The sequence below is a fragment of the Neolewinella maritima genome (assembly GCF_923081025.1).
Lineage (GTDB): Bacteria > Bacteroidota > Bacteroidia > Chitinophagales > Saprospiraceae > Neolewinella > Neolewinella maritima.
Genome location: NZ_CAKLPZ010000002.1, coordinates 576537 through 633038, shown reverse-complemented (window position 1 = coordinate 633038; position 56502 = coordinate 576537). Strand labels below are relative to the sequence as shown.

At 61.7% G+C, this 56502-nt stretch carries 51 protein-coding genes and 1 other RNA gene (2 of these 52 running past the window's edge); 24 read left to right on the top strand and 28 right to left on the bottom strand.

Annotation, left to right across the window (positions count from 1 at the left end; genetic code table 11):
* The 3 genes from MJQ68_RS11045 to MJQ68_RS11035 form a co-directional block, all read left to right on the top strand.
* Positions 1 to 6, top strand: the final stretch of a protein-coding gene (locus MJQ68_RS11045) for a GMC oxidoreductase (RefSeq protein ID WP_238751168.1). It extends 1716 nt beyond the left edge of the window; 6 of the gene's 1722 nt are visible here — the last part of the coding sequence; its start codon lies off the left edge, out of view; it ends in the stop codon at positions 4 to 6.
* Between the two features lie 217 nt (positions 7 to 223).
* Positions 224 to 1084: a hydroxypyruvate isomerase family protein gene (locus MJQ68_RS11040; RefSeq protein ID WP_238751167.1), complete on the top strand. Its 861-nt coding sequence runs from the start codon at positions 224 to 226 to the stop codon at positions 1082 to 1084.
* Positions 1081 to 1653, top strand: a complete 573-nt coding sequence (locus MJQ68_RS11035) for a hypothetical protein (RefSeq protein ID WP_238751166.1) — start codon at positions 1081 to 1083, stop codon at positions 1651 to 1653. Before MJQ68_RS11040 ends, MJQ68_RS11035 begins: the two co-directional genes overlap by 4 nt.
* On the opposite strand, the gene MJQ68_RS11030 is transcribed toward MJQ68_RS11035, so the two are convergent.
* From MJQ68_RS11030 to MJQ68_RS11020, 3 genes are all read right to left on the bottom strand, one after another.
* The gene (locus tag MJQ68_RS11030) at positions 1641 to 1817 is read right to left on the bottom strand and encodes a hypothetical protein (protein WP_238751165.1); all 177 of its coding nucleotides are present in this window, start codon (positions 1815 to 1817) and stop codon (positions 1641 to 1643) included. The genes MJQ68_RS11035 and MJQ68_RS11030 overlap by 13 nt on opposite strands.
* 19 nt (positions 1818 to 1836) lie before the next feature.
* Positions 1837 to 3600, bottom strand: coding sequence for a S8 family peptidase (locus MJQ68_RS11025; protein ID WP_238751164.1), 1764 nt, complete (start codon positions 3598 to 3600; stop codon positions 1837 to 1839).
* A 64-nt stretch (positions 3601 to 3664) separates the two neighbouring features.
* Positions 3665 to 6448, bottom strand: a complete 2784-nt coding sequence (locus MJQ68_RS11020) for a CHAT domain-containing protein (RefSeq protein WP_238751163.1) — start codon at positions 6446 to 6448, stop codon at positions 3665 to 3667.
* 111 nt (positions 6449 to 6559) lie between these two features.
* On the opposite strand from MJQ68_RS11020, the gene MJQ68_RS11015 reads away from it, so the two are divergent.
* From MJQ68_RS11015 to MJQ68_RS11005, 3 genes are all read left to right on the top strand, one after another.
* A complete protein-coding gene (locus MJQ68_RS11015) occupies positions 6560 to 7378 on the top strand; it encodes a 2,3,4,5-tetrahydropyridine-2,6-dicarboxylate N-succinyltransferase (RefSeq protein WP_238751162.1) in 819 nt (272 codons plus the stop codon).
* Between the two features lie 171 nt (positions 7379 to 7549).
* The gene (recF, locus tag MJQ68_RS11010) at positions 7550 to 8686 is read left to right on the top strand and encodes a DNA replication/repair protein RecF (RefSeq protein WP_238751161.1); all 1137 of its coding nucleotides are present in this window, start codon (positions 7550 to 7552) and stop codon (positions 8684 to 8686) included.
* A 14-nt stretch (positions 8687 to 8700) separates the two neighbouring features.
* On the top strand, positions 8701 to 9006 hold the full coding sequence (locus MJQ68_RS11005) for a DUF721 domain-containing protein (protein WP_238751160.1): 306 nt from the start codon (positions 8701 to 8703) through the stop codon (positions 9004 to 9006).
* A gap of 121 nt (positions 9007 to 9127) precedes the next feature.
* On the opposite strand, the gene MJQ68_RS11000 is transcribed toward MJQ68_RS11005, so the two are convergent.
* On the bottom strand, positions 9128 to 9781 hold the full coding sequence (locus MJQ68_RS11000) for an endonuclease III domain-containing protein (RefSeq protein WP_238751159.1): 654 nt from the start codon (positions 9779 to 9781) through the stop codon (positions 9128 to 9130).
* Between the two features lie 414 nt (positions 9782 to 10195).
* Between MJQ68_RS11000 and MJQ68_RS10995 the strand changes: the two genes are divergently transcribed.
* On the top strand, positions 10196 to 10705 hold the full coding sequence (locus MJQ68_RS10995; RefSeq protein WP_238751158.1) for a single-stranded DNA-binding protein: 510 nt from the start codon (positions 10196 to 10198) through the stop codon (positions 10703 to 10705).
* Between the two features lie 217 nt (positions 10706 to 10922).
* Here the strand turns inward: MJQ68_RS10995 and nadC are convergent, their stop codons facing one another.
* Positions 10923 to 11786 (bottom strand): carboxylating nicotinate-nucleotide diphosphorylase, encoded by an 864-nt coding sequence (gene nadC, locus MJQ68_RS10990; protein ID WP_238751157.1) that lies wholly within the window; start codon positions 11784 to 11786, stop codon positions 10923 to 10925.
* Positions 11787 to 11837: 51 nt separating this feature from the next.
* Between nadC and MJQ68_RS10985 the strand changes: the two genes are divergently transcribed.
* Positions 11838 to 12455, top strand: coding sequence for an HD domain-containing protein (locus MJQ68_RS10985; RefSeq protein ID WP_238751156.1), 618 nt, complete (start codon positions 11838 to 11840; stop codon positions 12453 to 12455).
* An 18-nt stretch (positions 12456 to 12473) separates the two neighbouring features.
* Here MJQ68_RS10985 and MJQ68_RS10980 read toward each other — a convergent pair whose 3' ends face one another.
* The 11 genes from MJQ68_RS10980 to MJQ68_RS10930 form a co-directional block, all read right to left on the bottom strand.
* Complete coding sequence (locus MJQ68_RS10980; protein WP_238751155.1) at positions 12474 to 13181, bottom strand: SCO family protein; 708 nt, start codon at positions 13179 to 13181, stop codon at positions 12474 to 12476.
* A 40-nt stretch (positions 13182 to 13221) separates the two neighbouring features.
* Positions 13222 to 15786 (bottom strand): protein-disulfide reductase DsbD family protein, encoded by a 2565-nt coding sequence (locus tag MJQ68_RS10975; protein WP_238751154.1) that lies wholly within the window; start codon positions 15784 to 15786, stop codon positions 13222 to 13224.
* A gap of 496 nt (positions 15787 to 16282) precedes the next feature.
* Positions 16283 to 16987, bottom strand: a complete 705-nt coding sequence (locus MJQ68_RS10970; protein ID WP_238751153.1) for an SAM-dependent methyltransferase — start codon at positions 16985 to 16987, stop codon at positions 16283 to 16285.
* Between the two features lie 4 nt (positions 16988 to 16991).
* Entirely contained in the window at positions 16992 to 18134 is a 1143-nt protein-coding gene (mqnC, locus tag MJQ68_RS10965) for a cyclic dehypoxanthinyl futalosine synthase (RefSeq protein WP_238751152.1), read from the bottom strand.
* Between the two features lie 185 nt (positions 18135 to 18319).
* Complete coding sequence (locus tag MJQ68_RS10960; RefSeq protein WP_238751151.1) at positions 18320 to 19045, bottom strand: rhomboid family intramembrane serine protease; 726 nt, start codon at positions 19043 to 19045, stop codon at positions 18320 to 18322.
* Between the two features lie 14 nt (positions 19046 to 19059).
* Entirely contained in the window at positions 19060 to 19452 is a 393-nt protein-coding gene (gene rbfA, locus MJQ68_RS10955; RefSeq protein WP_238751150.1) for a 30S ribosome-binding factor RbfA, read from the bottom strand.
* A gap of 78 nt (positions 19453 to 19530) precedes the next feature.
* Entirely contained in the window at positions 19531 to 20931 is a 1401-nt protein-coding gene (locus MJQ68_RS10950) for a c-type cytochrome (protein ID WP_238751149.1), read from the bottom strand.
* Positions 20932 to 21050: 119 nt separating this feature from the next.
* Positions 21051 to 21632: an energy transducer TonB gene (locus tag MJQ68_RS10945; RefSeq protein WP_238751148.1), complete on the bottom strand. Its 582-nt coding sequence runs from the start codon at positions 21630 to 21632 to the stop codon at positions 21051 to 21053.
* 37 nt (positions 21633 to 21669) lie between these two features.
* Positions 21670 to 22032, bottom strand: coding sequence for an energy transducer TonB (locus tag MJQ68_RS10940; RefSeq protein ID WP_238751147.1), 363 nt, complete (start codon positions 22030 to 22032; stop codon positions 21670 to 21672).
* A 118-nt stretch (positions 22033 to 22150) separates the two neighbouring features.
* On the bottom strand, positions 22151 to 23953 hold the full coding sequence (locus MJQ68_RS10935; RefSeq protein WP_238751146.1) for a tetratricopeptide repeat protein: 1803 nt from the start codon (positions 23951 to 23953) through the stop codon (positions 22151 to 22153).
* A gap of 20 nt (positions 23954 to 23973) precedes the next feature.
* Positions 23974 to 25293 (bottom strand): aminopeptidase P family protein, encoded by a 1320-nt coding sequence (locus MJQ68_RS10930; RefSeq protein ID WP_238751145.1) that lies wholly within the window; start codon positions 25291 to 25293, stop codon positions 23974 to 23976.
* A 316-nt stretch (positions 25294 to 25609) separates the two neighbouring features.
* Between MJQ68_RS10930 and MJQ68_RS10925 the strand changes: the two genes are divergently transcribed.
* Positions 25610 to 28078: a ligase-associated DNA damage response DEXH box helicase gene (locus tag MJQ68_RS10925; protein ID WP_238751144.1), complete on the top strand. Its 2469-nt coding sequence runs from the start codon at positions 25610 to 25612 to the stop codon at positions 28076 to 28078.
* Here MJQ68_RS10925 and MJQ68_RS10920 read toward each other — a convergent pair.
* Positions 28075 to 28608: a hypothetical protein gene (locus tag MJQ68_RS10920; RefSeq protein ID WP_238751143.1), complete on the bottom strand. Its 534-nt coding sequence runs from the start codon at positions 28606 to 28608 to the stop codon at positions 28075 to 28077. The genes MJQ68_RS10925 and MJQ68_RS10920 overlap by 4 nt on opposite strands.
* A 61-nt stretch (positions 28609 to 28669) precedes the next feature.
* Between MJQ68_RS10920 and MJQ68_RS10915 the strand changes: the two genes are divergently transcribed.
* From MJQ68_RS10915 to MJQ68_RS10885, 7 genes are all read left to right on the top strand, one after another.
* Positions 28670 to 29425 carry a CDP-alcohol phosphatidyltransferase family protein gene (locus tag MJQ68_RS10915; RefSeq protein WP_238751142.1) on the top strand — a complete coding sequence of 252 codons (756 nt, stop codon included), beginning with the start codon at positions 28670 to 28672 and terminating at the stop codon, positions 29423 to 29425.
* Positions 29422 to 29673, top strand: coding sequence for a phosphoribosylformylglycinamidine synthase subunit PurS (gene purS / locus MJQ68_RS10910; protein WP_238751141.1), 252 nt, complete (start codon positions 29422 to 29424; stop codon positions 29671 to 29673). The genes MJQ68_RS10915 and purS overlap by 4 nt, the downstream gene beginning before the upstream one ends.
* Before the next feature lie 39 nt (positions 29674 to 29712).
* Entirely contained in the window at positions 29713 to 30084 is a 372-nt protein-coding gene (locus MJQ68_RS10905; protein ID WP_238751140.1) for a methionine-R-sulfoxide reductase, read from the top strand.
* Between the two features lie 72 nt (positions 30085 to 30156).
* Positions 30157 to 30669: a peptide-methionine (S)-S-oxide reductase MsrA gene (gene msrA, locus MJQ68_RS10900; RefSeq protein WP_238751139.1), complete on the top strand. Its 513-nt coding sequence runs from the start codon at positions 30157 to 30159 to the stop codon at positions 30667 to 30669.
* A 49-nt stretch (positions 30670 to 30718) separates the two neighbouring features.
* Complete coding sequence (locus MJQ68_RS10895; RefSeq protein ID WP_238751138.1) at positions 30719 to 31939, top strand: IscS subfamily cysteine desulfurase; 1221 nt, start codon at positions 30719 to 30721, stop codon at positions 31937 to 31939.
* 140 nt (positions 31940 to 32079) lie between these two features.
* The gene (iscU, locus tag MJQ68_RS10890) at positions 32080 to 32493 is read left to right on the top strand and encodes a Fe-S cluster assembly scaffold IscU (protein ID WP_238751137.1); all 414 of its coding nucleotides are present in this window, start codon (positions 32080 to 32082) and stop codon (positions 32491 to 32493) included.
* An 11-nt stretch (positions 32494 to 32504) separates the two neighbouring features.
* Positions 32505 to 32831 (top strand): HesB/IscA family protein, encoded by a 327-nt coding sequence (locus tag MJQ68_RS10885; RefSeq protein WP_238751136.1) that lies wholly within the window; start codon positions 32505 to 32507, stop codon positions 32829 to 32831.
* 178 nt (positions 32832 to 33009) lie between these two features.
* Here the strand turns inward: MJQ68_RS10885 and speD are convergent, their stop codons facing one another.
* Positions 33010 to 33369, bottom strand: a complete 360-nt coding sequence (gene speD, locus MJQ68_RS10880; RefSeq protein WP_238751135.1) for an adenosylmethionine decarboxylase — start codon at positions 33367 to 33369, stop codon at positions 33010 to 33012.
* Positions 33369 to 34943: a polyamine aminopropyltransferase gene (locus MJQ68_RS10875; RefSeq protein ID WP_238751134.1), complete on the bottom strand. Its 1575-nt coding sequence runs from the start codon at positions 34941 to 34943 to the stop codon at positions 33369 to 33371. Before MJQ68_RS10875 ends, speD begins: the two co-directional genes overlap by 1 nt.
* Before the next feature lie 79 nt (positions 34944 to 35022).
* Between MJQ68_RS10875 and MJQ68_RS10870 the strand changes: the two genes are divergently transcribed.
* Together MJQ68_RS10870 and MJQ68_RS10865 are read left to right on the top strand one after the other, a co-directional pair.
* The gene (locus tag MJQ68_RS10870; RefSeq protein WP_238751133.1) at positions 35023 to 35502 is read left to right on the top strand and encodes a hypothetical protein; all 480 of its coding nucleotides are present in this window, start codon (positions 35023 to 35025) and stop codon (positions 35500 to 35502) included.
* Positions 35495 to 36688, top strand: a complete 1194-nt coding sequence (locus tag MJQ68_RS10865; protein WP_238751132.1) for a glutathionylspermidine synthase family protein — start codon at positions 35495 to 35497, stop codon at positions 36686 to 36688. The genes MJQ68_RS10870 and MJQ68_RS10865 overlap by 8 nt, the downstream gene beginning before the upstream one ends.
* On the opposite strand, the gene MJQ68_RS10860 is transcribed toward MJQ68_RS10865, so the two are convergent.
* Positions 36685 to 37248 carry a DUF7935 family protein gene (locus MJQ68_RS10860; protein WP_238751131.1) on the bottom strand — a complete coding sequence of 188 codons (564 nt, stop codon included), beginning with the start codon at positions 37246 to 37248 and terminating at the stop codon, positions 36685 to 36687. The two genes, MJQ68_RS10865 and MJQ68_RS10860, sit on opposite strands and share 4 nt — an antisense overlap.
* An 85-nt stretch (positions 37249 to 37333) precedes the next feature.
* Between MJQ68_RS10860 and MJQ68_RS10855 the strand changes: the two genes are divergently transcribed.
* The 3 genes from MJQ68_RS10855 to MJQ68_RS10845 are packed head-to-tail and all read left to right on the top strand — an operon-like array spanning position 37334 to position 39029.
* Positions 37334 to 37699 carry a HesB/IscA family protein gene (locus tag MJQ68_RS10855; protein ID WP_238751130.1) on the top strand — a complete coding sequence of 122 codons (366 nt, stop codon included), beginning with the start codon at positions 37334 to 37336 and terminating at the stop codon, positions 37697 to 37699.
* A complete protein-coding gene (locus MJQ68_RS10850; protein ID WP_238751129.1) occupies positions 37692 to 38477 on the top strand; it encodes a class I SAM-dependent methyltransferase in 786 nt (261 codons plus the stop codon). Before MJQ68_RS10855 ends, MJQ68_RS10850 begins: the two co-directional genes overlap by 8 nt.
* Before the next feature lie 48 nt (positions 38478 to 38525).
* A complete protein-coding gene (locus tag MJQ68_RS10845) occupies positions 38526 to 39029 on the top strand; it encodes a hypothetical protein (protein ID WP_238751128.1) in 504 nt (167 codons plus the stop codon).
* Here MJQ68_RS10845 and MJQ68_RS10840 read toward each other — a convergent pair.
* The 4 genes from MJQ68_RS10840 to ruvA form a co-directional block, all read right to left on the bottom strand.
* Complete coding sequence (locus MJQ68_RS10840) at positions 39016 to 39888, bottom strand: OmpA family protein (RefSeq protein ID WP_238751127.1); 873 nt, start codon at positions 39886 to 39888, stop codon at positions 39016 to 39018. The genes MJQ68_RS10845 and MJQ68_RS10840 overlap by 14 nt on opposite strands.
* Before the next feature lie 87 nt (positions 39889 to 39975).
* Complete coding sequence (locus MJQ68_RS10835) at positions 39976 to 41076, bottom strand: ferredoxin--NADP reductase (RefSeq protein WP_238751126.1); 1101 nt, start codon at positions 41074 to 41076, stop codon at positions 39976 to 39978.
* Positions 41077 to 41140: 64 nt separating this feature from the next.
* The gene (sov, locus tag MJQ68_RS10830; RefSeq protein ID WP_238751125.1) at positions 41141 to 48538 is read right to left on the bottom strand and encodes a T9SS outer membrane translocon Sov/SprA; all 7398 of its coding nucleotides are present in this window, start codon (positions 48536 to 48538) and stop codon (positions 41141 to 41143) included.
* Between the two features lie 77 nt (positions 48539 to 48615).
* Positions 48616 to 49209, bottom strand: a complete 594-nt coding sequence (gene ruvA, locus MJQ68_RS10825) for a Holliday junction branch migration protein RuvA (protein WP_238751124.1) — start codon at positions 49207 to 49209, stop codon at positions 48616 to 48618.
* A gap of 164 nt (positions 49210 to 49373) precedes the next feature.
* Between ruvA and MJQ68_RS10820 the strand changes: the two genes are divergently transcribed.
* Entirely contained in the window at positions 49374 to 49823 is a 450-nt protein-coding gene (locus MJQ68_RS10820; RefSeq protein ID WP_238751123.1) for a cupin domain-containing protein, read from the top strand.
* Between the two features lie 82 nt (positions 49824 to 49905).
* Here MJQ68_RS10820 and MJQ68_RS10815 read toward each other — a convergent pair whose 3' ends face one another.
* The 3 genes from MJQ68_RS10815 to rnpB all read right to left on the bottom strand — a co-directional run bounded on the left by MJQ68_RS10815 (position 49906) and on the right by rnpB (position 54005).
* On the bottom strand, positions 49906 to 51780 hold the full coding sequence (locus MJQ68_RS10815; protein WP_238751122.1) for a T9SS type A sorting domain-containing protein: 1875 nt from the start codon (positions 51778 to 51780) through the stop codon (positions 49906 to 49908).
* Positions 51781 to 51912: 132 nt separating this feature from the next.
* A complete protein-coding gene (locus tag MJQ68_RS10810) occupies positions 51913 to 53484 on the bottom strand; it encodes a sulfatase (protein WP_406612905.1) in 1572 nt (523 codons plus the stop codon).
* 104 nt (positions 53485 to 53588) lie between these two features.
* Positions 53589 to 54005: RNase P RNA component class A (gene rnpB, locus MJQ68_RS10805), an RNA gene on the bottom strand.
* A gap of 43 nt (positions 54006 to 54048) precedes the next feature.
* Here rnpB and crtD point away from each other — a divergent pair.
* Positions 54049 to 55614, top strand: coding sequence for a 1-hydroxycarotenoid 3,4-desaturase CrtD (crtD, locus tag MJQ68_RS10800; RefSeq protein WP_238751120.1), 1566 nt, complete (start codon positions 54049 to 54051; stop codon positions 55612 to 55614).
* 24 nt (positions 55615 to 55638) lie between these two features.
* Positions 55639 to 56352 (top strand): OmpA family protein, encoded by a 714-nt coding sequence (locus MJQ68_RS10795; RefSeq protein WP_238751119.1) that lies wholly within the window; start codon positions 55639 to 55641, stop codon positions 56350 to 56352.
* Between the two features lie 51 nt (positions 56353 to 56403).
* Here MJQ68_RS10795 and gatA read toward each other — a convergent pair whose 3' ends face one another.
* A protein-coding gene (gatA, locus tag MJQ68_RS10790; protein ID WP_238751118.1) for an Asp-tRNA(Asn)/Glu-tRNA(Gln) amidotransferase subunit GatA crosses the window boundary here: on the bottom strand, positions 56404 to 56502 show its 3' portion. Its footprint extends 1320 nt past the window's final position; only the last 99 of its 1419 coding nucleotides appear in the window; the start codon falls outside the window, past its right edge — the gene reads right to left on this strand; its stop codon occupies positions 56404 to 56406.

Genomic DNA, 56502 nt, shown 5'->3' with positions numbered 1-56502 from the left:
ATCTAGGACTACGATAGTGTCCGGTGACCGCGGCACAAAACCCGCCGGCGGTAAATCATACCCCTCCTGACGTCGAACTATGGGGATTTGTACGGCGGGATTCCGACCTCTTACAGGGTCAATTGCCGTTGTGGCTCACCCCGCACCTGCGATCGCGCCCTTAGTTGCCTGATTGCGGCGCTGGTAAAGGCGTATATTGACCTGCACTATAAGCTTACCGATCATGAACCGACGCACCGCACTCAAAACCACTGCTCTGGGACTGGGCTCCCTCTCCCTGGGCCGGGCCATTGCCGCTACCGACGATGCCACCGCCGGCCTGCTGGCAAAGACCAACCACAGCACCTGCAAGTGGTGCTACGACAGCATCCCCCTGGAAGAACTCTGCGAGCGCGGACAGGATATCGGCCTCCAGAGTATCGAGCTACTTACCGTCAAGGACTGGCCCACCCTGAAGAACTACGGGATGACCTGCGCCATGGGTACCCTGGACGAATTCAGCATCGAGAACGGCTGGAACGACCCGGCCAACCACGAGAAGCTCCAGGCCGCCTACACCATAGCGATCCGCGACGCCGCCGACCACGGCATCCCCAATATGATCGTGATGAGTGGCAACCGCCGCGGCATGAGCGACTACGACGGCATGGTGAACTGCGCCGTAGGCCTGCGCCCCATGGTCAAACTGGCCGAAGAAGCCGGCGTGACCCTGCAGATGGAGCTGCTGAACAGCAAGGTCAACCACCCCGACTACATGTGCGACCACACCAAGTGGGGCGTGGCGCTGGCTGAGATGATCAACTCCGAGCGTTTCCAGCTGCTCTACGATATCTACCATATGCAGATCATGGAGGGCGACGTGATCGCCACCATCCAGAAGTACCACGACTACATCGGTCACTACCACACCGGCGGCGTGCCCGGCCGGCACGAGATCAACGACAGTCAGGAGCTGAACTACCCCGCCATCATCCGGGCTATTCACGGCACGGGCTTCGCGGGCTACGTGGCCCAGGAATACATCCCTACCTACGACGACAAGATCAAGGCGCTGGCCGAGGGCCTACGCATCTGCGAAGTATGAACCGACAACCACCCTATAAGCTGATCCCCGACGTAGGCAGTATCGCCCTGGTGGTGTTCGTCCTGATCGCCTACTCCTTCCTGCCCGGGCAGGTCCCCGACTGGGCCTTCGGCCTCGCCTGGTTCGTAGCGGCCCTGATCATGGTGGGTACGGTGACGGAGCTCTTCCTGCTGTACCGCGACTATAAGGCAGGTATCCTGTTCCCGATGCGCAATGCCTCGCTGTTCGTCCTATTGGCTACCGTGGTAGGGATGCCGCTGTACCTGATCTATACATCGGTGCGGGGAGACTACCTAGGCCCGTCTACCCTACTCCTCATCCCCGTCTTTTTTACCCTGGTCCTGCGCAACCTGTTTCGCGTGCGCCTGGATATGGTCTCGCTACAGGCCAAGACGGGATTTCGGGGACCTACGGAAGTACCCCTGTTCAAGATCGAGGACGTGGCAGTCACCGACGACCGCATCACGATCAGCGCCACTGGTAAGCGGCCCATTCAGCTGCTGCGCGTGTTCTTTTTCTCCGAGCACTGGCAGGCCCTGGTCGCCAAGTTGAGTGCCTACCGCAATTGAATATCCGGCCGCTGCCGGTACAGAAACCGCAGGAACAGTCCACCCACACTGACGACCGCCAGTAGTACCACCCCCCATGCCCAGAGCGGCATATCCTCATCCCCCACCACGCTGAACAGCCAGGGTAAACGGTAGTGATACAGTTCGTGAATCAGTGTAAACACCCTTCTAATATAGGTATCCTCAGCTCACTAATACCGTGCTGTGGTCCAGTGGAAGGTAGCGCTCCCCGCTGGTCTGCCCACTCAGATTAGGACTAGTCTGGCAGAATGCGTCGCAGAACTCGGTCACCGTACCGCCGGGGTGATCGGCTAGCCAGTTGGCCAGCAGTCCGGTCACGATGGGGGCGGAAATGGAGGTACCCAGGGGGTAGATCGTCCGTCCCGTCCCGTGCTCGGGTACGCCCGCCGTCATGAAGGCGGCTAGCGTCACTGTCTTAGCCCCGTAGTTGGAGTAGCTGCTTAACTGGATGTCGTTCAGGTCGGCGTGGACGTCTTCCTTGTCGGGCCCGAAGGAGGCCACGGTGATCAGGTGCTTGCGGTACTCCGCATGCGCCGCGAAGGCAGCCGGCCACTGAGGATCGCTGCTGAGGTTTTTTCCATCGTTACCCGCCGAGGTGACTAATCGGGCACCGCTCTTAATGGCCGTTGTGATGGCACACTCCAGTCCTGCAGGCGGCCTTTCGCTGTACACCCCCCAGCTCATATTGATCACGTCCGCTCCCACGGTGGCTGCCTCGTAGAGGCTGACCAGGGCACCGAAGTAGGTAGAAATCCCCTCCGCCCCGAAGGTTTTGAGGTGCACCAGGTTCAGTGGATGCTCGGACCGGTACTGGTTTAATACGGTTGCGGCTACCGAGGTCCCGTGCCTGGCGGCATCCTCGGGTGCGCCGTCCTTGTCCAGGAAGTCGAAGCCCAGTTTCCAGGGTTTGATGAATTCCGTTTCGGTCCGCTGTCGGTAGCGGGTGGCTTCCCAACGGTCGCGATTCACCTGGGAGTCGTCCACGCCGCTGTCAATGATGGCCACGACCAGGGGGTCCAGGTTCTGATCGAAGGCGGGGGGCTTGCCGTCGTCCTTACATAGTGCATCGATGGGGGGTCGTTCGTCGCGGCGGGGCAACTGACCTCCGTTCTGCGCGGGTGCCTGGGGCTTGAACAGATTGATGAGGTAGTCAGGACTTACGGTGCCTTCCCCGCCGTTGATGTCCGACTCGGCGGGTTCGATGGCCCCCCCGGTGGTGTTCAGGTCCAGACCGGGTTCGACCCCCAGGGCGACGACGCTGCCGAGCGGACCGTAGTATTCCTCCACTACGGGCAGGCCAGTGGACTTCACCCATTCGCGCATCTCGTATTCCGTATCGCAACTGGACAGGATGAGCCGCTGGGTCGCTTTACCCCCGCAGTCGAAGGGCAGCTCGATCTTCTGCTGACGGTCCGGCTCCTCGCTGTAGCAGCGGTCGTATACCCGCTGGCGGAGGCTGCCGGCTGAGCCTGGCTCCGCATCGAGGTAGGCCGCTACGCGTATGAAGGGCTGGGGACCTTTGGTATCATCGTCGCGCTGTTGCACGTCCGGCCTGGAGCGGTAGGCGATCCGCAGGTATAGTCTGCCATCCGGTGACTCACCCGCCGGTACGATGAGTTTACCCGCAACGGCCGCAAGGCGTTTCGGCTTTCCGACGGTCTGCCCGGTCTGCGCGAAAAGCTGCGCCGTGATCTCCGTCAGACTACCGTTGTAGAGCTGGACAATGAGAGTTGACCGTCCCGGTGCCGGTAGCTCGAGCAGGCGGTAGGTCAGTCCGTCCGTCGCATCCAGCGGCCCCGCCATACCCCTGGGGAGGGTGTAGTGAGGCTGCCGGTCTAGCTCATTGAATGCGTACAGCCTGGGGGTGCAGTCGCGAGGATCGCTGTACGGAAGCGTGGGAATTTGGGTGAGTTGGTCGCTCGGCATGTGAAGTGGTTAAGCGGTAAGAAGGTGATTGGACTATGCTTCAATGCATCCATTGGGAAGGCCGTTACATCAGCCTCCCCAATCGCTGCGCTCTACGGTGATTCCAGATGGCGTAGCCGGCGATGCCCAGGGCTACCCCCAGCAGCCAGTAGCTCCAGGCGGGGAACGACGTGCCCCGTGTCGGCAACAGCATGAGGGGCCCGGCGGCCCCGTGCAGACTTAGGCCCGCCCAGTAGTAGGGGTGTGCGTAGTCGGAGTCGGCCAGTAGGGCCTGTGCTCCGCTGAGCGCCTGCACGCGGGATTCGCCGGCGATCAGGCGGCGGTAAAACTCCACGATCGCGTCCTTGGTAGCTGCGTCGTCGACCTCCCAGAGCGTCGTCAGGGTACTGCGCGCGCCAGCGGAGGCAAAGGCACTGGCCAGACTCATGGTCGTCTCCCCCGGCACCAGCTTACCCAGGGAGGTTTCGCAGGCGGAGAGTACCGTCAGCTGATTGTGTAGCGGTAGGTGGTATAGGTCATTGAAGTACAGCAGCTCGTCGTGCAGCAGGCTATCCGCCGGCTGGGTGAAGGCGATGAAGCTCAGGTTAGGGTCGGTGGGGTCTACCCGGCCGTGGCTCGACAAGTGCAGGATGCGGCTATCACCGGCCCGCTCGATGAACTGCTGGCGGCACGCATCGGCCGCGAAGTAGGTCTCCGCTCCTGGCACCAGGGTGGCTAGCGCCATGACTTCTTCCCGGTTGTGGGCCAGCTTACCCAGCTGATTGCCGCCGCGGGATGCGGCGGCCTGCCCACCAAAGGAAGGGGCGAAGGCCAGTAGGTTCGTCCGGTAGGTAGCGGTATCCTCGTGGCTTACCTCCGTCAGGTACACCGCACTGTAGGCGTACTGGATCGCAACCGCCTTCCGTAAATAGGGTACCGTACGGTAGTCCACCGGCCCTTCGGTCACGTCCAGGGGCAGGGCTGCAAAGGGCAAATAGTGCAGGGGGCCGTCGGGCACGATGATCAGGCGAGGCCGCAGGTGCAGGGTCTGGCGGACCTCCGGCGGCAGGAGTTGTCCGGCGAGCTGCTGACCGATTAGCGCGTACTGCTGATCCAGAGAATCCTGTAGCTGCTCCGGGCGCAGGCTCTTACGGCGGTAGCTCCCCCGGTCGATCGCATCCCGCCACTGGATGATCCGGGGAGAAAGCGCCTCTCCTTCGGGTATGGGGTACGCGCGCAGATCACCATCGGGGGTAAGTAGGAACAGCAGGCTAATCGTCTCCCCAAGGTGGTACTCGAGCAGGTTAGCATCGTAGCGTACCATACAGTCGAGCAGGTTCTGCCGGTCAGTACGTATGTGTGCCGTAGCTGCCTGGCGACCTGATTGGGAGCGGTCGAGTTGCAGACGTGCCTCCCGTAGGTCGGTCAGGTGACTGCTATCGCCCAGACTCACTGCGCGCTCCAGGCGGGCCACCCGGGCACGCAGTGCTTCTTCCCGTTCGGACGTGACGGTTCCGCTCGTCTGCAGGGCAGCCAGCAGGCTATACGCACGCGCCCGCTCGCTGATCTCGAAGGCCCGCCAGAGGCTTGCCGAAGCACCCCTGGCCAGGTAGTCGTCGTAGTAGAGCCTCAGTGCCCGGTCGAAAAACGGGTGCAGGTTACGGCTGAGGTAGCGCCGACTTTCCGGGCTCGCCACGCCGCTCCGCAGGCTATCCTGTAGGGCGAACAGAGCGTGGTAATCCCGTAACGCTTCACCCCGTCTTCCCAACTCAGTGTATACCCGTGCCCGCACGGACAACAGATCGATCAGTGGGATCACGGGTGGCGCGTCACCGGCACGTAGGGTATCGAGGCGCTCGTTGATCATCGCCAGGGCTTCGGCGTGCCGTCCCCAGCGCGCCAGGGCGGCCGGGGTACGATCGCTGGAGCAGTAGTCGACGGTGCGGCCCAGGAGGGCGTACTGTTGTCGGGCCAGGTCGTCGTACGCCAGGCACTTGGCCTGAGCTTCTTCGCCGCCGTAGTATTCGGCCAGGTTGAGGTAGAGGTCGGCCAGGGCGCTCACGGGCCGGCCGGCCGCCTCGGCGACCTGCACGCCCCGCAGCAGATTTTGGTAGCTAGCCTCGACCAGGCCCAGCTCGCGCTGTACGTTGGCCAGCAGGTTGTAGGCGCTGGCCTGCCGGTCTACACTGCTTATATCCAGCGCGATGCCCAGGGCGCGCCGGGCGTGGGGGAGGGCGGCGGCGGCACGCTGCATGCGCAGCAGCACGTGGCCGGCCCGGTGGCTGGTGACGAAGGCTTCCGAAGGCGTGACATTGGGGTAGGCATCGCATAGGGCCAGCGCGCGGTAGCAGGCGCTCACGGCCACCGTCATATCCTGTTGCTGCTCGGCCTGCTTCGATAGCTCATTGAGGCTGCGGAGCCAATTGAGGCTGTCGGCTTCGGCTACTCGCTCGTAGAGGTCGAGGGCTTCCCGGATGCTGATCTCCGCGGCGTCGAGGTCTCCCCGTTTACTGAGCCACATGGCGCGGTTGAGCCGCGAGTGGGCGCGGTCATTGTGCGGCTCCAGAAACACGGCATCGCGCACCCTGATCGCCCGGTGGTAGTAGGCGCCGGCCAGGGGGTCCGTCAGTTTGCGAAAGTTCTTGTTTCCCAGCTGATGCAGGGCCAGTCCGCTCAGACTGTCGATGATCGGTGTACCATCCGCAGCTTTCGTCACCCGCAGCAGCAGTTCGGTGTAGGTGGCGCTGTCCCTGGCGGCCTGGCCGGCTTGTAGTAGGCTGTCTCGTACCCCATACGGCTGTGCCACGAGGCCGGTACCCACCCCAAGTAGGAGCAGCCCTACCCATACTAGGTGGCGAGTGCATCTCATAGTAGTTAATAGATGGTCCGGCACCTAATATAACCCCTGTTTCACCACTTCATCGGGGCTATGGGGTCTTTTCGCATCTTTGCCCGCCGCAAACCCGCTACCCTATTCCCTATGCAAGACCTCCGCTCCCCCATCGAAGCCGCCTGGACTGACCGCGAGCTCCTCAAAGAATCCAGCACCCAGGACGCCATCAGCGCCGTGATCGAAGAGCTGGACAAAGGCCGCCTGCGCGTCGCCGAGCCCACTGCCGACGGCGAGTGGAAGGTCAACGACTGGGTCAAAAAGGCCGTCGTACTCTACTTCCCGATCCGCAAGATGGAAACCATCGAGCTCGGCCCCTTCGAGTTCCACGATAAGATGGCACTGAAGCGCGACTACGCCAGCCAGGGCGTGCGCGTAGTGCCGCACGCCGTGGCCCGCTACGGTGCCTACCTGGAAAGCGGTGTGATCATGATGCCCAGCTACGTCAACATCGGCGCCTGGGTCGGGACGGGCACCATGGTCGATACCTGGGCTACGGTGGGCAGCTGCGCGCAGGTCGGTCGCAACGTACACCTCTCCGGTGGCGTCGGACTCGGCGGCGTACTGGAGCCCCTACAGGCTACGCCCACCATCATCGAAGACGACTGCTTCATCGGCTCCCGCTCCATCGTCGTGGAGGGTGTGCGCGTACGCCGGGAAGCGGTGCTAGGCGCCAACGTAGTACTGACGCAGAGCACCCGCATCATCGACGTCACGGGCAACGAGCCGGTCACCTACCGCGGGGAGGTACCGGAGCGGTCGGTAGTGATCCCGGGCAGCTACACCAAATCCTTCCCGGCCGGCGACTACCAGGTATCGTGCGCGCTCATCATCGGGCAGCGCAAGGCGAGTACGGATAAGAAGACGAGCCTGAACGGGGCGCTGCGGGAGTATGATGTGGCTGTGTAGGCGGTTCAACACGGATTTGCACAGATTTAGACACGGATTACTTCACGGATTCTTTTCGTTGTGTGGTATAACCGGTCAATCTGTGTGTAATCCGTGAAAACAATCCGTGAAATCCGTGGTGAGCCTCCCCCGGTTTTACCTTGCACCAGCGCCCCCGCATAAAACCCTGACGTGTACCTCTCCCACCTGAAGCTGACCCAGTTCAAAAACTACGCGAGCCAGCAGCTGGAACTCTCGCCGCGACTGAACTGCTTCGTGGGTTTCAACGGGGCGGGAAAGACGAACCTACTGGAGGCCATCTACTACCTCTGCATGAGCAAGGGCTACGGGAGCATGGCCGACCAGTACAACATCCGGCACGGCGATCAGGTGGCGCGCATCGACGGCACCTTCGTGGTGGATGATGGACTGCAGGACCGCATCGTAGTCAAGCTGCGCAAGCGACAGCGCAAGGTGATCGAGCGCAACGGCACCGCCTACGACCGCATCAGCGCCCACATCGGCCGCTACCCCGTGGTGATCGTGACGCCGGACGACATCAGCCTGGTCCTGGAGGGCAGCGCCACCCGCCGCAAGCTACTCGACAACAGCCTCAGCCAGACCGACCCGGCCTACCTCAACCACCTTATCACCTACAACAAGCTGCTCGACAACCGCAACGCGCGGCTCAAGGAGCTCGAGGGCCACGGCGACCACACCGGACTCATCGACGTGTACAACCAGCAGATGGCCGAGCCGGCCGCCTACATCCATGCCCGCCGCCGAGACTTCGTAGGCCCCTTCACCGAACTACTGCTGGACGCCTACGCCAAGATCAGCGGCCGGCGGGAGGAGGTAGACCTGGAGTACCGCAGTCAGCTCAACACCCAGGACTGGGATACGCTGATCGAGGAGCGCACCGAAAAGGACCGCGTCCTGCAGCGCACTTCCGGCGGGGTGCACCGCGATGAGCTGCTGTTTACCCAGGGCGGACATCCGCTGCGGCGGGTGGCGAGCCAGGGGCAGCTGAAGTCCTTCGTACTCTCGCTCAAACTGGCGCAGTACCGACTCCTGGAGCAAAGCACCAACCGCACGCCCATCCTGCTGCTCGACGATATCTTCGACAAGTTGGACCACGAGCGGGTGCGGCAGCTACTGGAGCTGGTGATGAGCTCGGCCTTCGGGCAGCTATTCATTACTGATACGGATCCGGAGCGCGTCACGTCCCTGATCCGCCACCATCCGGAGATCGACCTGCAGCGCTTCCTGGTCACCGATGGGGTGGCCCGCAACGAAGCTGACTGGAAACGGTTTACCGAAGAGGAATAGCCGCCACCGCAGCCATGTACAAACCCGTCCCGAAAAAGCCCGAGCCCGTTGATCTGAAGATGGCCTTCCTGCGCCTGCTCCGCAACCAGCACAACGAGGCGGGCTACTTCAAGGTGCGGGTGAAGCTGGTCTGGGAACCCTTCTTCGGCAAGCACGTCGCTGACCACACCCGCGACTTCCTGGTCCGCAACAAGAAGCTCTACGTCTACGTGACCAACGCCCCCCTGCGCAATCAGCTCACCATGGTCCGCGAGGGCATCCGCACAAGGCTCAACGAGGAGTTCGGGGAGGCGTATTTTGAGGAGGTGGTGATTAAGTAGTTCTGTGGTTCTGTAGTTCTGTAGTACCGTTGGGGTAGGCGGGACCGGTGTTGTAGGCGTAATAGGGGGCGGGGCCGCAGGTGCGTTTCCCCTATCACACCTACCACACCAGCCTACAGAACTACCCCACTACCCCCACCTGCGCACAATCATCCACCACCGGACAGCTGTGGCACTTCGGATACTTGCCCGTGCAGACGTGCTTGCCGAAGGGTACCAGGACGCGGTTGATCTCTACCCACAGGTCCTGGGGCAGTTTTTCCGTGAGCGCGTCGCGCGTTTTGTTGGGGTTTGCGGTAGCTACGTAGCCCCAGCGGTTGGTGATGCGGTGTACGTGAATATCGACGGCGATGATGGGATAGCCTAGGGCTACGCCGAGGGCCAGGCTGGCTACTTTGGGGCCTACGCCCTTGAAGGCGACGAGCTGCTCGTAGTCTTCCGGGGTCTTGCCGCCGTGGTCGTCGATGATCTGCTGACTGATGGTGAGGATCTGATCGGCCTTGGCGGGGGCGAAGGTGGCTTCGGCGATGAGTTGGATGAGTTGCTCGCGGTCTAGGCGCACCATCTCCGCGGGCGTGCGGGCGGTGGCGAAGAGGCGGCGGCTGACGGTAGTGCTGGTCTCGTCATAGGTACGCACACTAATCAGGCTACTGATAAGTTGCTCGTAGAGACTGCCATAGCCCTCGTCGCGCAGGCCGAACATGGCGGCGGGTGCTTTGTCCTTGACGGCTTCGGCGCAGCGGGCCAGGACGGAGTGAATGGGGAAATCGCTCATGCCATGCAAAGCAGCGGGCAGGAGCAATTTGTTTGGGGGAATCACAATCCATCGGGCGGGGCCCTCCCGTCCGGTTACGGGGAACGCTCAGGTGCGTACGGTACACAAGGATGATCTACTGGATAGAAGGGAAAAAATCTTGAAAAAAGATCAATCCACCACATTTCAATAAACCACTGATATTCAGTTGTTTGCAAAATACCAATCCGTATTTATACGAATATATACGCATTTAAACGCAAGTAGACGCGTACTTGACGACTACCGCTTTGCCCTCCCCCCACTTTTGCATCGTCACCGATTGGAAGCACAGTTACTGCTTACCTGAGCGATCCACCGGCGGCACATCTTTTCACCAATGCGCCTCGCCACTTATTCATGCGACACGGCGGGGCGCCTTACCAATCCTTTAGTATGCAAATCCGCAACAGTGTAACCCTTATTGGCAACGTAGGCCAGCTTCCCATCACCAAGACGCTCTCCAACGGCAACCGCGTGATCGAGTTCAGCCTCGCCACCAACGACTCCTACCGCAACCGGGAGGGCCAGAAGATCACCCGCACCGAATGGCACCGCGTGAAGGCCTACGGCAAGGTGGTCGACGTACTCGAACGCTACCTCACCCGGGGCAGCCGCATCGCCCTGGTCGGCGCCATCCGCTACAGCAAGTGGACCGACAAGTACGAGCAGACCCGCACCGCCACCGACATCGTACTCAGCGAGTTCACCTTCCTGGACTCCAAAGAGCGCGACGATCACGATACCCCCTCCGAATCGGAGCTGGACGAGGCCATGCAAGTGTCCGAGCCCAGCCCGGCCGAGACTGCCGCCGCCGCTCCCGCCACCAAGACCCGCAAGCGGCGGGCAACCAAAAAATCGGCTAAGGCATCCACCGCCACCCCCGCCGAAGACCTGCCCTTCTGAACGCAGTAGGGCATCCTTCCCCCCCATCCATTAATTACTTTAACCCGGACCGTCGGGGAAGACATTTTTTGCACCCCATACCCGCCCAGGGGCTACCCTTCAGCTCTGCTGAAATCACTTAGAGAACACACCAGTGCACTATATCCAAACACGGTAGTCTACCGGGCGGCGACCGGCGTATTCCCTCCCGGGGGAATGCGCCGGTCCTTTTATGTTTTTACATGACCTTCAGACTCAGATCCAGGCTCACCGCTGAGTGGGTAAGTGCGCCGACCGAAATATAGTCTACCCCCGTCTCAGCTACCTCGCGGATACTATCCAGGGTGATGCCGCCGCTGGCCTCGGTCTCGAAGCGGCCGTCGATATGGGCTACGGCCTCGCGCAGTAGCGGTACCTCGAAGTTGTCCAGCATGATGCGGTTGACCTGACCGACGTCCAGTACCTCCATCAGCTCTACCAGATTACGCACTTCGACCGTGATGGGTAGCTTCATGGCATTTTCGCGGAAGAACACCTGTACGCCCTCAATGGCCTTGGTGATGGAGCCGGCGGCATCCACGTGGTTGTCCTTGATCATGATCCGGTCGTAGAGTCCGTCGCGGTAGTTCTCCGCTCCACCCAGGCGCACGGCCCACTTCTCGATAAAGCGCAGGTTGGGCGTGGTCTTGCGGGTATCGAGCACCTTGACGGGTAGGTCCGCTACCTCGAAGGCATAGCGGTTGGCCAGGGTGGCGATACCGCTCATGCGTTGCATGGTGTTGAGCACGAGCCGCTCGGCCTGGAGCAGGGCCCGGGAGTTGCAGGTCACGTAAAAGGCCTCGTCACCGATATGCATGGGGTCACCGTCCTGTAGCCGCTGATCAAACTCCATAGTAGGATCGACGCTCTCGAAGATCATGCGGGCGATCTCTACGCCGGCCAGGATGCCGACGTCCTTGACCAGCAGGCGCGCCGTGTCGCGCTTATCGGCCGGAATGGTAGCTTCGCTGGTGAAATCCCCCGCTCCGACGTCCTCCGCCAACGCCTCGGTGATGAATTGGAGGATGCGCTGCCGCAGGCTTTCGTCTATCTTAGCTACCATATCAGTACTTTCCGCAAAGGTACGTTTTCCCCTCCCGATCCGCTTCGCCCCATGTCGATCGACACCTACGTTCAGTCACTCCAACAGCTGCTCCCCAGCGTCCCCATCAGCTGGAAGAATATCCGCCGTGCGTACACCGGCCGCGCCTACCACAACCTCGATCACCTCGACGAAATGCTCCTACACCTCGCACGCCATCGCGCCGCGGTTGACGGACCACTCATCGAAGACGAAGCCATTTTCGCCATGGCCCTGGTGTACCACGATCTGGTGTATAAGCCCACCCGCTCGGATAACGAGGCCCGCAGTGCCCAGGCGGCCCAGACCTTGCTACAGGAGGGGCAGCTTGTCCCGGACCGGATCGCGCAGTGTACCGCGTTGATCATGGCCACCAAGGCCCACCTTCCACCCGCCGGCGATAAAGACGCCGCCCTGCTCATCGATCTCGACCTGGCCGTGCTAGCCCGCGATGCCGCCGGCTATACGGCTTACGTCGCCGCTATACGGGAAGAGTTCTGGATGGTTCCGGGCTTCGTCTTTCGCAAAGGCCGTAGCAAAGCGCTTACCGCTTTCCTGGACCGGGAGCATATCTACCACACCCCCTTCGGCCGGGAGACATACGAAGCGCGGGCACGAGAAAACCTGTGGCGTGAGCTACGTGACCTGTAGCCGAATATAGAAGGGAGCTTACTTCGCCGGGGCTCTATCGAGCAGGAGCTGGATATCGTCCATCAGGTGAGTCACTTCCTCCTCGACCAGTCCGCTGGCGTAGGAGCGTAAGAAACCATCGCGATCTACCAGTACGATATAGCCACTGTGGTCGAAGCCGCCCGGTGCGTCATTGCTTTCCAGTACCACGCTCATGTAGTCTTCGTCCAGGTCCTGTATCTCAAACTTATCGCCATGAATGTAGCGCCAGCGGTTGAGATCTTTGATACCCAGCTTACCGGCATACTCGGTCATCTTCTCGGGCGTATCGCGCTTAGGGTCTATGGTGAAGGAGACCAGCGCGAAGTCCGGATGGTCCGCGAAGCGCTCCTCCAACCGCAGCATCTGGCTTTTCACCTTCGGACAGATCGTCGGGCAGGACGTAAAGAAAAAGTCCGCCACGTACACCTTGCCCCGCAGGTCGGCCGAGCCGAAGGGGCGATTGGACTGATCCACGTACTGCCAGTCACGCACCGGCTCCGGACTGATCACCCCCGTCTCGGTATCGAAGGGCTGATTACCGGGATAGGTCAGGCTGTCGACAATGTACTTCGTGCCGTCCTCCGTCACGGGGTGGTGCTGGTAGTAGGCCGGTGCTTCATCGATCGGCACGCCGTCGGAGTGGTCGTGGCCACAGGCAGCAAGTAGCAGACAGAGAAGCGGAGCAGCGAAATGGACAGTTTTCATGCCTAGAAAACAGCCGGAGCAGAGTAGGGTTGTTGCGCGCTTACTTGCTTACCAGATTTTCGTAGGTCTGTAGGCCACAGCGTAAGAAATCAGCGTAGTCATCGGCATCCGGGGTATAGGCGACCGGGGGGTTGAGCAGGGTGCCGTCCGGCGATACCAGTGCATAGTACGGCTGGGTAGCGTGCTTGAAGGCCTGCTGCTGAAAGTAGTGCCACTTCTCCCCCACCTGATCGATGAGCTGCGTGCGTCCGGTACCGTCCAGGCGTTCGACTTCCCGCTGTTCTTCGCGGGGCAGCTCGGCCCGGTCGTCGACGTAGAGGCTGATCAGAATATAGTCCTCGGTTAGTAGGCTCCTGATCTGATCCTGACTCCATACGTTCTCCTCCATCTTGCGGCAGTTGACGCAGGTGTAGCCCGTGAAGTCGAGCATCACCGGCTTATCCACCTCGCGAGCGTAGGCCAGTCCGGCATCCAGGTCCTTGAAGCAGGTGGTGCCCTGCGGACAGTCACTGGGATTAAAGTAGCTATATCCCACCGACGGTGCGATCCCACTGAGCAGGCTCAGGGTCTGGTAATTTCCCGTGTCCTCGTCCTTCGTAAAGCCATAAGCCAGGTAGGCCGCAAAGCCGATACTAGCCACGGCCACCACCGCACCGACCACGCCGACCCGACGCTTGCGGCTGTCGTGCGGAAAGCTGATCCACCCGAACAGGTAAGCCGCCACACCCAGCGCACACAGCATCCAGATCAGCAGGAAGGGCTCGATCCGCAGCAAGTCCCAGTGACCCACCAGATCCGCGTTGCTCAGGAATTTAAAGGCCAGGGCTACTTCCACGAAGCCCAGTACCACCTTCACGCTATTGAGCCAACCGCCCGATTTAGGCATGCTATTGAGTACACCCGGAAAGGCTGCAAAGAGCGCAAACGGTAGTCCGATCGCCACGCCGAAGCCCGCCATGCCCGCCGTCAGCGGCCAGGCTCCACCGCTCACTGCCTCCACCAAGAGACTACCCAGGATCGGGCCGGTACAGCTGAAGCTCACCAGCGCCAGCGTCAGGGCCATAAAGAAGATGCCCGGTACACCGCCGGTCTGCTCGCCCTGGCTCGCCTTATTGCTCCAGCTCTGGGGCAGCACGATCTCGTAGAAGCCAAAAAAGCTACCCGCGAAGTACACGAAGACCGCGAAGAACACCAGGTTCAGCCACACATTACTGGCAATACTATTCAGGATACTGGCGTCGATCCCCGCTACCACGTGAAAGGGCACGCTCAACAGCACGTAGATCAGAAAGATGAAGAAGCCGTAGAGCCCCGCCTGCCGCACCCCCTGCGCCCGCGTCTGTCCGCTCTTCGTGAAGTAGCTCACCGTCAGCGGGATCATCGGGAAGATGCACGGCATAAGTAGCGCAAACAGACCGCCCGCCAGCCCGAGACCGAAGATCGCCCACAGGCTCTGTCCCTCCGTCACTGCTTCGCCCACACTGCAGCTTCCCACCGGGTCGTCACTGAACGTGATCCCATCGGTGGGGTCCGTACCAGCGACAAGGCTTTCCACGTCATCTTCTTTCTCCCTATCGTCTGCGCCGATCCCATCGATCACAAGTACCCCCGCCACCGGATCGACCGAAAAGGGCACATCCCGCGGCGGCAGACACATCTCGTCGTCACAGGTCTGGTAGGTCAGGTAGCCTTCGATCGGCCCTGCCCCCCGCAGTTGCACGACCTGGGCGTAGGTCACGCTACCCCCATCGATCTTACTCACTACGGCCTCCCAGGTGCTGTCGTACTTCCGCTTCAGGGTGGCGGAGGTTTCGGTCACTTCGCCAAGCGGCTCTACGCTGTCCGTCGCATCGATCACCAGCTCAGTCGGAATGGGACCGATCTCGGGATCTACCGACATACTGTACACCGTCCAGTCCTCCAGCATGCTGCCCATCAAGGAGATGCGGTAGCGGTTGCCATCCAGGGCCTCGGCCGTCAGTTGCCAGCTTACGGGCTGCCGCTCGCTTGGTGCGGGAGTACTTGCAGTGTAGGTGGCGAGTACTTCCTCCTGCGGCAGATCGACGATTTCTACGGGTGGTTCGGGGTCCTCTGGTTTGGGCGCGGTCGCGGGTGCGGAGTTGTTCGCGGAGCCAATAGCGGGGGCAGCCGGTGCTTCCACCCGGTACGCAAATTCCTCCGTGGTCGGCGGCAGACACTGCTCGTCATCGCAGCACATATACTCTACTTCGCCGGTGATCGGCTTGTCGTAGTCCAGCACCCGCACGATCTGGGTGAAGGTGACCGGCTCGTCACTCAGGTACTTGATGACATTCACGCCGAAAAGCTCGTCCAACCCCTCCTTTTTATGACCAGCTTCGGTGACCTCCCCGATGCGCTCGTAGTGGTCACCTTCGTTCCAGTAGAAGGTAGTCGGCACGGGACCACCCTCGTCGGTGTACTGGCTATAGATCGCCCAGTTCTCCTCCGCCGTTGCCGTAGCGATCAGCTCGACCCGGTCTTCCCCCATGGCCCGCTGCGTGAAGGTCCACTGGATCGGACTGGCAAACTGGGCGGACAGGCAAAGGGAACACAGCGTAAGGAAGAGGGTAAGCCGACCGGCCATAATCCTGGGTTTAAGTCATGTAACGTCGAGCGGCGGCACGCGGTTATTCGGGTGGGGGGATTTCTTGTGCCCTATCGGTTCGTGCTTTCTCGACGCGGGTCTTGGTTCGTGCCTTCCAGGCGCGGCTCTCGGTTCGTGCCTTCCAGGCGCGGCTCACAGTTGGTCTTGGTAAGCCTAATCATTTCCACACCATGCGCCGCGCCTACAAGGCACGAGCTGGAGTAACCCGCATACACCGCGCCTGCAAGGCATGAGCCGGAGTGATCCGCATACACCGCGCCTACAAGGCACGAGCTGGAGTAACCCGCATACACCGCGCCTGCAAGGCATGAGCCGGAGTGATCCGCATACACCGCGCCTGCAAGGCACGAGCCGGAGTGACCCGCATGCACCGCGCCTGAAAGGCACGAGCCGGAGTGACCCACATGCACCGCGCCTGAAAGGCACGAACTGGAGTGACCCGTATGCACCGCGCCTGGAGGGCAGGAGTCGGACCTTAGGCGAGTAGCAGGAACATCGCCGGCCGCTTCTGCAGCACTGCACCTGCGTCCGCGCCCCACTCGCTTGCGGGGGCTGTTTTGATCCATTCGGTGGGGGTGGTGAGGTCGGCGGCTACGGAGAACAGCGTAGTGGGGGCCAGGGTCGCTACGGCCACCTCTACCGTGGCCTGGTTGCGATAGGGGGCTTCGATCCAGAGCTGGGTTTGCTGCTGCTTTCGGCTGTCAGCCTCTAGGCGGCGGAGGTCCTTGGCGAGCTGCGGACGCTTGGGGCTCAGGTAGCCGTGGAAGGTGAACGATTGGCCCTGCAGGCCCGCAGCCATGATGCTGAGTAGGATAGCTGAGGGGCCCACGAGCGGCACGACCGGTACGCCGAGCTGGTGCGCCAGCCGCACGAGCTTGGCACCCGGATCCGCTACGCCGGGGGCACCTGCATCGGAGAGTACGCCTACATCTTCACCCGACAGGGCGGGGGCGAGGAAGGTGGGCAGCTCGTCCGGCCGCGTACGCTTGTTGAGCTCGTAGTAGGTGCACTCTTGGAGGCGGTGGTCCAGCTCGACCTCCTTGAGGAAGGCGCGGGCGACCTTGCCGGTCTCGACGACGAAGTGGCGCAGGCGGCGGGTAATCAGTAGCGTACGCTGCGGAATGGTATCGATGGCCCCCGGCCCGAGGGTCGAAGGAATAAGGTAAAGGGTGCCCGGCATGCCGCTAATCTACAATGAGCTCGGGCGCGTTGAGCTCCTGCTGCAGCATATTGGCGGGTAACTCCCGGTATTCGTACTGCTGGGTGCGCAGCTGGGGACGGAAGCCGGCCTCGCGGATCGCCTCCTGGATACCATCCGCCGTAAAGCGCCAGCGGGCACCGGCAGCGCTCACTACGTTCTCCTCGATCATGATGGAGCCGAAGTCATTGGCCCCGGCATGCAGACAGATCTGAGCCACCTGCTTCCCTACCGTGAGCCAGCTGGCCTGAATGTTGGTGACGTTGGGGAGCATGATGCGGCTCAGGGCGATCATGCGGATGTACTCGTCGCCGGTCACCGTATTGCGGGCGCGCTTAATCTTTTTGAGAATGGTGTCCTCATCCTGGAACGGCCAGGGGATGAACGCCAGGAAGCCCTTGGCGTGAGCCGGCTTTTCGCTTTGCACCTGGCGCATGCGCACGAGGTGGTCCATGCGCTCCCAGTTGGTCTCGATGTGACCGAACATCATGGTGGCCGAAGTGGTGATGTCTAGTTTGTGGGCCGCACGCATGACGTCGAGCCACTCCTCGCCCCCGCACTTCCCCTTGGAGATCAGTCGGCGCACGCGGTCGCTGAGGATTTCGGCACCGGCACCGGGCAGACTATCGAGCCCGGCCTCCTTAAGCGCCTTGAGCACATCGTAGTGACTCATCTTCTCCAGCTTAGCGACGTGGGCGATCTCGGGGGGACCGAGCGCATGCAGCTTCAGGCGGGGGTAGAGCGACTTGAGCTCGCTGAACAGCTTACAGTAATAATCGAGTCCCAGATCGGGGTGGTGACCGCCCTGCAGCAGCAGTTGCTCGCCGCCGAAGGCGAAGGTCTCTTCGATCTTTTGCTTGTACTCCTCGATGCTGGTGATGTAGGCCTCCTCGTGCCCCGGCCGCCGGTAGAAGTTGCAGAACTTGCAGTTGGCGATACAGACGTTGGTCGTATTGCTGTTGCGGTCGATGATCCAGGTCACCGTCTGCTCCGGCACCGACTCAAAACGCAGCTGATTGGCGACATAGATGAGCTCGGCGGTGGCAGCGTTTTCCAGTAGCCATACCCCTTCTTCGGCAGTGAGCCATTCGCGGTGCAGGCCTCGTTCTAGGAGTTCGGCGGTGTTCATGTCAGCTTAACAGCTCGGTCTGGGGGGTAGTTGTTGGTTACTTTCATTTTTTACTGAAAGTTGGAGTTTTAAACACGGAGAGCACGGAGGGGGTAGCACGGAGAGACACGGAGGTGGCATCAGGAGTTGTCACGCTCTGTGTCCCTCCGTGCATTAACCTCCGTGTCCCTCCGTGTTTAAAAAACCTACCGCTCCAACCGCTCCCGCTCACTAAGCTGCTTGAGCTTCTCCCAGAAAGCTTCATTTTCCCGCTCTCTCTTAGTCTTAGCGAAGGTATCCCGCTCCAAGAAGGGTTCCTTGATACGGCGCTGCTTAGCAGCTTTCTTCTTTTCGGCTGCTACCTCGTGCTCCTCCAGTTCGGAGCGATAGGTGTAGGCACCCAGGATACCCATGACCAGTCCTAGCAAATGACTCTCCCAGCTGATCCCCTCCTGACCGGGGAGGATGCCGACGATCATACCGCCGTAGTAGAATAGGACCAGCAGAGCTACGACCACAGCCCGGAAGTCGCGCCGGAAGATGCCGCTGAAGGCCAGGAACGCCGCCAGGGCGTAGACGACGCCGCTCGCGCCGATGTGCGTCACGTGCCGACCGAGCACGAATACCAGCACCCCCGTACCGACCCACAGCGAGGCCAGTACGCGGGGCCACAGGCGGGGGTAGAAGAAGACGAGCAGTCCGGCAAGGGACACGAAGGGCAGACTATTGCTCAGCAGGTGACCCCAACTCCCGTGGAAGAGGGGCGCGAGTACGATACCCGGTACGCCGGCCAGTTCCCGCGTATGCAGACCGTAGTAAGCGCTCAGCAGTCCCCCGAAGAGGTAGTAGTCCACGATGAACACCACCCACATGATCAGCAGCAGACCCAGGGGCCACTGAATGACATTCTTGAGGTTGCGTTTGCTCAGCATGGGGGGTGTGGTGCTTATTCGTCCTTGCTTACTTGCTGTCCTTCGGGCATCTGGTCTTCAGTATACAGCCGGTCGAAGATGCCGTCGACCTTGTTCATTTCGTCGAGTGTCTCGTCGATGAAGTAGCTCAGTTCGGGCAGGCGGCGCAGCTGTCGCTTGAGGCGGTGGGCCAGGGCGGACTTGAGCCGGGCGTGTTCCTCGTTCATCTGTAGGATGACGGCCTGCTTGTTGTCGGTGTTCCAGATGCTGAGGTAAGCCTTGCCTACGCTGAGGTCGGGGCTGACCTGCACGTCCATCACGGTCACCAGCGGCTGACTGCCGTAGATGTAGGTGCCTTCCTGCTGGAGTACGATACTAAAATTACGCTTGATCATCTCAGCGACCTGGCGTTGGCGTTTGGATTCCATGGGGAAGGTGGTTTAGTGGGTGAGAAAAGCAACGCCCCTGCCTAAAGATAGGTTGCAGGCCGGAGGTGGCCGCCGCGCTTATAGCGTCTTCAGATACTCCACCACCGCCCAGCGCTCCTCCTCCGCCAGCTTATCGCCGAAGGTGTGCCCCCCGTTGCCGTAGCCGGGCACGCTGGTATCGAAGGTCCACTTCTTGTTCTTCGGTTCCGGATCGTACTGCCAGCCCACGCGCTCATGGTCGTACGCTTTGGTGTCGCCGCTGCGGGTCCAGCGTGCGGGACGGGACCCACTATCCAGCAATTCGTACAGGTTGGGTACCGAGCCGTTGTGCAGGTAGGGGGCCGAGGCCCAGATGCCATCCAGCGGCGGGGCCACGTAGCCGTCCGTAGGCTGGAAGTAGCTCTTCGGCTCGCTCGTGGCGAACCAGCTCTCGTTGTACCAGTCTACGATGCCCGACTGGCGAATGTAATCGGCGTACAGTCGGTCGGTCTTCACCACATCGAGATGGATCACTTTGTTGGGATAGGTTTCTTCTTCGCCATAGGTACCGTGGCACCCGGCGCACTTGTCGGTAAATAGCGTCTCCCCCTCCCGGGCCAGCAGCTCGTCAATAGCGGCCGGATAGGCCGGGGGCTCCAGCGTCTGCAGCCAGGCGTACACGTCCTCGAAGGCTACTACCGATTTGCGGCTGTGGCTGCTGTCGGGCACCCCGAGCACACTGGCCTGCAGCAGGAGCTTCGGCATGCTGCCGCGGCCGATGCCATTGTAGTACAGCGAGTTTTTCTTCTTCACGTTCCACAGCGGCGGGGTGTCAGTGGCGATGTTGTAGTCCCACATGGCATACTGCGGCTCCTCGGTGTACGTCAGATCTTCCGGATCGCGGTGCATCATACAGGCCTCGGCCAGGCGGAAGGCGGGATTACTGCCCGGCTGGGTGGTCTTGATCTTCGGCGCCATGGCCTTGAAGTACAGTCCGAAGTCCTCGAAGGCGGCTACCTCGGGATCGTCCCGCTTGTACTTCACGCCCATACCGATGCGCATTCCCTGCCCCATGATGACCATGCTGCTCTGGTAGTCCGACCAGCTGTCTCCCAGCCCCAGTACCAGCTGTCCGTCAACTCGGCCGGCGTGACACGTAAAGCAATTGCCGTTCACCGTTTCGGCACCGTTCGGGGCCAGGAAGGCGGTCATGAAGTAGGGCATCCCTTCGTTGAGGGCATTGCGGGCGTAGAGACTATCCTGCGGCATCTTCGGCGCCTGCTTGCGCATGATCTCGATCGGTACGCCGCTACCGATGTAGTCGCCGTGGATCAGGTAGTCGAGTCCGGCCACGGGGTCACCACCCTGGGGTTGGGGGGAGGGGGGGATGACCTGCGACTTCCACGGCGCATCGCTGACCGAGACAATATCGGTGAGGGGACGGTAGGTGTTGCAGGCCAGCAGCAGGGCCAGTCCAAGAAAGACAAGTAGTTTACGCACACGGTCGGATTAGGGCTATCGTACCCTAAAAACACCAGGACGTCAGGAGGGTTGTGAAATCACTGCACCGACCCGATAGCTATCGGGCCACCCGCTGCCGTCCCGACTAAGTACGGGACTCACTCCCCGCAGCCCGCCCCGTGAAAGGAGATCGGGATAGCCAGGGGAAAGTTGACCGCCTCCCCCTCCACCGTGCCGGGGGTCCAGCGTACGCCGCGGTCGACCATGAGTTTGACGATGCGCAGAGCCTCGCGGATATTCCGCTGGTCTTCGCCGGCAATGACTTCGAAGTCCTGCATGAGGCCCGTCTGCCGCTGAATGACAAAACTGATCCCTACCCGCTCCCGCTTGGAGCCCTCGGGTTGCACCTGGTTCTTGTCGATGAAGTGCTTCAGGCGTCCAAAGCCACAAAAGACCCGCTCCTCGTAGTCGGCCTCCAGTTCACAGCCCGGGTAGATCGGCAGGGTCATCTCCTCCACCGGCGGCAGTTCGGGGCGCGGCCGCTGGATGCAGTGATCAATAAAAAAGGTCACCGGTTCCACCGCAACGGTAGGCTCTTCCATAGCATCCTCTACCTCGACCAGCAGTTGCTGCCGGGCTGCGTCGGGGGCCTGCCGGAAGCCCCAGTTCAGTACGGTAAGGAGTAGAGCCAGCAGCAGGCCGGTAGTAAAAAATCGGGAGGGCAGGTGTCGGGTGGTCATAGCTTAGGTGCAAATAGGCTAGCCCTAAAATAGGAAATTACTCCGTGGGCTCCAATTTAAAGCGGATGGGTAGTACATAGTTGTAGTCAATCGGGCTACCGTCCTCCCGGGCAGGGGTCCAGGATGGATGATCCCGTAGCATCGTCTGTACTACGCGTAAGGCTTCGGCATCGAGGGCGGGGTGGATACCGCGGGCTACGGCCGGCTCACCGGGCTTGCCGCTTGCGTCTACGGCAAACTTGATCGCTACTATGCCTTCCCGTTCAGCCTCCCGCGCTTCGGTGGGGTAGCTGATGTGCGCATAGATGTATTGGAGCATGGCTTTGTCAGCGGCTTCCTTTCGAGCCGTGTAGTCGGCGGAGGGGTCACCGGCGGGGAAGAGGGGGTAGTGGAGTGCCATGGGTGGAGAAGCGTTTACTAGCTACGATGCAGTGGCGGGTGATTTTGGTGGGTCAGCACCTTGCTAGCGCTGCCGGAGGCAGCGTTTTACTACCGCGGTTGGAAACCGCTGCGTACTGCTACTGCACCGCATCACCCCGCAGCGCCCGGTACTTCTTGCGCGCTTCTACCGCCAGGATACTGTTGCTGTAGTCGATGAAGAGGGTCTCGTAGAGTTCCTGGGCCTTGGCCTTATCGTCTAGCTGCTCTTCGTACAGACCGGCGAGGGCGTAGAGCGCATTGTCAAGACGGATGCTCTTGGGGTAGGTGTCGATGACCTGCGCGTACTGCTCGGCGGCGGCCTCATACTGCCGCAGCCGCTGGTAGATCTTGCCCCGTAGGTAGACTACGTCATCCTCCAGATCGTGACCGGGGAAGGCCTTGACGAGGGTATCCAGGGTGGCGAAGGCCTCGTCGTAGCGGTTCTGGAACATCAGCAGCTCGGCGTCAGCGTAGGTCTGCAGGGCGACGGCCGTGGTGTCCAGACCGAGGTTGTCGAGAATGAATACCGAGAGGTCCAGCGCATCGTTGGCGATGAGGCGGGAAGTAGAGGCCTTGAGCACGTCGAACTGCGACTGCGCCCACTCGAAGTCGCCCCGGAAGTAGCTTAGCCGCGCGTTGCGGAAGCGGGCCTCGTGACCCAGCAGATCCTCCTTGAATTGCTTGTCAACCTGGCTGTACAGTAGCGTAGACTCCCAGACCTCGCCCTGCATGAGGTAGTAGTCGGCCAGGGCCAGCTTGGCGCGGGCGCGGATGGTCTCGTTCACGCCATTGAGCCCGACGATCTCCTGGAGGATGCCGGTTGCTTTCTCCAGATCGTTCAGGTACAGGGCTTCGAGCTCGGCCAGCTGGATAGCGATGCGGGCCGAGGCCGGGTTGTTGCCGAACTGCCGCAGGAAGTCGAAGTATGCCGACTCCAGGATACGTAGGTCCTCTTCGGTGTACGCATAGCCATCGGTAATGGCGCGGCGGCGGGTCAGCAAGCCCTCCCGCTTAGCCTCCAGGTAATAAGGAGAGGCGGGGTCCTTATTCTCGACGATGTAGTCATAGGCAGCGATGGCGGCCTCGTAGTCGCGGGCATTACCGGCCAGGGTGCCGATATCGAAGACCCGCTCGCCGTTCTCATCCAGTCGCTTATCGAGCGCACGGGCCTGGCGCAGGGCCCCCTTATAGTCCTTGTTCTGGATCAGTACCCAGCCCAGCATTTCGGGGTAGAGGGGGTTATCCTTGCGATCCTCCTGGATGCGGGCGTAGAGTTGCTTCTGGGCTTCGAGCAGACCGTCGCGATCCAGAAAGCGCTGGAAGTAGGTCTGCACGTTGCGTATCCGCTCCGGCTCGTCGACCAGGGCGTCGAGGTAGCTGGTGATCATCGGGGCGGTGGCCCCCTTGCGGCGGTAGAGATCGCCCAGATTGAAGGCGAAGGAGGTATCGTCCTTGATCAGCTTCCCCCCGCGCTCGTATACCTCGATCGCCAGGTCGTACTTGGTGAGCTGTACGAAGGCATTGGCCAGTTGAGTGATCTGGAATTTATCGGCCCGCAGCTCCTTGATCGCCTGGCGGTACTGCTTCTGGGCGCCCTCTTCATCGCCGTTCTGCTCCAGTAGCTGGCCGTAGGTGACATAGAGGGTGAGCTCTTCCGGCGTGCGCTTCAGTTGTTTCTTTACCACCCGTTCGGCCTCGTCGTACTGCCGTAGGTTCATCAGGCTGCTGACGTAGCGGTCGAAGTAAAAGGTATTGTAGTTCTCCTCGGCCAGGGCGAGGTAAAGCTCGGCGGCCTTTTCGTACTCGCCGTCCATGTAGTACTGCTGCGCGAGCTGGTTGCTCTGGGCGCCTAGTCCCAGCGAAGTACCGAGTACGAGCAGGAGGAAAAACTGACGTAGCATAGCGCGGAGGTTGTGTAGCTCTAAACGGAGCCGAGCACCCGGCAGTTGTCCGCCGTCACTACTACATTGTCTTCCAGCCGGATACCACCGAAATCGCGGTAGGCCGCCAGGGCATCGTAGTTGATGTATTCCGTGTGCTTGCCCTCGGCCCGCCAGCGGTCCGTAAGAATGGGGATAAAGTAGATACCCGGCTCTACCGTGATCGTGAAGCCCTCCTCCAGCCGGCGGCCCAGCCGCAGGTTGCGCGTACCGAACTGCTCGCTGCGCTGAAACTCCTCGTCGTAGCCCACGAAGTCTTCCCCCAGGTCTTCCATATCGTGTACGTCCAGCCCGATCATGTGACCGAGGCCGTGGGGGTAGAACAGGGCGTGGGCACCCGCGGCAACCGCCTCCGCCGTATCCCCCTTCATCAGCCCCAGCTGCTTCAGTCCATTGGTGATGATACGGGCCGATAGGTCGTGCAGTTCCCGAAAGGGTACCCCGGGTCGGATGGCCTCGATCACCCGCCGTTTGGCGTCGTCCACGATATCGTAGACCGCCTGCTGTTTGGCCGTCATCTCCGCGCCCACCGCGAAGGTGCGGGTGATGTCGCCGGCGTAGCCCGAGGGGGTTTCGGCCCCGGCATCGATCAGCAGCAGGTCGCCCTCCCGCAGCACGTTGTGGTGGGCGTGGTTGTGCAGGATGTGGCCGTCCCGACTCACGATGGCTGCGTAGGCCAGCCGCCCGCCGGCACTGATGGCAAGTCCTTCTACCATGCCGGCTACCTCCGCCTCCCGCATCCCCGGCTTCGCACCTGCGGCCGCGGCCCGGTGCATGGCCATACTGGTGGTTACGGCGCGGTCCATTTCCGCTAGTTCCTCCGCGCTTTTGTACGATCGTTGTGCGATGACTGCCCGGATCAGTTTCTCACTCGGCCGGTCGTCTTCGTTCAGGCACTGGCACAGCAACATCTGCCGTGCGTCGCGGTAAGTCGGCAGGTAGTGGACCACTTCGGACAGGCACAGGGTATCTACGGCCTTCTGCAGGTTTCCGCCCACCTGCAGCCCGGCCCGTTGGGCTAGTTCGTCCAGTCCTGTTTGTTCGCCCATCCAGACCATATCGTCCAGCGTAGCTTCATCACCGTAGAGGAGACTCTCTCCCGTCTCGGCATTGATCGTGAGGATCAGGTCGGGCTGGTTGAGACCGGCGAAGTAGCGAAAGGTGGAATCTTGCCGAAAGGGGTAGGGATTGCCGGCGTAATTCATGGGAGCTTCACCGTTGCCGGGCAGAATGATCAGTCCGTGCCCGACCGCCTCCGCGAGCTGTTTTCGGCGGGCTACGTAAGTCTGGGTAGTAAACATTTATGGGGTGCTTGGGCGGGTGCGCGGGTGCCGGGTGAAGGTATGGCTAGCAATATGCCGACTGTGGTCGTCAGGGTAAAGTAAGCTATTTGGATTATATACCAGAAATTTTTCGGTTAGCTACAGCGCACTGCGTGTTCGGCGTCGGCGCTCCAGACTAGCACTAACTGATTCAACTCCTCAGCTGGAGCGACCACGAAGTTTTGTGCCTCCAGATCGAGGCAGCGCACGCAGGGCCAGCCTCGTCGAACCCAGCCTGCGCTCGGCGAGCAACGCCGCGACCTGAACCCGCGCCGCCCCCTGCTGTTTCACCCCCGTGTCACTACCCGCTTCCGCCCCCCTGCTCCAAACCGGCACCGACTGGTTCAAGACCCGGGGCTGGGCACCGTTTCCCTTCCAGCAGCAGGCCTGGCGCGCCTACCTAAGTGGTAAGAGCGGCCTGGTCAACGCCCCCACCGGCAGCGGCAAGACCTACTCGCTGATCCTGCCTATCCTGCTGGAGTTCCTGCGCGAACACCCCGACCAACCCACCAAGGCCAACAACGGACTGCGGGCCATCTGGATCACCCCCATCCGCGCCCTGACCCGCGAGATCCAGGGCGCCGCCGAGCGGGCCATCGAGGACCTGGGCATGAAGTGGCGCGTGGGCGTGCGCTCCGGCGATACCAAGACCGCCGAGCGGACCAAGCAGCGCAGCAAGCCGCCCGAGATCCTTATCACCACCCCCGAGAGTCTGCACCTGCTGCTGGCCAGTAAGGGCTACGAGCAGTTCTTCGGCGACCTACGGGTGCTGGTCTCCGACGAGTGGCACGAACTGCTGGGCACCAAGCGCGGCGTGCTGGTGGAGCTGGCCCTGAGTCGGCTGCGGGGACTGCGCGGCACGGCCTTCCGCACCTGGGGCATTTCGGCCACCATCGGCAATATGGAGGAAGCGCTGGACGTGCTGATCCCCCCCACCCTGCCCGGCAAGCGGGTGATCATCCGCGCCGGCACGGTCAAGGAGACGGAGATGGTTACCGTGCTGCCGGACGAGATCGAGACCTTCCCCTGGTCGGGCCACCTGGGCATCAAGCTGCTCGAAAAGGTGGTGCCCATCATCTACGCCTCGGGCTCGACGCTGGTGTTCACCAATACGCGCAGCCAGTGCGAGATCTGGTACCAGCGGCTGCTCGACTTCGACCCCGAGCTCTCCGGAGCCATCGCCATGCACCACGGCAGCATCAGCCGGGAGCTGCGCGACTGGGTGGAGGATGCGCTGCACGAGGGGACGCTCAAAGCGGTCATCTGCACGTCCAGCCTCGATCTGGGGGTAGACTTTCGCCCCGTAGAGACCATCGTACAGATCGGCAGTCCGAAGGGAGTGGCCCGCTTCCTGCAGCGCGCCGGACGCAGTGGGCACCGACCGGGCGCCAAGAGCACCATTCACTTCGTACCCACCAATAGCCTGGAACTGCTGGAAGCCTCGGCCCTGCGGCGCTGCATCGAGCGGCAGGTCATCGAGAGCCGTATCCCCTACCTGCGCAGCTTCGATGTACTGGTGCAGTACCTGGTGACCCTGGCAGTAAGCGGGGGCTTCCGGCGCGATGTAGTGCTGGCGGAGATCCGCAATACCTTCTGCTTCGCTTCGGTGACCGACGAGGAGTTTGCCTGGTGCCTGGACTTCATCACCACGGGGGGTAATAGCCTGGGGGCTTACGACGAGTACCACAAGGTGGCGCGCGACGAGGAGGGCATGTACCGCGTAGAGAGCAAGCGCGTAGCCATGATGCACCGCATGAGCATCGGCGCGATCGTGAGCGAGACTACCGTGATGATCAAGTACATGACGGGCGGCTACATCGGCTCCATCGAGGAGTACTTCATCTCCAGCCTCAAGCCGGGCGATACCTTCTGGTTTGCCGGCCGCAGCCTCAAGTTCATAAAGATCAAGGGCACTGAGGCGCTGGTCAAGCGCAGCACCTCGAAGAAAGGCAAGGTACCTAGCTGGCGCGGCGGACGGATGCAGCTGTCGAGTCAGCTCTCTGAGTTTCTACGTCAGGCGATGGAGGAGTTGAAGCATGAAGATTACCACGACGCCGAACTCGCTAAGCTGGCCCCCCTGCGCGACATCCAGGTGCGCCGCAGCGCCGTGCCCGCCAGCGACGAACTGCTCATCGAGTACTTCCAGGATCGTGAGGGCTTCCACCTGGTGGTGTACCCCTGCGAGGGCCGCGGGATCCACGAAGGATTGAGCTCCCTGGTCGCCTACCGGATCGGGCAGTTCGCGCCCCTCACCTTCACGATCGCCATGAACGACTACGGCTTCGAGCTGCTGTGCGACCAGCCCATTCCGATCGAGGAGGCGCTCGGCAGCGGTCTCTTCGATGCTACGGGGCTGACCCACGACCTCAACGCCGGCATCAACGCCACGGAGATGGCCAAGCGCCGCTTCCGCGATATCGCCGCCATCGCCGGACTGATCTTTAAGGGCTACCCCGGCAAGCAGAAAAAAGAAAAGCACCTGCAGAGCGGGTCGCAGTTGTTTTTCGATGTTTTCACGGACTACGAACCCAGCAACCTACTCCTGCAGCAAGCCTACGACGAGATCATGACCTTCCAACTTCAGGAGGCGCGGCTACGCGCCGCGCTGGAACGGATCAACGGACAGACCATCCTGTTCATGCAGCCCAGCAAGGCTACGCCCTTCAGCTTCTCGCTGATCGTGGACCGGCTGCGGGAGCGGATCAGCTCGGAATCACTGCAGGACCGCGTAAAGCGTATGCGGCTGGCGCTGGTGCGGGACTAGAGTCCCCCGATGGCACCGATCGTCCACTCCAGGCGGGTCTCGATATTCTGGGAGGTGACGCCCAGGGGGTAGAAGACCACTTCCATGCGGACCGTTTCGTCCTGCAGGTACAGGCTGCGGAAATTGCGCAGGCCCGGGTTGAGGTTGATGACCTGCTGCCGGCGGCCCTGGTGATCCACGCTGTACATGATGTCGGCGACGCTGCACTGCCGCTCGCTGGTGGGACAGACGCGCAGCTCTACCCGGTCGATCTCACGGAAGTCTTCGCCCGACAGGCTGACCACCCGCGCCCGGATGCCACCTACCTGGTCTACATCGTCGGCGGTAAAGGCGCTGGCGTCGAGGGTGGGGATAAAGCGGGTGATCATATTGGCCCGGGACACCACGAAGAGCTGGGGGGATACCTGTCCGGCCGGCACCACGAAGTCGATGGGCTCGTAGGTGATGTCGAACAGCCGGTCGCCGTTGCCGGTGCTGGGGCAGCCGGAGAACAGGCACAGCCCCAGCAGGGAGGCCAGTAGGTAGCGCATGGTGTAAGTAGTTAGGCTCTACCCTAACGCGCTCCCCCTGCGAAAACTTACCTTGGGCCGCGTGAAAGCCTGGATCCCGAACTTCGTCACCCTACTGAACCTCTTTTGCGGCTGCGCGGCCCTGATCTGTATTCTGGACCTGCGCTTCGTGCCCGCCTTCTGGTTCCTCTTCGCGGCCGGCTGGTTCGACTTTGCCGACGGACTCGTAGCCCGTGCCCTCGACGTGAGCAGCGAGCACGGCAAGGAGCTGGATAGTCTGGCCGACATGGTGAGTTTCGGGGTGGTGCCAGCGGTGATCTACTACGTGCTGCTGCTGATGGGGGATTTCCTGGCACCTGCGAGCCCGCCCGATCCGGATGCGTTCGCTCCCCTGGCACCGCTTACGATCGGCTGGTCGTGGTACGCTGCGCCCGCTCTGCTCGTGGCTATGTTCAGTGCCCTGCGGCTGGCTAAGTTCAACCTGGATACCCGGCAGACCGAGAACTTCATGGGCGTAGCTACGCCGACCAGTACGGTCTACGCGACGGGACTGATGCTCATCGTGGCGACTAACCCAGACTGGGCACCCTACGTCCTAAGTCCCTACGTCCTTTATCCCTCCATACTCGTGTTCTCTTATCTGCTGGTGAGCGAGCATCCCATGTTCAGCTTCAAGCTTAAGGGCTTCGGCTGGGTGGGGAATGAGACGCGGTATATCTTTGCCGCCGCAGCCATCGGGCTGTTTATGCTGCTATGGACTTCGGCCTTCCCCTTCATCGTCGCGGTCTACCTGCTGCTCAACTTAGTCTCCCCGCCCCGCGCTACTTCCCCGCTATGACCTACCTCGCCCACATCAACATCATGCCCAAGACCGAACTGCTCGACCCCCAGGGGAAAGTGGTCGTCAAGAACATGCCCAACCTCGGCATCCAGGGCGTCAGCGACGTACGGATCGGCAAGCACGTCAATATCACCCTGGAGGCGGACAGCGAGCAGGAGGCCCACGACAAGGTCGAGCTGGCCTGCTCCAAGCTACTGGCCAACGTGATCATGGAGACCTACGACTTCGTGGTGGAGAAGGCCTAGACCGGCCAACTAAAGCCTGTTTTTGTTTGTTTTCCGGGTATGAAGACGAAAGAGAACTGGAACACCCTCACGAAGGAAGAAGAGCGCATCATCGCCCGTAAGGGTACCGAAAGGCCCTTCTCCGGCGAGTACAATAATTTTAAGCAGGACGGGACATTCGTGTGCCGCCGCTGCGACGCCCCCCTGTACGATACTACCAGCAAGTTCAGCAGCGGCTGTGGCTGGCCCAGCTTCGACGACGAGATCGAGGGAGCCGTAAAGCACGAGGCCGATGCCGATGGTCGCCGTGTAGAGATCCTGTGCAACAACTGTGGCGGTCACCTGGGCCACGTCTTCAAGGGCGAGCGCTTCACGCCCAAGAATACGCGCCACTGTGTGAATAGCCTGAGCATCAAGTTCGTCCCCCAGTAGCGACCCGGTCCTCTTCACCGCACCCGCGACCCCGCCCTATCCACTTGGCGTACAACGCCCCGACCTACCCCCATGCCAACTACCAACGTTATCCTACTAGGCGCCGGCTGCTTCTGGAGTAAGGAGTACCACCTCGGCCGCCTGCCCGGTGTGACCCGCACCCGCGTAGGATTCGCCGGTGGTACTGCGGTAGACCCTAGCTACGTGCAGGTCTGCCACAAGGATACCGGGCACGCTGAGGTGGTCGAGGTGACTTACGACGCAGAGGTGCTCTCTACCGAGGCCCTGCTGACCGAGTTCTTCACCCTCCACAACTTCAAGATCAACCGCGGACGGGGCGTGGGGCAATACCGTTCGGCGGTATTCTCCCTGGAGGAGGACGACCAACTTGCTACCGCCCGCCGTATGCTGGAGGTACTGGCCGCGGCGCGCTTTCAACCCGAGACCGACGTGGAAGCGGTGGCTGCCTTTTACCCCGCCGAGGCCCGTCACCAGGGCTACTGCGACGCCCACGGCATGGCACCCGACCGGAAGCAGAACGACCGCGTGCGGGAACTGCTGCAACCGGCAACCAAAGTGGGGTGAAGGTGTTAGCTTGAAGCATTTGTATTTACAGTTCGAAATTTAATCTACTATGGGCCAGCGCCTGATCTACCTCGATAACAACGCCACCACGCCGACCGACCCCCGGGTAGTGGACGCGATGATCCCCTATTTCTACGAGAACCCCGGCAACGCAGCCAGCCGCAACCATCCCTTCGGCTGGAAGGCGGAGGGCGCCGTAGATACCGCCCGCAATCAGATCGCCGACCTGATCGCCGTAGACGAGCGCGAGATCATTTTCACCAGTGGTGCTACCGAGTCGGACAACCTGGCGATCAAGGGCGTCTTCGAGATGTACCAGCGCAAGGGCAATCACATCATCACCGCCAAGACGGAGCACAAGGCCGTCCTCGACGCCTGCGCCAAGGTGGAAAAGATGGGTGGTCAGGTCACCTACCTCGACGTGGACCGTCTGGGCCGCATTCGTCTCGAAGAGCTCGAAGCGGCTATTACCGATAAGACCGTACTGGTATCCATCATGTGGGCCAATAACGAGACCGGTGTCATTCAGGACATGAAGGCCATCGGCGACATCTGTGCCAAGCACGGCGTACTGTTCATGTCGGACGCTACGCAGATCGTCGGCAAGCTGCCCTGCCACCCCAAGGAGGTAGGCGTACACCTGATGGCCTTCACCAGCCACAAGATGTACGGACCCAAGGGGGTAGGCGCCCTGTTCGTCAACCGCAAGAACCCCCGCGTCAAGGTTACCAGCCAGATGGACGGCGGCGGACACGAGCGCGGCATGCGCTCCGGTACGCTGAACGTACCCGGCATCGTCGGCTTCGGTGAGGCCGCCCGCATCGCCAAGGAAGAAATGCACCAGGACGCCGAGCGCCTGAGCAAGCTTCGCGATAAGCTGCAGCACGCCCTGTGCAGTATGCTCGAAGAGAGCTACGTCAACGGCGATCAGGAGCACCGCATGCCCCACGTGACCAACATCAGCTTCAAGCACGTCGAGGGGGAGGGTCTCATGATGACCTTCAACCAGAACATTGCCGTGTCTTCGGGCTCGGCCTGTACCTCCGCCAGTCTGGAGCCCAGCTACGTGCTGGTCGCCCTCGGACTCGGTGACGACCTGGCACACTCCAGCCTTCGCTTCAGCCTCGGCCGCTTCACTACCGAAGAGGACATCGACGAGACGATCGCCAAGGTAGCCGAAGGTGTCAACCACATGCGCGACCTCAGCCCCATCTGGGAGATGTACAAAGAAGGTGTCGACATCGACGCGATCGAGTGGAGCGAGCACTAGAATCAAGGGCTTAGGGGGAGAAGGGGTTAAGGAGTAAGGGTATATCCTGCTTGTTCCTTCATCCTTTTTCCCGCTCGACTTGTTATACTTTAGCGGCTCTGCTTAGCCTTCAACCCTTTCTCTTTTCAACTCCTTCTACCATGGCATACAGCGAAAAATTACTCGACCACTTCAAGAATCCCCGTAACGTCGGTACGCTGGATAAGAGCTCCGAGAATGTAGGTACCGGTCTGGTCGGTGCACCCGAGTGTGGTGACGTGATGCGGCTGCAGATCGAGGTAGACCCTACCACGCAGAAGATTACCCAGGCCAAGTTTAAGACCTTCGGTTGTGGCTCCGCCATCGCCAGCTCTAGCCTGGCCACCGAATGGCTCAAGGGTAAGACCGTCGACGAGGCCCTGGCTATCGATAACATGGCCATCGTCGAAGAACTGGCCCTGCCCCCCGTGAAGATCCACTGCTCGGTCCTCGCCGAGGATGCGATCAAGGGTGCCATCAAGGACTACCAGCAGAAGCACGGCGTACAGACCGTCGAAACCATCGCCGTCCACTAAACTACCCCGCTATGTTATTCGTAGGCGAAAGCGCGAAGGAACGCTTGCGGGAAATCCGGGAGGCGAAGGCCATGCCCGAGAATTACTTCCTGCGGGTGAGCATCACCAGTGGAGGCTGCTCCGGCCTGTCGTATAAGCTAGACTTCGACGACGAGCTACAGCCCCGCGATCAGGTCTTCGAGGATAACGGCGAGACCGTAGTCTGTGACCTGAAGTCCTTCCTCTACCTCTGCAACTCCACCCTGGAGTTCAGCGGCGGACTGGACGGTAAGGGCTTCGCCTTTACCAACCCCAACGCCACCCGGGAGTGTGGCTGCGGCGAAAGCTTCGCGGTATAGGCTCAAGCCCTTCACGCCGGGCAATAATCAAGTTATAGAACGCCATTCCGATACTATCGGGATGGCGTTTTACTTTGTGAAGGGCCGTCGACTGGACTGAGCAAAGGTCGAGGGCTTGCAGCCCGAGTCTGGGCGTGCGGTAAACATTTACCACCTCGGACCAGAGGCCCTCGACCTTTTATCCTCCAAGCCCCTTCCCCCGCAACACCCGCTCCGCATACACCCGGCTGGCTCCGTACTCCTGCTCCAGCACCTCCAGCCCCGCCGACAGGTCCAGATCGCCACAGCTAAACACATCTACCGCCGCATAGCCATGCTCCGGCCAGGTGTGTACGGTCAGGTGACTCTCGGCGATCACCACGACCCCACTCACGCCGTGCGGTGAAAAGGCGTGGAAGCGGGCCTCGATCACCGTTGCACCCATCGCCGCGGCGGCGACTAGCAGGATACGCTCGCTGTCGTCCGGTAGCCGCAGCCGGTCTTCCGGACAGCCGTAGAGCTCCAGCAGCACGTGCAAACCGAGGTAGCTGGGTTCCATCACTGGGTCTTTTCGCGTTGCCAGTCCGACCACTCATCGAGGAAGTACTGCAGGAGCACGGGCCGGTCCAGCCGGTTGGGGAGCAGGCCGCCGGGATCGCGCATATCGGCCGGGAAGGTGAATAGCGTAGGAAGGAGACTAGCCTCCAAAAATTTCATTGTCCCGATAGCTACCGGGACGTCCGCGCCCAGGAGCTGACCGCCCTGCCGCAGGGTATTGCCCGCATTAGCCGCAAGCACGAAGCCCCAGGGACCGAAACTCGGTACAGTCACGTGGTAGGGCGCGAGTTGCCCGAAATCCGCCGCCCGCAGCGTCTTCACGATACACCAAAAGGTCTTGCGGGTATGGTACGGACTGGTCGCCTGAGTAGCGAATACCCCCTGCGGCGTCAGACGCGCCCGGGCCAACTTGAAGAACCACGTACTATATAGCCGGGCGATACTCTCGTTGCTAGGATCCGGTAGGTCGGCCAGGATGAGGTCGTAGTGGGCCGTATCGTTGCGCAGGAACACCGCCGCATCTTCGGCTAGCGTAGTGGTGCGGGGATCGTCGAGCGCGCCGCCATTGAGTGCACTGATACGGGGATGCCGTCGGCCCAGATCGAATATCCGCTCGTCCAGGTCTACGATCGTGAGCGACTCCACACCGGGATGGCGCAGCACCTCGCGGGCCAGCAGTCCCTCGCCACCACCGAGGATGAGCGCGCGCCGGAAGCCCGGCACCTGCGCCGCCGGGATTTGGGCCAGGCTCTCGTGGTAGCGGTACTCGTCGGTACTCGAGAACTGGATCACGCGATTGAGGTACAGCCGCAGATCGTCGTCATTCTGCGTCAGCACGATGCGCTGGTAGGGGCTATCCTCCTCGTAGATCACCCGGTGGGGGTAAGCCGAGGCCTCCCAGGCGTGCAGGAAGGGTTTGGCGCGGATCAGCAGCACGGTGAACAGGGCCAGCCCCAGGGCCGTCCACAGGTATATCTTGCGGCGGCGCGCGGGTGCAAGGCTCTCGCGAAAAAACCAGCAGACCCCAGCCCCGAGCAGCAGATTGACCGCGCCGAAGATGAGGCTGGAGCTGTATAGCCCCACGAAGGGCAGCAGCAGGAAGGGGAAGAGCAGCGTAGCGGCCAGTGCGCCCAGGTAGTCGAAGCCGAGCACATTGGCCAGATTATCCCGCAGGGGGTAGTAGGTCTTCATGACCCGCGCCAGCAGCGGGATCTCGACACCGGTGAGGGTACCGATCACGAACACCAATACAAGCATCGTCCACTGGTACTGCCCGTTGGTCTGAAACTGAAAGAGGAAGTACAGCAGGGGTACGGACAATCCGCCCACCAGACCCAGTAAGATCTCGGCCCGCACGAACGCCTCCAGCTCCCGCCCGTCGACGTAGCGGGTGAGGAAAGAGCCCACCCCCATGGCGCACATGTATACGCCGATGGTGAGCGAGAACTGCTTCACGCTGTCCCCCAGGAAGTACGCACTGGTAGTGCTGATGAGTAGCTCGTAGACGATCGAGCATAGGCCGGCGATGAACACGGCGACGATCAGCAGCAATTTCTCGGAGCGGGGCAGGGACAAACAGTACTACGGTTTACGGGGTTAGGGAAGGGAGGGCCGTGCCTGCGGCCTTATTTCTGATCCCCTTAGGTTACCTGTCATGCTCCGAATAGTTTTGCTTTTCTCCGTCTTCCTCACCGCCACCCTTGCCTTTACCCGCTGCGACGCCGGCGAAGACTACAGCGAGCCCACCCAGGGCGTAGTGACCACCGTCGAAGAAGTAGCCCCCGACGACTACAAGATCGCCTCCGAGGAGCCCGTAGGCACACCCGCCGACAGTCGCATCATCGTTAATAACCTGGACGGAACCAGCCAGTCCTACACCCTGGCGGAAGCCCGCACGATCGAGCAGACGCAGCCCGACTCCTCCCGCGTCCGCCGGCCCTTCCGTTCCGCCATGCTGGGCTACTGGGGCTTCATGATGCTTAATCGCATGGGCAATCGCCCGTCGGCCGCCGCCTACACGAACAATGCCGCCTACCAGCGCTCCACTTCCAGCACCGGCAGCAGCTTGAACCGTACGTCCCGTGCCCGCAGTGGCTTTGGCAGCGGAAAATCTATCCGCTCCTTCGGTGGATAAGCGCCTCGTAGACGCTACACCGCCCAGGGACCGTTTCGTCAGCAAGCGGGGACTGGATTACTTCACCACCGGCGAGAACCACGATTACCTCGCCGATGAGATCCTCTTGCTCCTGCCCACCGAGGCCGACCGCGCCATGCAGGCCGGCAACGAGCTGTTCGACCAGCTCCGACAGACCGCCCGCCGCTCCCTCTCCGATCCGGCACGTCTCAAGCTGCTGGGCATCCCCGACTGGGCACGGCCCCTGCTCGAGTGGTCGGTCGAGCACGAGTGGGACGACTACCTGTTCGGTCGCTTCGACTTCGCCGGCGGTATCGACGGCACCCCCCTGCGCCTGATCGAGTTCAACGCCGATACCTGTAGCCTGCTCCCCGAGACCGCCGTACTCCAGCCCGAAGTACTGAAGCGTAGCGGCGTAAAGCGCGCCGCCCCCAACACCCTATCCGCCGACCTCACGGCCGCCCTTACCCGCATCGGCAGCAGCCGCAAGGGGATGAAGGGGCTGTTCGCTCACCTGGGCTATCCCGAAGACGCGCTCAATACCCAGTTTCTGGCCGACCGCGCCCGCGACGCCCGCTGGAAGGATGTGCGTGTGGAAGCGCTACCCGACATCACCTTCGACCCCGACAACGGTATGGTCGCCGAGACCACCTCCGGGGAGCTGACGCGCTACTACTACCTCACCAAATACTTCCCCTGGGACTGGGTGGCCCTCGAAGAATCCGCCCTCTGGGAAATGCTCGAAGAGATGATCGTCGAGCAGTTCGTGCGCGTGCTTAATCCGGTCTGGTCGCTGCTCCTGCAGTCCAAGGCCCTCATGGTCTTCGCCTACCAGGATCACCCCGGCAATCCGCTGCTGCTACCTACTGCCTTCGACCCCGCCGACCTGCCCGACCCACGCCGCGGCTACGTACGCAAGCCCGTATTCGGCCGCACGGGGCAGAACGTGAAGGTGTCGCTCGACGGCCGCCGCGCCGATGCGGAGCGTCCGGGAGACTACGGTCACCTCCCCTTCGTCTACCAGGAGCTCGCCGCTTTCGCTACCGATGCCGATGCCGATAAGCAGCGGTACCAGCTCAGCACCTTCATGGCTCCGCGGGCGAGCGCGCTGTGCTGCCGCCGGCAGGACGGTCTGATTCTGGACGACGATGCGGAGTTCGTCAGCCTGGGACTCCTGAAGTCTTAATTAGTCAGTACCGAGGCGGCTTCCCGACGGATCGCTCCCTGAGCCAGCGCTACGGGATCTTCCTGCTGCTGGGCACTCATGCGGCGCAGGCGCTCAGCGATCTGCCGGCTCGACTCGGCCCCCTCGGCGGCGCGGGCGATGAGCATACTGATGTTGTCGCGCGACTGGGTGACGATGCGCCAGAGCGAATCGCTCACGTAGATCTGCTGCGTGATGTTGTACTCCACCTCCTGGCGGATGGCCAGCAACAATTCAGCAGTGTACTCGCGGGGCGCACTGTCCTCCCCGGGCGGAATGCGCAGCAGCAGGTTGGGGATCGAAATTCGCTCCAGCATGAGCGTGAAGCGTTCACAGGCCTGTAGGCGCAGACTTTCTATCCCGGGGGCGGCGTCTGCGGAGGAGCCTGACTGAATGGTGGATGCAAGACCGCTACGCAGGGCGGCAATTTGCTCGGCGATGTTCCCCAGATTACGCAGCAGTGCGATAGCAAATACGACCACGCCTACTACGGCGAGTATGGAGAAGACAATGTTCAGAAGGAATAAAAACTCCGGGCTCATACCACTGCGATTTAGGGAAGGAGGCACCCACCGCCAACCATGCACGGGACCGTTTGTTACCTTGCTACCAAAGGTAACACCAATTATGAGCGCTGACGTCCACTCGCCCACCAAGACCAAAACCACCCCGATCACCATCACGCCCTCAGCCATGGAGCAACTCGGCCGCCTGCGCAAGGATCTCGGCGTAGCCGGTGACCACTTCCTGCGCATCGGCGTACGGGGCGGCGGCTGCTCCGGCTTCGAGTACCAACTGGGCTTCGACCTGCCCCAGGAAGATGACCAGAAGTTCATGGTCGGCAGCGAGCAGGTACTGATGAAGGCCGGTCACGCGCTCTACCTGCTGGGTATGGAGATCGACTGGGCCACGGACCTCAACAACCGCGGCTTCACCTTCAACAACCCGAACGCGAAGGATACCTGTGGCTGCGGCACCTCCTTTAGTGCCTAGTTTCGGCAGCTTACTGCCCCCGCCGTTGGACGAGCGCCGCGGCATCCCCCTGTATTATCTGAAGTCAGAGGAAGAAGTCCGCCAGGATGTCTACGAGCGCTACGACGAGCTTGTAGCCCGGCAAACTGCCCTGCACCTCGCCGACGAGCTCAACGAAGGCTACCCCTTTCAGCCGCTGCTCGATTACGTCAGCGCGTGGTGGCCGGCGGACGAGCACGCCCGCGTAGCCGATATCGGCTGCAGCGTAGGCCGCCTCATCGGGGAGGCCGCCCGGCAGCAGCCCGGCTGGGATTGCTACGGCATCGACTTCAGCTACCAGATGCTCCGCCAGGCCCGGGAGTACTGGCTGCTAGGTAAGACACTTTCCCCCAATCTGCTCCGGTTCGGTTATCCCCTCACCGCGCTGGTCGGTCAGCAGCTGTCCAATCTTCACTTCGCGCTGGCGGATGCCAAGTCCCTCCCCTTCCCCGACGGCAGCCTCGACCTGCTCTGGAATACCTTCCTGATCGACCGGCTCGCCGACGTACCCGCCGCCGCCGCCGAGTGGCACCGCGTGCTCCGACCCGGCGGACGACTCGTGATCGTCTCCCCCCTCAACTTCCTACAGCTCGCGCAGTGGGAGCAGTACCACCCACCGGTCAAGCTGCTTGACCATTTTCTGCAGACCGCCTGGGAGCTCCTCGACCTCACGGACCCCCTCGTACTACACGAGCCGATGGACGCACGGGGCAACCGCATCGCGTGGCGGACGCTGGCCGCAGTGCTGGTTAAACCGTAGCTATACCCCCCGTGTATTCCATAGCTCCACCCGTACCCTACCCTACCCATGGACACCACCCCCCAGATTCGCTTTTCTCACTTCGTCGAGCAGTTTCCCGAGCTGCCGCTGCCCATTACCCTGGGGGAAGACACCGTACGGCGCATCAGTAAGGAAACCCCTCCCCTGCCCAGTCGTATGATCGAGCAGTTCCTGCTGCCCCTGGAGCCTACGCAGATCAACGATGAGTTTACGGAGTTTATCGCCTGCCTGCGGCTGCCCGAGGCGGATGACTACATCGGACTGGTCTACTGGCGGGCCGATCTGGCGCAGTATCACTACACCCTGGTCACCCTGAACCCTAAAACGGAGGAGCTCATCGACCGGCTCATTCTGGCCGGCACCAGCTACGACGGTGCGGAACTGACACAGACCACGGCGGCGCTGACAGACGGTCTGATGGTCTACCAGGTCAGTGGACAGGGCGGCGGCAAGGAATTCGACTACCAGGCCAGTGGTAGTACGGCGCGGCGCTTTCAGATCGCCGCGAGCGGCAAGATCATCGAACTATAAGCTCCACCCGTTCCCCGGCGGCCGATTCGTGGTTGCCGTAGCCGATGACCCGGAAGTTCTCCGAAGAAATACCGGCCTTGATGAGGTGATTACGGATCGTCGTAGCCCGCTCCTCGCTGAGCAGCTGAGCGGCGCGCTGGTCCAGCTTACGGGCCGTGTGTACGCGGATCTCCACCATGCCGGTGGCCGCCTGTACGGTACGGACCAGTGCATCCAGCGCATCGTAGCCGGCCGTATTGGGGTAGGCCGTATTCGGTATGAATGATATGGCTAGCGGAGCGGCCGCCGGAGTGGCTTTCTCAACTACCACGGGTGACTTTGCTGCCAGATCAGGCGCGGGCGCAGAAGTGGGTTCGCCCCGTGCCTGACGCAGCTCCGCCCGCAGTTCCTCTAACTCAGCGAGCTGGCGGGCGTATTCCGCATCCAGGCGGGCGGTTTCAGCGGCATCTACGGGTTCCTCGCGGGGTAGATCGCTGCGTACGTTGCGTTCCCACCCCTTGGTCTCATCCAGATCGGGCTGGGCCGGGGGGTAGAGTCCGGAGCGTACACTGGATCGCAGTTGTACGGTATCCCGGGGATTGACCGTCAGGGGTGCGGTGGGTGCCTGCTCTTCGACGGTGGTATCGTTCCAGGTATCCCGCAGGTTGCCGCCCCGGTCCCGCTCGCGGGCCTTGCGCTCCTGCTGCTGCCGGAATTTCTCCTTCATGCGCGCCAGCTCGTCGAGGTCGGCGGCGTAGCGCTCCCGGGTGCTATTGTCCGGCGTCGCTGTGGCAAGGGTGTCTACCGCAGGAGTGGTCTGCCCGATCGCGAAGGTCGTGCAGAGCAGGAGAAAGAACAGGGGGAGGGTGTAGCGTAACATACTGGAGAGAGGAAGTCTTCCTAAATGTACGGCTTGTCGCGCAATGTACATTGCACCCGCGGCCCCGCCCCCTGGCTAATGGGGTAGCTATACGTTGAAGTCTACGGTGACCTCGGGGGTTGTGGGGTGGGCCTGGCAGGTGAGTACGTAGCCTTCCTCCACTTCGCTGTCGTCGAGGGCGTAGCAGACGTCCATCTTCACGCCGCCGCTCTCCACGCGGGCCATGCAGGTGGAGCAGGCACCGGCCAGGCAGCTGTACGGGGGGGTCTTACCCTCCTCCAGCAGAGCGTCAAGGATAGACTGACCGGACTTCAGCTCGATGCTGAACTCCTCCTTGTCCAGCTTGACGTGCACGGTGCCGCCCTGGCTGCCATCGGTCGTCTCAGTGGTCGTAGTGGCGGGGCCGAAGCGTTCGACGTGGATCAGCTTGTCGTCGACGCCGTGGCCCAGCAGGGCGGCCTCTACATTGTCGATCATTTGCCCGGGACCGCAGATGTAGTAGCGGCAGTCGAAGGTGGGCACGGGGTAACGCTGCAGGAACTTGGTCAGCGCCTTACGGTCGATCCGTCCCTTGGCCCCCTCCCAGCGGGTGGTGCTGCGCTTGAACAGGCCCTTGAGTCCCTTGGTGGCGTACTTCTTGGGTCGCGACAGCATATGCTCCACGGTCAGCTGACCGGCATAGCGCTGCTGTAGCTGCTGGAGCTGGCTTTCGAAGATGATGTTGTCTTCGTCGCGGTTGCCGTACAGGAGGATCACCTCCGATTTGGGCTCGTGTTCCAGTACGGTGCGTAGGATCGACATCAGGGGCGTGATGCCGCTGCCGGCCCCGAAGAGGTAGTAGCGGCGGCGGGCGGCGGGGTCTACTTCGGCCAGGAAGCGGCCCATGGGGGGCATCACGTCCACCGTGTCGCCGGCCTTCAGGTCACTGGCGATGTGGTTGCTCACCTTACCGCCCTTGACCTGCTTGACGGTTACGGCCAGCTCGTCGTCGTGGGGTGCGGAGCACATGCTGTAGGCGCGGCGCTCCTCCTTACCGTTGATGGTGAAGCGCAGCGTGAGGTACTGGCCGGCACGGTAGTGAAAGGCGGTCTGGTCGGAGGCCGGCACTTCGAAGTACACGCTCACGGCCTGGTTGGTTTCCGGCTGAATACGGGCTACGCGAAGCGGGTAAAATTGGGGGCTAGACATGTAAGATGGTCAGGGGGGTCGGTAGGATCAATCGGTAGTACCGTAGTACGGCAATCGAGCCGTTCTAGTTCAATTGGAAGCGCACGACAATGCCCCCGCTGGCCGCCGTCTGCGGGAAGCCGAGCGAGTTGAAGGGCGTCGTTTTCCGGTAGTCGAGAAAGGCCCGCAGACTCAGCCGCTGGTTGAGCTGATACTCCACCGAGGGGGCCAGGGTGAAGATCCGGCTACCCTCCACCGGCTCGCGTGATTCGATGGACAGCCGTCGGGCGTACACCTTATTGTCCCGCAGGCTGATGTTGAACTGGATGTCCAGATCGCTCACGTTCAGGCGGCCCCCGGAGCGGCTGTTGCCCCGGCGGTTGTTCTGCGGCGTCGCACTAGGGGCGGGGTCGCGGGTGCGTTGGTTGCCCTGTAGGAATCCGATCTGCACGTCCTGGAGCACGATGCCGAAGCCACCGATGATCTCCTTGCCCACCGCTTCGGACAGCAGCTTGCCCACCACGTTGATGCTGCGGGTCTCGTTGCTGGTGTAGGCGAAGTTGATGGACAGGCCATTGATCAGCTCGGCATCGATGGCCAGCAGCGGAGCGAAGGCCTTGGACTCGGAGATGTTGGGCACCTCCAGCCGCGGGAAGTAGTTGAGGCTCACCGTATCGTAGCCCACGAACTGCGGCGCGGTGGCCTGCTCCAGGGCATCGAGGTAGTCCAGGCTGGTACCGTAGCTGCTAATACTGAAGGTAGACTGGAAGCCGTGGGTAATATTGACGCGGCGGAAGATATCGCCTAGTCCGCCCACGCGGTCCAGACCGCTCCAGGTGAGTCGCCAGTTGGGCGCGCCCCGCAAGCCGAAGGGATCCAGCTTCACGTCGTTGGCGTCCTCGTCGCGGTAGGCCGCCAGGAAGGCCGGTAGCAGCACGTCCTGCTGGTTCGGACCGTAGCCGAAGGTATAGCCCTGGGCGGCCAGGTCGGGATCGGCGTGGGGTATCGTGCCGCCGAGCCGCTGACTCACGATGAGCCGGTTGGCCTCGAAGGTGGAAAACAGCGCGTCCAGATCGGTCGTGTCCTGATTGAACAGGCTCAGCGCGCCGCCATTGCTGAAGGTGAGCGAGCCGTCCCGCACCGGTACGCTGTGCTCGAAGGGCGAGTCGATGCCCTTTTCCTGCACCTTGAAGGTTTCGGTATAGTTCTCGGTGAAGGCGCGGTCCATCGTCAGCTCCAGCCGGAAATCGGTGAACGGCTCGACGATCGCGTTGGCATCCCAGCGCTTGGTGTAGTTCTGGATCACGTCCTGACTCAGCTTCAGGCTACTGCTGATGTCCCCGTCCAGGGCCAGCTCGTTGAGGTAGTCCTGGTCGCTCTGCCGCTGGTCCACCTCGAGGGTACGGATCTGCGGCTGTAGTCCCGCCACAAATCCCCAGCCCGGACTACTGAACCCATCGCTGAGCCCCAGCAGGGCGGGCTCGGGCAGGAAGCCCGGTATGACCGTCGTGAAGTCCTCACTATAATTGAAGCGCGCACGGCGCAGGGCCAGCAGGGGCCGCACGAAGGTCTTCGTCCTGCTACCGGCCGGCCTGGCCTCCGGCTCTTCTTCTCCTGACTGCCCCGGCCGGCGGGTGGGCGCACGGCGGCGGTTGGACTGATTAAAGGGCTTGAGGAAAGGGATCTGGTCGTAGAAGCGCTCGAAGTTGAGGTCAGCCGTGATCTGCCGTTGCTGGCTGTTCTGGATCAGGTTACCCAGACCTAACTCCTGCACCGAAAGCGGCGCGGCGGCCCAGGCATAGGTGCCCAGATACTGGGTGCGCACGTCCAGGAAATCGAGGAAGGGCAGGAAGCGCAGCGGCAGCTGGTAGCTCAGGTTCAGGGTGTGGTTGTACTGCTTGGGTCGGCCGCCATTGAGCACGTTATTCCAGATGCTGTCGCGCCGGATGCTCTTGGCCTCATCCGCGGGCAGCAGCACCAGCTCGTTCTCGTCCGGCTCGTCGATGGTCGTATTCATGTTGGCATTGAGACCCAGGCGCAGGCTGCGCGTCAGGTTCCACTGCATGTCGTAGCTGCGGTTCCAGATGAAGCGCTTGTTGAAGAACGTATTGAAGCGCTCGTCCACCCCGGCAAAGCGGTAGCTCGTCGTCGCGAAGCTGCGGTTGATGATGTTGGTGATACTGATGCTGTTCGGCAGGGGGTTGAAGTTGAACTCGCTCAGCAGCCGCAGGTACTTGCTCTGTAGCCCCTTGAACGGCTCGATACTCTTCGGGGCCGCGCGGGCGAAGGTGTAGTCCAGCGCACCGGTGTGGTCGCGGATGATCTCCGATTCGATGTAAGGATCGCTGCGCTCGTTCTTCGTGTAGCCGTAGCTGACGCTGAAGTTGGCCGGGTCGATGGGACTGGGTTTCGTGCGGCGGGTCGCGGGTGCAATGCCTACGTTGTTGAAGTTGATGGCGGTGATCTTATTGATCTCCTGCGCCTGCTCGCGGATACTGTCGCGCGCCTCGCGGGTTTCGGCCCGGTCGATCTTGTCCTTTAGCCGCAGGTCGTAGTCGTAGGGGTCGTACTCCGGCGTACTGGTCTGCTTACTGTGTTGCAGGTACACGGGCAGCCGTACACCCCAGCGGGTGGGCAGGAAGCGGTCCATGCTCAGATTGGTCGCGAAGTCGTAGCCGGCCGTCTGGAAGCGGTTGCGCTGCAGCAAGCTGTTATCGAGCGCACCGAAGCCTACACTACTGTAGTTGACCGCGGCGGTCAGGTTACCGAGATCGGCCAACTGGATATCGGCCCGCGCAATGGCGGCTACCCCGCCCCGCTCATCGAGCCCCTCCAGGCGCAGTTCGTTGACCCACACTTCGGCACTGATACCATTGTTGTCCAGATCCTCCTGGTTGCGCACGCCGATCATGAAGACCTTCACGAAGCCCAGATTAGGATTACCCCGGATGCGGATGGTATGGTCCACGCCCTCGGAGGGGGAGTACACCTGGGAGTAAGTAGCGTCGCTGGCCACGTTATTGTTGTTACGCTCGAGCTTGAGGTCGCGCAGGATCTCCAGGGGGAGCTGTACTTCGTTCTGCGGTAGCCATACCGAATCGGCGTAGGCGCGGCTGTTACGGTCCAGTCCGGCCAGCCCCACGGTATCCGAGATCGCCAGGGGCACCTCGTACTCGTAGTAGTTCTGCTCGAAGTCGGAGCCCATCCGCAGGAACAGCCGCAGCTCCCCGTCCTCGGGGCGCTGGATGCGGCTCTGTCCGGCGGCCTCGGCGTGGACGAACATCTTCAGGTCCTCGTACAGCCGTAGGTCGGTCTCGGTGTACTTGAATACAGCGCGGCTATCGCTGGGCTGCAGGTTCTGCACCTTGAGGGCCAGCGACTGCTCGTTCTGCAGCAGGTTGACCACTCCGATGCTCTGCTCCCGGCGGATCCCGTTGGGCAGCACGTAGTTGAAGGGTTGCCGACGGCTGTTCTCTTCGATATTGACCGCGTCGATGTTGAATTCCGTGTTCTCCTCGCCTCCGATCACGGGCGTATTGACCAGGTCGCGGGTGTAGCGCCGCCAGCTGTTGCGCACCAGCTCGAACTCGGCGAAGCGCAGCACGGTCGGCGCCTGGAAGCCCGTCATGAACATGCGCATGAAGCGGATGGACCGGAAGTCCTGGATGCCCCCCACGGCTGTCTTCTGATCGGTGTTCAGGGGGATCCGGAAGCGGTACCAGATGCGGCCGGTGTTCTGCACGTCCTCGATCCGGTCGGTGATAAAGGGCGTAGCCTCCCGGTCGATCTCGCGGGGGTCGGTACGCGACTGCACCAGGGGGATCTCGTACTGGAAGTAGCTTTCCGACTCGTTGAGGGTATTGTCCTGGTTGAGGTCCTCGTCGTCGGGCAGGTTGGTGGCGGACCGCCGCAGGTTGGTCGACGAGTTTTCGTTGGCCGCCGAGTTGCCCTGGGTGTTATTGAAGTTTTTGTAGCGCGTCAGCAGACTGGTGTTGTCCGGGTAGCGCGTCTCGTCATTGAAGTAGAAAAAGTTGTCATTGGAGGGGTCCTCGTCGAGCCGCTCCCGCACCGTACCCTGGAAGTTGTTGAGGTAGTCGGCAAACTTCTCCCGCTCGCGGGCATCGTCGGAGCCGTCCAGTCCCACATCCTGTGCCCGCCGGCTCTCCGGATCGTTATCGAAACCCTGGGTGATCTGCTGGGCTACGGGTACGCGACTGAAGGGGGTCTCATCTACCGGCCGACTCCGGTTAATCGGCGTAGGCAGACCGTTCTCGAAGAATTTCCGGCTGTCCTTCAGGATGTCCTCACTGACGTTACCGAGGTTGAAGTACAGCGTACCCTCCTTATCCGATGCATTGGGTGCAGCCTGCCGGGCATTACTGGGATCGAGGAAGGGCGAGAGCATCCAGAACTCTACGAATTCGATGTTGGACGACTGGAAGTCGGTCGTAGTCATCTCCCGCATGATACCCCCCCAGCGGCTGGCCGGATCGAGCAGCTTCACGGGCGCCAGCGGATCCCCCGGATCGGGAAAGGCCCCCGCGGTAAAGCCGGGAAAGCCCTCCTGCGTATCGAAGTTATACGGCCCCCGCTCGCCGGGGTAAAAGGCCATATCGAAGGTAAAGAACAGGTTGCCCCGCAGTCCGCCCCGCAGGTCGAGATTAGGAAACACCTCCTGCTGCGGCACATTGCTGGTGTACACGTTCTGATTATCGCCCGACGACTCCTGTCGCGCATCCAGGTCGATGCGGTACCAGCTCAGCGCGGCGCGGTTGGCTCCGGTGACTAGGCCAGTCAGGCTAGATTCCGGAAATAGTGGGTTGCTATTCTGGGCATCGTTCTGCGGCACGGAGGCCAGGTACCAGCGCTGCACCGGCGTCATCAGGTCGATGGGGCTGGCCGTGCCCTCGAAGTCATCCAGGTACACGATGCCGCCCTTCTCGTCGCGGCTCAGATTGATGGCCCGGCTGTGACCGGGATCGAGGATGGCCGTTTCCGCCGTCACGCTCACGTTGGAGGGGGCGTTGGTACTGAACAGCGGTAGCTTATCCAGCGTGCGGGTCAGCCAGCCGGAGGGCTTGTTGTAGGTGGCGTCGAAGCCGTAGATGCGGTTGTTGATGGGGTCCTCCCCGATATTGACCTTCTGGGTAAAGGGCCGCTCGAAGAGCTGCATGAATGTGCCACCGACGGCCAGGTTATCGTTGACCTCGTAGTCGGCCCGCAGGCCCAGCATGGTCTTGGTCTGCAGACTGAAGATGGTATTATCCTCGAAGCTCACGTCCACCGGCACGCCCGAACTGAGAATAGCATCGTTCAGGATACGCACGCGGCCCGTACTGTAGTCTACGGTATAGTCCCGCCCCTCTACGAGCAGAGCCCCGCCGGCCGTCACCCGCACCGATCCGGGCGGAATGTTAAAAGCTCCCAGACTGATCTCCGACTGCACCGAAGACTTATAACTACCCCGGATCGCAAAGCGGTTCTTTTCCGGAAATTCCCGCGCCTGAAAGAGCGTAGAATCGTACAACTCCTGATACACGAAGCGGGGCGCGTCCTCCGGCTGCAGCCGCTGGGCCAGGTCGCTACCGAAGGGTTCCAGTACCGGGAAGTACACCCGGCCGGTCTGCGGCTCGATGGTGATACCCGGCACGAAGTCGAACACCCCGTCGGGCTGGGGATCGCCCTGGGTGTTCAGCCGGTCCAGGTTGAAGGCCCGGATCAGAGGTACCCCGGGGATGAACGAATTGCTGCCGGGCAGGGAGACATCCACCGGCAGAAAGCGCTGGAAGCCCTGTCCGGGATTCTCATACTGGATATCCAGCCGGAAGTCCTCCTGCCCCACCTGGTAAGCACCCAGGGAGTAGACGTTCTTCATCATCAGGTCCCAGGCCGGCTCGCTCACGCGCTGGGTGGACGATTTGAGCAGCTTGGTGTAGAGCACCTGGTTGGAGAAGTTGCTGGTATCGGCGCTGCTGTTGTCCGTATTCACCGATAGCTCACCCACCTTGAAGATGTTACCGTTGTACTTGTAGCGGTACGATACGGCCACTACCTGATCGGGCTGCACGTTGATGTTCAGGCTGATGAAGCCCAGCTCGGGGTGCACGGTGTATTCCCGCGGACTCAGCTTACGCGCCGAGATCTTCTCGAAGTCGCGGATCTGCTCCAGGCGGAACTGGGCGCCCTGCAGTACGGCTACCGTCCGGTCGATGTCGCGCAGGTTCTCCCCCTGGGCAACTAGGCGGCCATACAGGTCGTTGGCTCCGTTCTCGGGCAGCGGACGGCCGTCACAGATCTCCTGGTAGCGGGGCGTGGGGAACTGCTGTACGGCGTTCGGATTCGTGAGCCGGGTGGGCTCGCCGAGGTCGGCAAAGGCCACGATGTCGCGCACGTCGAATACCTCGTTGCGGTCGTTGGTGATCCAGACCTCGATGTTCTCCAGGTGGAACAGCGTATTGATCTGCGGCAGGTTCTCCAGGGCCTCCTCGTAGACGTCGCGGTTGTAGTGGCTCAGAAAGAAGTGGCGGTTCTCGTCGTACTCGTCGGCGTACACCTCGAACTGCGCCAGCTGACTGCCGCCCTCGATGGTGAGCTTTTCGCGCTGCGACCGCTGCTGACTGGCGATGGCCGTCAGGCGCAGGTGACCAAACTGTAGCTCGGTCTTGATGCCGAAGAGCGACTGCGCCCCCTCGATCAGCGTGCCCCGTAGCGGCAGACTCACGTTACCCGCCTCGATCTTGCGGATGATATCGTCCTCCCCGAAGGCCTCGCTGTTGTAGTCCAGCTTGATCTGGTTATCGAAGTTGAAGTTGGCCCCGGTGTTGTAGTTGGTGTTCAGCTTGAGCTTGTCCCCGATCTGGCCGGTCACGTTCATCTGAATGTCCATGTCAAAATCGAAGATCGTGTTGCGCCGGAAGCGCTCCACGATGAAGGGGTTATCCTGGTACTGGTAGTTGAGTCCGAAGCTGAGGTCCACGCTACCCTGCGGCTGGATACTGATCTCGGTGCCCCCGAAGAGGTTGTTGATCAGGTCGGGGTCGATCTCGATGTCGGCCAGCGGATCACCGATGCTGATCTGGTCATCGGGGTTACCCACTCCGGCCAGGTTATTGAAGTACTTGCGCTGGTCCTCTTTGGCGCGGTACTCGAAGTACTCGTCGAAGGTCAGGTAGGTCGGCGGACGAAAATCGATGTCGCCCAGGCGCTCGCGCACGATATAGCGGCCGGTGGCGGGGTCGTACTCGACCGTCTTTTCTACGCCGGAGGGGTCGTTCAGGTCGACCGGGTTGGTGTTGGGGTCGGTGATGAAGTCTCCCGTGCGGTCGCGCAGGGGGGGCAGCGTATCGTAGAGGATCGCGTCGAAGGGCTGTGCTAGGTGGTTACTGCGCTGGCTGGCCACTGCGTCGGCGGCCGTACGGTAGGGGGCGTAGGTAAATCCAAACGAAAGCAGGGCAGTGCAAAGTAGCAGCAGTGTCTTGTTCATACGATGCAATCCTTCCTGAACCCCCCGGTGGGCAGAGCAGGCAGCGAGTGTGTAGTTAGAATAAAAAGCGGCCTCCCCTAGGAGGATAACTCCCGTAGGGCAAGCTTAATCAAATCTTCCGGCGTAGCCGTATCGGGCCGGGCGGCCAGTACCCGATTCAGCGCGCGCTGCACGGCCGGTCGGGCAAAGCCCAGGTTAACCAAGGCAGATAACGCCTCGCTCCGAAGGGTATTGCTCTGCACCGAAAGCATTGTCGGCGAATCTCCCCCGTCCTTGATCATCTTGTCCTTGAGGTCCAGAATGATGCGCTGGGCCGTCTTCGGCCCGATCCCCTTCACCTTGCGGATCGTCCCCACATCCTCGCCGATCACGGCCGCCCGCAGCTCGTCCGCGTTCATACTCGATAGCACCACCAGGGCCGTAGCCGGGCCCACCCCGCTGACCGAAATCAGCAACCGAAACAGGTTGCGCTCCTGCTCCTCGTAGAAGCCAAACAGCGTCTGCTGGTCCTCCTTCACGTGGAAGTGGGTCAGCAGCTTGACCGTTTCGGCCCCCTCGATCTTGGTGTAGGTGTACAGACTGATGTTGACGTGGTAGCCGATCCCCCCGGCTTCAATGACGACAAAGGAGGGGTTCTTGTGGGCAACGGTACCCTTTACGTAGGCGATCATGCCGGCGAAGGTAGAGCACCTGCGGCGCATTAGACCGCTGTCGGACCGTTAGTCGCGCAGCAGGCATTACAGGGGGGCGCAACCGCCGGTGCGAAGGGTATACCGTACGGCATCCGCTCCGCAACAAAGCATGAAAAAGCCGGGTTGCAGCAAGAAAATACATTATGGCCAACAAGCAAAAACCCTCCATCCCCTACTGGCACGTCTATACCGACCAAGACGGCATAAGCAAGCAGAAAAAGGAGCAGCTCACCGACTTCGAACTCGAAAGCATGGGCGGCGGCTCCGGTGAGCAGTGGAACAACAAGCTCACCAAGGGCGCCACCCAGATCATCTTCAGTGAGCTACCGGCCGACTTCGACGGCGACTGGCACGAAAACCCCGCCCCCCAGTGGATCATCCCCCTCAGCGGCGGCTGGTGGGTCGAGACCATGGATGGCACCCGCGTAGAAATGCGCACCGGCGAACTCAGCTTCGGTGCCGATCAGGGCACCAAGGGTGAAAAAGGACACAAGTCCGGCACCCTCGACGGCAAACCCTGCCGCATGATGATCGTGCAGCACAAAGACAAGCCACAACTGGAAGGCGGTAAAGTGAAGCCAAATACCCTGTAGCACCGGACTCCCCCCAATAAAAAAGAGCAGACACGACGTATAGTCGGTCTGCTCTTTTTCTTTCAGAAGGTCAGCGATCCGCTTAGTTCTTGCGCAGCTTTACTACGAACTGTCCGTCGCGGGTGCTGGCGATCGCTACGTAGAGTCCGGCACGCAGCTGACCCATGGGTAGCGCGAAACGATCCGAGCCTACCGTGTAGTTCGCTACGGTGCGACCAGCGGCGTCATACAGCAGGATACGGTCCATCACCTGCGGAGCAGTCACTACGACCACGTCATCTACCGGGTTGGGGTAGGCGGTCAGTACACCGGCCACGGGCTGGCGGGTGCCCGTAGTGGACTCCTTATAGAAGAAGATGTTGTCGAGGTAGATCGAACCCGCACCCGTAGGCAGGGCGGAGATGATGATCTGGTTGATGTCCGTAAGATTCATCCCCACGAAATCGGTCAGGGGAATATCCAGGCTCGTCCAGGCATTCTGGGTGACCTGGAAGGGGATCTCGAACTCAGTATCCGTACCGTTATCGAAGCCATCCATGCCAAAGTCGACGAGCTTGATACGGAAGGTATCCAGGTCTGACGACCAGTAGTCGACGTGCAGCGTGGTGTAGCCCGTCAGGTCCAGGGCATTGTCTCCGACCGTTTCGATACCGGCGAAGTCCAGATTGCTGTACAGCTTTACACTGTCTTCCTCTACCAGTACCTCGGAATAGCCAGACTGGCTGTACCCAGCCCGCCAGGTATCGACGGGTACGTCGTCGTAGGCACCGCTGAAGAGCGACAGTACACTGTCGGCGCTGATCATAGGCATAGGGGCTGCGACGAGGGGGGCAGCTTCACCGCCTGGGTCAGTACCACCGCTCTGGCCGAACATGACGTCATCCCAGTAGTACGTGGCCGCTTCCGCCGGTACGGTACCGAAATCGAAGAAGATCGACAGCTTGTTGTAGCTGAAATTCAGGTTCAGGACGGCCGTTCCGGGGGCCTCGTCGGCAAAGTCGAATGTCAGGGTATCCCACTGCATCGCTACGGTCGTAGACGTCAGGGTCTCTACGCTTCTGGTCGCATCGGCGCTGTCTTCTACCTTTAGCAGCACGGGGGTGCCTACGGTGGGCGACCATACGCGTACCATCATGGTGGTGGCGGTAGTGGTAAAGGGAATGGCCGTGGCAAAACCGGGATCATTGGGGCTTCCACCCATATCCAGGGTCACGGTCGTACCCGCGAAGGTCTCCGCACCGGCGGTCTTGATGGTCTCTGCGACCATATTGTCTTCGTCCGTCGGATCGGTGATGATCTGTGAGGCTGCTCCGCCGAAGTCGACCAGATTGTAGGTCACGTCTTCGTCCTCGAAGGTGACGGGCAGGTCGAGGTCAGTGGTACCGGTCGTCTCGCCACCACTGTAGAAGTAGATGTTATCGAGGTACACCGTGCTGGTAGCGGTCGGCAGACTGGAGATGATCAGCTGGCTGATATCGGTCGTATTGAGACCGGCAAACTGGCTGATGGGGTAGTCGAGACTGACCCACTCGCCCTGGGCCGGGGTACGGGTTACGGCCGCTTCGGTATCGTTACCACCGGGTGCATTGTAGCCGTCTCCGCCGAAGTCGACAAGTTTAACCGAAAAGGAGGTGCTGTTAGATGACCAGAAGTCGATGTGCAGGTGGGTGATCTCGGCCTCCATCAGGTCGATAGCATTCTCGTCCTTCATCTCGATGGCGGCAAAGTCCAGGTCTGCGTAACTGAGCACGGCATTTTCCGCGATGGTCACCTCGGTAAAGGTGGTCTTGCCAAATTCGGCAGACAGCGTATTCAGCGTAATGTCATCGTAGCTGTCGCTAAAAATGGAAATAACGTCTTCCGCAGGCCGGGTAGGCGTGGGAGGTGCATCGGTGGGCGCCTGCGCGTGCAGCAGTCCAGTCGCCAGTAAAGCAAATAGGGAGTAGAAAATCTTCATATGATCAACTAAATTAATTAGGTGCGCTGCCGATACGTAAGCTGATTGCTCTACGGACCACGCTAGTCTGAATAGGAGGCTAAGGTACGTGCAGATGTTTCGGCACCACCCCCGCACCCGCGGCCGCGGCCCCTACCTACTCCCCCACCAGTCCGCGTTAGGCTGCCAGTCCTCCCGCAGCATGTCCATCCGTTCCGCTTCCAGGCGGGCGAGTAAGGTGTCGCGATAGAAGCGCTGCCGACCGGCCGCTGCCGCTGCATCGTACCGCACGTCAGCATACGGAACCTGCGCCTTACGCTGCAGCAGGAAGCTGAGCAGCTCGGCCTGGAGACTTATTACTGCCTCGGGATGGTCCGCTGCCACATCCTGCTGCTCCCCCGGATCGCGCCCCAGGTGGTACAGCTCATCGTGGTCATCCTCCCAGTAGTGAATGAGCTTCCAGTGGCCGTAGCGGATCACGGAACTGGGATCGCCGCCCTGATTGCCGTAGTGTGGGTAGTGCCAGTAGAGGTAGCGGTAGGGCCAGTCCTCCCCCTCGATCAGGGGGGTCAGGTCCCTGCCCTCGATCTCCTGCTCGGGCGTGACCGGACTACCGGTGAGCGCCAGGAGCGTAGGGTACAGATCGGCACCCGTGACCGGGGCTTCCACATCCCGGGCGGTGTAGCGGTCGCCCACCCGCAGGAAGAAGGGCTCGCGCGTGCCCCCCTCCCACTGGTAGCCCTTGCCACCGCGCAGGGGCAGGTTGCTGGTGGCGTAGTCGTCCCCACTCGCTACGCCGCCATTGTCGGAGGTGAATACGACGATGGTCTGCTCCGCGATCCCGAGGCTATCCAGCGCATCAAGCACCAGGCCAACGGCTTCATCCATCTGCGTGACCAGGCCGGCGTAGGTGGGATCGTCCTGCTGGGTGCGGATCGGGAAGCGCCGCTCCAGTGCAAAACCCCGATCGGCTACGCCACCGGCTACGAGCTTGTCGCGGTAGTGCCGCCAGCGCGCCTCGGTGGTCTGCACCGGACCGTGCACCGCGTAGAAGCTCAGCATGGCAAAGAAGGGGGTATCGCGCCGGGCTACGATGAAGTCCTTCGTCTCGTCGGCCAGTCGCATGGAGAGGTTCTCCCCTGGCCGCCGGTCGGGCAGTTCGGGATTCTCGTAGGGATCGAAGTAGCCGCCGGCCGGCCAGCCCCTGCTGTTGCCCCCCACATTAACCTCGAAACCGTGATCGGTCGGCATACTGCCCTCGCTGCCCAGGTGCCACTTGCCAGCAAAAAAGGTACGGTAGCCCGACTCCCGAAAAGCCTCCGCCAGCGAGGTAGCCTCGTGGGGCAGCTCCCAGACGTAGCCCGCGGACAGGTGGGTGGTGTGGCGACCGGATTTGCGCCAGTCTTCCTGTTGTCGTGCCCCGATCCAGTCCGTGATCCCGTGCGTAGCCGTGTACTGCCCCAGCAGCAGCGTGGCCCGTGACGGACTGCACACCCGGCTCCCCGCATATCCCTGCTGAAACCGGATACTACCGGCCGCCAGTCGGTCCAGATTAGGTGTCTCGTAAACCGTAGAGCCCGTAGCCCCCAGATCGTGGTAGCCGAGGTCGTCCGCTAGGATAAATACCACATTCATCGGCTCCCCGGACTGCTTTGGTGCCTCCTCCTCCGCCGGTGCCCCACACCCCAAAACGAGCGCACAGACACTCCAGCAAACCATCCGCATACCTGGTCCCATTCCTCCAAGCTACGCACTGCTCCTTATTCCGTGCCCCACATCCGTGTCCTCCGTGCTTAAAAAAGGCCCCGCCCTCCGAAGAGAACGGGACCTCCGCAGCGCGTTCCGGTAAGCCGGGTTCTGTCGGCCCTCCGCAGAGGACGCTCCACCATTTATCTAGGCCCGGGATTACTCCCGGGCTCGAGCTACCTACCCGCGTTCCTGGACTGCGACCGGGCCGGCCGTCTCCACGAGCCGAAGCTGCGGAGGGAACGCTGTTTGGTATTTCAACCCACGGGGTTTACCTCCACCGCGTATTACTACCCGACGGCGTGGGCTCTTACCCCACGTTTTCACCCTTACCCCGTCCGACCGGGTCGGGCGGGGCGGTACACTTTCTGTGGCACTATTCCGTACCCTTCCGAAGAAGGGCCCCGGCCGTTAGCCGGCGTGGTGCCCTGCGTTGCCCGGACTTTCCTCTTGCCCACCCCGATAGCTATCGGGGAGCAAGCGGTGGAGTGGACGCACTGCAAGAAGGATAAACCCTTTGGCGGCCCCAGGGTTTCCCCCCACATGAAGACTGCCGTCATCGGAGCGGGTATTGCGGGACTGGCCGCCGCCGTTCGCCTAGCCGTGGCGGGCCACACCGTAGATGTCTACGAGACCAACGCCGGCCCCGGCGGCAAGCTCAACCAGTTCTCCCTGCCTGGGGGCTACCGCTTCGACTTCGGCCCCTCGCTATTCACCATGCCGCAGTACGTAGACGAGCTCTTCACGCTGGCCGGCGAGGATCCCCGCGATCACTTCAACTATACCCGGCTGCCGGAAGTCTGCCGCTACTGGTGGCCGGACGGCACCCGCTTCACCGCCCCGGCCAGCACCGAAGACCTCGTCCGGCAGGTCGCCCAGACCTTCGACGTACCCGAGCAGGCCATGCGCGACTTCATGGACACGGCCGCCCGCAAGTACACCCTTACCGGCCGCACCTTCCTTGAAAAGAGCCTCCACAAGGTCAGCACCTGGCTAGATCCCCAGGTCGCCTACGCCATGCTCAAGATTCCGGGGCTGGACCTGTTCCGTAGCATGCACGACGTCCACGAGGCCGCCCTCGGGGATCCCCGCCTGGTCCAGCTCTTCGACCGCTTCGCTACCTACAATGGCAGCAATCCGTACAAGGCCCCCGGCCTGCTGAGCATGATCCCTCACTTCGAGCACCACTTCGGTGCCTACCTGCCGGCGGGGGGTATGTATGACATCGCCCGGAGCGTCCATGCCCTGGGCGAGCGGCTCGGCGTACGCTACCACTTCGGTACGCGGGTGGAGCAGATCTTACTCCCTTCTCCTATGGAGAGGGGCCGGGGGAGAGGGCAGGCAGGGTCACGGGTACAGGGTATTCAGGTAAACGGCGAGGAAGTAGCCTACGATACCGTAGTCTGTAATATGGACGTCTGGCTAGCCTACGACCGCCTGCTCTCCGGGGCCAAGCGCCCCGCCATCACCCTGAAGCAGCAGAAGAGTAGCAGTGCCGTCATCTTCTACTGGGGCATCGACCGCAGCTTCCCGGAGCTGGGTCTGCACAACATCTTCTTCAGCAAAGACTACGCCCGGGAGTTCGCCAGCCTGGAGGGCGGCACCCTCAGTGACGATGTGACCGTCTACGTCAACATTAGCAGCAAGTACGTACCCGAAGACGCACCGGCCGGTCACGAGAACTGGTTCGTGATGGTCAACGCGCCGGCCCATACCGGGCATGATTGGGATACGCTGGTCGCCGCGCTGCGCCAGCAGATTATCGCGATGCTGTCCGCGCAACTTGCTCCCTCCGCGGATACGCCTGACTGGCTAGCCCGGCACATCACGGCCGAGCGCATTGTCACCCCGCCCGACATCGAGTCACTCACCGGCAGCCACCAGGGCGCGCTCTACGGCAGCAGCAGCAACGGTCGCATGGCTGCCTTCCTGCGTCACCCCAACTTCAGCCGCCGGATCGACGGGCTGTACTTCCTCGGCGGTAGCGTGCACCCCGGCGGCGGCCTTCCCCTCTGCCTGCTCTCTGCACGTATCGTAGCCGACCTAGTGGCGGATGCCAACAAATCGGCGACCAAACATGCACCTGTCGGAACGGGTTCTAGGAGGTAGGAAAACCCCCTAACCAAAGCAAGTATGAAAATTATAAGCAAATCCATTTCCTTCCTTCTCGTCGCGTTGATGCTCGTCTTCGCGGTAGGCTGTAACACGAGCCGGGCCGTCAAGGGCGGCGCTGTAGGCGGAGCAGCCGGCGGCGTGATCGGAGGCGTCATCGGCAAGAACAACGGCAGCGGCACCAAGGGCGCCATCATCGGCTCGGTCGTGGGCGGGGCCGCAGGTGCCGTGATCGGCAAGTACATGGACAAGCAGGCCGAGGAGATCGAAGAAGAGATCCCCGGTGCCCAGGTCGATCGCGTAGTCGGCGTAGATGAGAACGGTGACTCCACCACCACTGGTATCGTCGTGACCTTCGACAGCGGCGTGCTCTTCGGCTTCGGCAAGTATGCCCTGACCGACGCCAGCCGCATCGAGCTACAGCGTATGGCCAAGGTATTCACCAAGTACCCCGAAACCACCGTGACCATCGACGGCCACACCGATAGTGTAGGTGGTGAGGCCAGCAACCAACGCCTGAGCGAGCAGCGCGCTGCCAGCGTAGCCGACTACCTGGCCGAGCTCGGCGTAGACCGCACCCGCTTCGTGGTCACCGGCCACGGGGAGACCCGGCCCGTCGCCACCAATGATACCGACGCCGGCCGTGAAGCCAACCGCCGCGTAGAGGTGAGCATCGAAGCCAATGAAGAACTGACCCAGAAGGCCCAGGACGGCACCCTGACCGTACCGGAATAAGCCTTGTATCAACGACGTATTGTACTTAGCGGCGTGCCTTCGGGCGCGCCGCTATTTTTTTGTCTGCCGGGCAAAGGCCAGCAGCGCCTCCTCCTGCCACAGATCGGCCATGAGCTGGTAGCCGACGGGGAGGTGGCTGTCCGCTGCCGG

What these genes read in the sequence shown, in the direction of transcription:
- MJQ68_RS11040 (WP_238751167.1), top strand. Translation starts at nt 224, where the DNA reads ATGAACCGACGCACCGCACTCAAAACCACTGCTCTGGGACTGGGCTCC.
- MJQ68_RS11035 (WP_238751166.1), top strand. Translation starts at nt 1,081, where the DNA reads ATGAACCGACAACCACCCTATAAGCTGATCCCCGACGTAGGCAGTATC.
- MJQ68_RS11025 (WP_238751164.1), bottom strand. Translation starts at nt 3,600, where the DNA reads ATGCCGAGCGACCAACTCACCCAAATTCCCACGCTTCCGTACAGCGAT.
- MJQ68_RS11020 (WP_238751163.1), bottom strand. Translation starts at nt 6,448, where the DNA reads ATGAGATGCACTCGCCACCTAGTATGGGTAGGGCTGCTCCTACTTGGG.
- MJQ68_RS11015 (WP_238751162.1), top strand. Translation starts at nt 6,560, where the DNA reads ATGCAAGACCTCCGCTCCCCCATCGAAGCCGCCTGGACTGACCGCGAG.
- MJQ68_RS11005 (WP_238751160.1), top strand. Translation starts at nt 8,701, where the DNA reads ATGTACAAACCCGTCCCGAAAAAGCCCGAGCCCGTTGATCTGAAGATG.
- MJQ68_RS11000 (WP_238751159.1), bottom strand. Translation starts at nt 9,781, where the DNA reads ATGAGCGATTTCCCCATTCACTCCGTCCTGGCCCGCTGCGCCGAAGCC.
- MJQ68_RS10995 (WP_238751158.1), top strand. Translation starts at nt 10,196, where the DNA reads ATGCAAATCCGCAACAGTGTAACCCTTATTGGCAACGTAGGCCAGCTT.
- nadC (WP_238751157.1), bottom strand. Translation starts at nt 11,786, where the DNA reads ATGGTAGCTAAGATAGACGAAAGCCTGCGGCAGCGCATCCTCCAATTC.
- MJQ68_RS10985 (WP_238751156.1), top strand. Translation starts at nt 11,838, where the DNA reads ATGTCGATCGACACCTACGTTCAGTCACTCCAACAGCTGCTCCCCAGC.
- MJQ68_RS10980 (WP_238751155.1), bottom strand. Translation starts at nt 13,181, where the DNA reads ATGAAAACTGTCCATTTCGCTGCTCCGCTTCTCTGTCTGCTACTTGCT.
- MJQ68_RS10975 (WP_238751154.1), bottom strand. Translation starts at nt 15,786, where the DNA reads ATGGCCGGTCGGCTTACCCTCTTCCTTACGCTGTGTTCCCTTTGCCTG.
- MJQ68_RS10970 (WP_238751153.1), bottom strand. Translation starts at nt 16,987, where the DNA reads ATGCCGGGCACCCTTTACCTTATTCCTTCGACCCTCGGGCCGGGGGCC.
- mqnC (WP_238751152.1), bottom strand. Translation starts at nt 18,134, where the DNA reads ATGAACACCGCCGAACTCCTAGAACGAGGCCTGCACCGCGAATGGCTC.
- MJQ68_RS10960 (WP_238751151.1), bottom strand. Translation starts at nt 19,045, where the DNA reads ATGCTGAGCAAACGCAACCTCAAGAATGTCATTCAGTGGCCCCTGGGT.
- rbfA (WP_238751150.1), bottom strand. Translation starts at nt 19,452, where the DNA reads ATGGAATCCAAACGCCAACGCCAGGTCGCTGAGATGATCAAGCGTAAT.
- MJQ68_RS10945 (WP_238751148.1), bottom strand. Translation starts at nt 21,632, where the DNA reads ATGACCACCCGACACCTGCCCTCCCGATTTTTTACTACCGGCCTGCTG.
- MJQ68_RS10940 (WP_238751147.1), bottom strand. Translation starts at nt 22,032, where the DNA reads ATGGCACTCCACTACCCCCTCTTCCCCGCCGGTGACCCCTCCGCCGAC.
- MJQ68_RS10935 (WP_238751146.1), bottom strand. Translation starts at nt 23,953, where the DNA reads ATGCTACGTCAGTTTTTCCTCCTGCTCGTACTCGGTACTTCGCTGGGA.
- MJQ68_RS10930 (WP_238751145.1), bottom strand. Translation starts at nt 25,293, where the DNA reads ATGTTTACTACCCAGACTTACGTAGCCCGCCGAAAACAGCTCGCGGAG.
- MJQ68_RS10920 (WP_238751143.1), bottom strand. Translation starts at nt 28,608, where the DNA reads ATGCGCTACCTACTGGCCTCCCTGCTGGGGCTGTGCCTGTTCTCCGGC.
- purS (WP_238751141.1), top strand. Translation starts at nt 29,422, where the DNA reads ATGACCTACCTCGCCCACATCAACATCATGCCCAAGACCGAACTGCTC.
- MJQ68_RS10905 (WP_238751140.1), top strand. Translation starts at nt 29,713, where the DNA reads ATGAAGACGAAAGAGAACTGGAACACCCTCACGAAGGAAGAAGAGCGC.
- msrA (WP_238751139.1), top strand. Translation starts at nt 30,157, where the DNA reads ATGCCAACTACCAACGTTATCCTACTAGGCGCCGGCTGCTTCTGGAGT.
- MJQ68_RS10895 (WP_238751138.1), top strand. Translation starts at nt 30,719, where the DNA reads ATGGGCCAGCGCCTGATCTACCTCGATAACAACGCCACCACGCCGACC.
- iscU (WP_238751137.1), top strand. Translation starts at nt 32,080, where the DNA reads ATGGCATACAGCGAAAAATTACTCGACCACTTCAAGAATCCCCGTAAC.
- MJQ68_RS10885 (WP_238751136.1), top strand. Translation starts at nt 32,505, where the DNA reads ATGTTATTCGTAGGCGAAAGCGCGAAGGAACGCTTGCGGGAAATCCGG.
- speD (WP_238751135.1), bottom strand. Translation starts at nt 33,369, where the DNA reads ATGGAACCCAGCTACCTCGGTTTGCACGTGCTGCTGGAGCTCTACGGC.
- MJQ68_RS10870 (WP_238751133.1), top strand. Translation starts at nt 35,023, where the DNA reads ATGCTCCGAATAGTTTTGCTTTTCTCCGTCTTCCTCACCGCCACCCTT.
- MJQ68_RS10860 (WP_238751131.1), bottom strand. Translation starts at nt 37,248, where the DNA reads ATGAGCCCGGAGTTTTTATTCCTTCTGAACATTGTCTTCTCCATACTC.
- MJQ68_RS10855 (WP_238751130.1), top strand. Translation starts at nt 37,334, where the DNA reads ATGAGCGCTGACGTCCACTCGCCCACCAAGACCAAAACCACCCCGATC.
- MJQ68_RS10845 (WP_238751128.1), top strand. Translation starts at nt 38,526, where the DNA reads ATGGACACCACCCCCCAGATTCGCTTTTCTCACTTCGTCGAGCAGTTT.
- MJQ68_RS10840 (WP_238751127.1), bottom strand. Translation starts at nt 39,888, where the DNA reads ATGTTACGCTACACCCTCCCCCTGTTCTTTCTCCTGCTCTGCACGACC.
- MJQ68_RS10835 (WP_238751126.1), bottom strand. Translation starts at nt 41,076, where the DNA reads ATGTCTAGCCCCCAATTTTACCCGCTTCGCGTAGCCCGTATTCAGCCG.
- sov (WP_238751125.1), bottom strand. Translation starts at nt 48,538, where the DNA reads ATGAACAAGACACTGCTGCTACTTTGCACTGCCCTGCTTTCGTTTGGA.
- ruvA (WP_238751124.1), bottom strand. Translation starts at nt 49,209, where the DNA reads ATGATCGCCTACGTAAAGGGTACCGTTGCCCACAAGAACCCCTCCTTT.
- MJQ68_RS10820 (WP_238751123.1), top strand. Translation starts at nt 49,374, where the DNA reads ATGGCCAACAAGCAAAAACCCTCCATCCCCTACTGGCACGTCTATACC.
- MJQ68_RS10815 (WP_238751122.1), bottom strand. Translation starts at nt 51,780, where the DNA reads ATGAAGATTTTCTACTCCCTATTTGCTTTACTGGCGACTGGACTGCTG.
- MJQ68_RS10810 (WP_406612905.1), bottom strand. Translation starts at nt 53,484, where the DNA reads ATGCGGATGGTTTGCTGGAGTGTCTGTGCGCTCGTTTTGGGGTGTGGG.
- crtD (WP_238751120.1), top strand. Translation starts at nt 54,049, where the DNA reads ATGAAGACTGCCGTCATCGGAGCGGGTATTGCGGGACTGGCCGCCGCC.
- MJQ68_RS10795 (WP_238751119.1), top strand. Translation starts at nt 55,639, where the DNA reads ATGAAAATTATAAGCAAATCCATTTCCTTCCTTCTCGTCGCGTTGATG.